Genomic DNA, 57,671 nt, shown 5'->3' with positions numbered 1-57,671 from the left:
GTCTTCATCAGCCACAATAAAAACTGGCTGAATATCCTCTTGGGCATATTCATAGGCCAGTTCAACTAACGGTTGAGTTAGGTTGCGTTGCCAATAATCACGATGTAGCTCAGATGGTAGCTTGATTGTCAGACGATTGTTTGTTAACTTAACGGGCTCTGCAGATGAGATCCACGTTTTAAATGCAGTAGGGGCGATTTTCTGTTGGAAACCGTCTTTGATTTCACCCCAAAGAGTGTCTAAATCAAGCACTTTTCTTCCTCCCCGTATTAAATTGATAAATTAAGTTTAGCATGCAGGAAAAAAGTTTTCCACAGCCTTTTTAACTTGTGGATAATTGTTTCACAGGCAGGTATAAAGTTTTCCACAAGGCTGTTCATAACTTTTTAAAAAGTGTTGTGAAACATTTTTATCCACAGGCACCTGTGTAAAACAAATGCTGTTATATCAAGTGTTTCACAAGTTCGTCCCCAGAATTAACAGGGCAAAAAGTTCGAGAAACCACAGCCTGTGGACTAGTGGATAACTCTGTTAAAAAGGCCTAAAATCAAATCTAAAATTAACAGGTTATCCACACCCCTAAATCATGAAACAAATTTTTTTTAGGACAAAAAAGTGGTTCTTTTTTAAATTTAGTCTTTGATGTTGGCGCTAGATATGCTATTATATTTTAGAAATGCATTTAGAGATGTAAATAATGGCTTCATGCCTGAGGATCAGGAGGTGTAAGTTTTATGAAGCGCACATATCAACCTAAGAAACGTCATCGCTCACGCGTGCACGGTTTCCGTAAGCGGATGAGTACGAGCAACGGCCGTAAGGTTTTAGCACGTCGACGTCAAAAAGGTAGAAAAGTATTGTCTGCATAGACCACTGACCAATCAGTGGTCTTTTATTTTTATATTTGGTAAAAATAGTTTAAGCGGACGTTTTGGAGATGCAATATGCGAAAATCTTACCGCGTTAAAAAAGAAGCGGAGTTTCAAGAGGTCTTCGAGGCTCGTCAATCAGTAGCTAATCGTCAATTTGTGGTCTACCGGATGGACCGAAAAGATCAGCCGCATTTTCGAGTTGGTATTTCAGTAGGTAAAAAAATTGGTAATGCTGTCCATCGGAATTGGGTCAAACGCCGTATTCGGCAGTCGCTCACTGAGCTGAAACCCTATTTGAAACAGGATGTCGATTTCTTGGTCATTGCTAGACCATCAACTTCAGAAATGCCAATGGCTGAGATCAAGACCCACTTGATTCACGTTTTGAAGCTTGCAAAATTGCTTGATAATGATTATAGCGAGGAAGACCAGTGAAAAAATTAAAACGATTTATCACTATGTTTGGAATCGTTGGCCTGTCCGTTTTACTGACAGCTTGTGGTAATCAGCCAATTACTGAACATAGCACAGGGTTTTGGGATGGGGTTGTTCTATTAAACTTCTCTCGGGCCATTATTTGGTTAGCCCACGCTTTTGGTGGGTATGGTATGGGGATTATCGTCTTTACCATCATCGTGCGGATCGTCATTTTACCATTAATGATTTTCCAAACACGGAGTATGCGTAAGACGCAAGAAATCCAGCCACAGTTAAAGGCGTTGCAAAAGAAGTATTCATCTCGTGACCAAGAAACAATGGCCAAATTGCGTGAAGAGCAGCAAAAGCTCTATAGCGAAGCGGGCGTTAATCCGGTTGCTGGATGTTTACCAATGGTTGTGCAACTGCCAATTATCTGGGCACTGTACCAAGCTATTTTTCGGACCGACGTTTTACGGTCAGGTCACTTCTTATGGTTGCAACTAGGAGCAAGAGATCCTTATTTGATCTTGCCAATTCTAGCAGCAATCTTTACCTTCTTAAGTTCATGGCTCATGATGAAAGGTCAACCGGAGTCTAATTCCATGACAACTATGATGACGATAAGCACACCTGTGATTATCTTTATCACCGCGTTAAGCTTGCCAAGTGCACTTTCGCTTTACTGGGTAATTACCAACGCGTTCCAAGTGGGTCAAACCTTGGTTATTCAAAATCCTTGGAAGATCCGTCGCGAACGGGAAGCAAAACTCCGGGAAAAACGGGAACACGAACGGCAGGTTAAAAAGGCTGTCCGGCGTGCTAAACAAAGCCGTCGTAAGTAATTTAGCAGTCTAATTTTAAAGCAAATTAAATCACCTCAGGACGGCATTGGCTGCCCTGAGGTTTTTTTGGTGCTTAATATTTGTAATATTACCTTTTGCAAAAGCGACTAAATGCAAGCCCCTCGCATGCTATACTATAAGTTAAGCAGTTTATTGAAGGGAGAAGACAGTCATGACGTTATACACCAGCGAGACCGTTGAAGGTGCTATTCAAACAGCACTTCAACAACTTCAGCTCGATAAATCTCAAGTGGAGGTGACCATATTAACGAAACCGCGTAAAGGTTTTTTTGGTATTGGTGCCCGAAAGGCAAAGGTTGAGGTTAAGCCGGCTGTTACCAGCAAGCCAGAAGAAGCAGTGGAAACGACTGATTCGTCAGTTAAAGCATCGAATAACCGACCAGAGTCAGAAACTGAAACTGACAGTGGATCGACCCAGGATGTCGCAACCACTGAGGAACCAACGGCTAACCGACAAGCTGAATATCAGCAGGTAGCCAGCGAACTCAATCAGTATTTAAGTGAAATTATTAAACAATTAGGCATTGAAGCCACCAGTCAGGTTGTCGTTCAGCACAGACACGTCAACTTGAATTTTGAAACTGAACAAGAGGGGCTGCTGATTGGTAAGCATGGCCGAACGATCAACGCACTGCAGAGCTTGGCACAGGTTTATTTAAATCATAAACGGTTCTCCAAACTTGAAGTGACATTGGACGTTGCTAACTACCGTGAGCGCCGGGTCGAAACGTTGACACGACTAGCTGAAAATATGGCCCGCGAAGTGGTGGCAACGGGAAAACCAGTTTATCTAGATCCAATGCCATCGTTTGAACGGAAGCAGATCCATAGTGTTTTAGCGGATAATGAACATGTCATGACCTATTCGGCAGGAACGGAGCCGAAGCGGGCGGTGGTGATTACGTTAAGATAGGTGCGTAAAAAAGCGGTTAGGGAGTGGAGCGTAAGGGAGTCACGGTGTAAACTGTGGGCTTGGGTTTATGCCGTGACTCCCTTACGTGCAACTCCCTGCTTTTTGAAGCCAGTTTGGGCTGGGTAAACGGGGAGCTGGATGTGTGAAAGGTTGGCCAGTTAGGCGATCTAATTTTACTCAGCCTAATCAGGCTACAACGAGCAGACAGCTGCATGTAAGGTACTACCAGCACAGGCACGCCAAAGTACGGCGCACCTATACTGATAGTACCTTACACTCCGCTATCTTAACGCTCGTTTCCGCACCTTGTTCTTGACACTCCCCGCATTCCAGTCTATTATGATACTTAATCATTCTTATCTTAAATAGATAAAGTAGTCAAAGTGCTTTATCCATGCTGTTAGGGGCATGGAGTGGGCACTTTTTTTGTGCGTGAAAATATGAACAATTAATCAATGGAGGGATAAACATGACGACGACAAGTGAATTTGACACCATTGCGGCCGTTGCAACGCCGCCTGGTGAAGGTGGTATCTCAATTATTCGGGTGAGTGGCGATCATGCTTTTGAAGCGGTTATGCCGTTATTTAAAGGTAAAGCATTAGATAAGGTGAAAAGCCACACAATTAATTACGGCCATATCATTGATCCTGAGACGCAGTCGGAAGTGGATGAAGTGATGGTTTCCGTTATGCGGGCACCGCGAACTTATACGCGTGAAGATGTGCTTGAGATCAACTGTCACGGTGGGTTGGTTGCTACCAATGAAATTTTGCAGCTTGTCATTAGTCAAGGTGCGCGGTTAGCCGAACCTGGTGAATTTACCAAGCGGGCCTTCCTCAACGGCCGGATCGATTTAAGCCAAGCTGAAGCGGTGATGGATCTGATTCGTGCCAAAACGGACCGTTCCATGAAGGTGGCTTTGAACCAGCTGGATGGTAATCTTTCCCGGCTGATTAAAAACCTGCGTCAGGATATTTTGGAAGTTTTGGCACAGGTTGAGGTCAATATTGATTATCCAGAATACGATGACGTTGAAACCATGACGACCAAATTATTACTGGAAAAGGCCAAAGAAGTTAAAGCTTCAATTGGTCAGCTACTTAAAACAGCTAAGCAAGGAAAGGTCTTGCGAGATGGTCTGGCAACGGCAATCGTTGGGCGGCCAAACGTCGGTAAGTCTAGTTTGCTGAACGAACTGCTTCATGAAGACAAGGCCATTGTGACCGATGTTGCCGGAACTACTCGAGACGTCATTGAAGAATACGTCAACGTTGGCGGCGTGCCTTTGAAACTGGTCGATACAGCCGGTATTCATCATACGGATGATAAAGTTGAAAAGATCGGTGTCGAACGTTCCAAGCAAGCAATCGCTGCGGCAGATTTGGTGGTACTGGTGTTGAATGCCAGTGAACCCCTTACCGCAGAAGACCGTCAATTATTACAGGATACTGCCGATGAAAAGCGGATCATTATTTTAAACAAGACCGATTTACCCATTAAGCTGGAAATGACTGAATTAAATCAATTGGCTAATGGCACCAAGATTATTCAAGCTTCGATGACTAAAAATCAAGGTATTGATCAATTAGAAGGCGAAATCAGCCACTTGTTCTTCGATGAAGGGATTGAAACTGGTCGTGGAAACGTGATGGTCACTAACGCCCGCCACATTGGTTTGCTGAAGCAGGCCAGTCAGGCGCTAGATGACGTTATGAGTGGTATTGCAGCGGGGATGCCAGTTGATTTAGTCCAAATCGACATGACGCGGTGCTGGAATAAACTGGGTGAAATTACCGGTGACAGCTATCAAGATGAGTTGCTGGATCAGCTTTTCAGTCAATTTTGTGTCGGTAAGTAAACAAGAGAATTTATTTAGGAGGAAACAACATGCCTGAGATTCAAGCCTATCAAGGACAAGACTTTGACGTCATTGTCGTTGGTGCCGGCCATGCCGGCGTAGAAGCAGCACTGGCAGCTGCACGGATGGGAAACAAAACCTTATTAATGACGATCAACTTAGATATGGTGGCCTTTATGCCATGTAATCCATCAGTCGGTGGACCAGCTAAGGGGATCGTTGTGCGCGAAATCGATGCACTGGGTGGCGAAATGGCACGCAACATTGATAAAACGTACGTCCAAATGCGGATGCTTAATACGGGTAAAGGGCCAGCTGTTCGAGCATTACGGGCTCAAGCTGATAAGCACGCCTACCACGCTGAAATGAAACATACCTTGGAAAAAGAACCTAATCTAACGTTGCGACAAGGGATCGTCGATGATTTAATCGTTGAAGATGGTGTCTGCAAGGGTGTGATTACCAATACAGGGGCTCATTACAGTGCTAAGACTGTGGTGATTGCTGCTGGAACGGCTGCACGAGGCAAAATTATCATTGGTGAGCTCATGTATTCATCGGGTCCTAACAATTCCCAGCCAGCGATGAAACTGACTAAGAACCTCGAAAAATACGGCTTAGAGCTCAAGCGGTTTAAGACGGGGACGCCGCCACGAGTTGATGGCAATACAATCAATTATGGCGAAACCCAAGAACAGCCAGGTGATAAAGAACCCAACCACTTTAGCTATGAAACACCAGACGAAAATTATCTGGCACTCAAGAATCAATTGTCCTGCTGGTTGACATATACCAATGAAACGACCCATAAAATTATCCGGACTAATCTTGACCGTGCGCCAATGTTTACCGGTGTCATTGAAGGTGTTGGCCCCCGTTATTGTCCTTCTATTGAGGATAAAATCGTTCGGTTTGCCGATAAGAGCAGACACCAGCTGTTCCTCGAACCAGAGGGTCGAAAGACAGATGAATGGTACGTTCAGGGGTTATCAACTTCAATGCCTGAAGAAGTTCAGCAAAAGATCTTGCACTCGATCAAGGGGCTGGAAAATGCAGAGCTAATGCGGCCTGGTTATGCCATTGAATACGACGTGGTTTCGCCATACCAGTTGCGGCCAACGCTTGAAACAAAGCTGGTTAAAAACCTTTATACGGCTGGCCAAACTAACGGGACTTCAGGGTATGAGGAAGCTGCTGGGCAAGGTATCATGGCTGGTATTAACGCCGGTTTACGTGCCTTAGGCAAAGAACCTTACGTGATGAAGCGTTCCGAAGGCTATATTGGTGTGATGATCGATGACTTAGTCACTAAGGGGACTAATGAACCTTATCGACTATTGACTAGTCGTGCCGAATATCGATTGATTTTACGTCATGATAACGCTGATTTGCGGTTGACGCCTAAGGGTCATGAATTAGGTCTGATTTCAGATGATCGGTATAACGACTTTTTGGCCAAACGACAAGCGGTTGAAGATGAAATTGCCCGCTTAAATACGGTGCGGGTCAAACCATCCGCAGAAGTGAATGCTTACGTTGAATCTCATAACGAAAAACCACTGAAAGATGGTGTGCTGGCTGCTGAATTTTTACGTCGGCCACAAGTGACCTACAAAGATCTCTTACGGTTTATTCCAGCACCTGAGACGCCATTGGATCGCCGGGTGATCGAGGAAATCGAAATTCGGATCAAGTATGCAGGCTACATCAAGAAAGCTGAAGAAAACGTTGCTAAAATGAAGAAAATGGAAGCCAAGAAGATTCCTGAGGATATCGACTTTGACGCCATTGATGGCTTAGCAACGGAAGCTCACCAAAAGTTGGATAAGATTCGTCCTGAAACTATTGCGCAAGCAACCCGGATCAGTGGGGTCAATCCAGCCGATATTGCGATTTTAAGCGTCTATATCGAACGGGGAAGAATTGCTAAAATTCATTAATTAAGCTAAAAATCAATAAAGGACCGACTCTTTGCACGTCAGCGAAGAGTCGGTCCTTTTGATTAGTCTAGATTTAAATGTTCAAATAAGCCCTTTTGATAGTTTCGATCACGTTTCCGTTCCACTAGCCGATCCGCATAGCCACTGCACAGAAATTTTTCCTCATCCGTTTCTGGAATGATTTCTGGCAACGGCGGATTAGCCGGATTAGAAACGGTGACGAAGGTGACGAAGCAGGTAAAGCCCACGAAACGCTCCCCAGTCAATAAATGTTCACCCAGACCCTTTACGAAGACTTCCAGTGAGCGGTGGCTGGTGCCGGTCACGTACGATTCAATCAGCATGGCATCCTGCATAACAAAGGGTGCGATAAAGTTCATGTGATCCATCGTAGCGGTGACTTGAACCTGCCGGACTGCCCGCGAAGCCGCAATTGAGCTGGTATTATCTACCATTGATAAAATTCGGCCACCAAACACTGTGTTGTGTTCATTTAAATCTGAACTAAACACCCGGTGACTGGAACAGGCTAACGTTTCGTGACATGTTAACTGATTTTCGCTCATAATTGTGACCTCCGCTGATCAATAATTAGGACTATTCTAACATAAATTCACAAGCAGCATAAAAGCGGTTTCATTTTTATCATTTTAATCGGAATCATATTAATTGTATTTTAGGGGCGTAACTTTCATAATGAACCCAAAATAGTTGGAAAGAAGCGATGAAAATGACACGACAGTTAACGCTCTCACCAGAAGCAATTGAAAAGATTAAGCCGCATCTAAAGGAAAATACGCGGATTTTATTAAGTTACGATGACGGTGTGGGTCCTTATTCCCACCATGGATTAGTTGCTTTACAGGTTTCGTTTCAGCTGGTATTGATCAACGATGACCAGCCCTTTAGCGACTACGATGAAGAGATTAAAACAAACCTGCAGCCGATGTACATTAAGTCATATTCTGGTCGTTTTTTGAGTGATCAAATGACTTTAAAGTTGCAACCGAAATATCAGACCTTGATTCTAGCGGATGACAGCGAAGAAATCGACCAAAACGTTGAAATAGTGGATGAACGAAAATAGGATTTGAGAGTGTGACGCAACGCGGTAGATTCCAGAATACAAGGTAAATAAACCCCGTCCCGATGAATTTTGTCGGGACGGGGTTTATTTGCCTTGTATGGCCGGAATCTGAGTTGTGGAGCCGATTTAGGCAATATGAAAGTGTTGTGAAAAGATTAACTTACAAAAAGTAAGCTAATCTCGTGACTTTTGAAAAAACGCGCTCTATACTTTTTTATGTTAAACAATTTAATCAGCATCATTTTAATATTAATTGTGAGTAGAAACTGATGGAGGAGTGCGATTTAGATGACAAAGATGATGGCAGGACAGGCATTAGTTAAGGTACTAGAAGACTGGGACGTTGACCATATTTATGGGATTCCTGGCGGTTCTATTAACCACACGGTTGAAGGCTTGTACCTCGAACAAGATAAGATTAAATACATTCAAGTTCGTCATGAAGAAGTTGGTGCGATTGCTGCATCAGCTGACGCTAAATTTACCGGCAAAATTGGGGTCGCTTTTGGTTCAGCCGGTCCTGGTGCAACTCACCTGTTCAACGGCTTGTATGACGCTAAGATGGACCATGTACCAGTACTGGCCATTGTGGGTCAAGTGCCGCAGCCAACGATGAACACCAACTTCTTCCAGGAAATGGATGAAACGCCGATGTTCGAGGATGTTTCAGTTTATAACCGGACGGTGACAACGGCGGAACAAATTCCATACGTGATTAACGAAGCCATTCGTGAAGCTTACCGCCAAAGCGGGGTTGCTGTGGTGATTTTGCCAGAAGACTTAACCACTAAGGAAATCGATTACGAACCAGCTAAGACGCCTAAAGTGGTCGCTAATAACTATAGCCAAACTGTTGATCCTAAAGCAATCTCTGACAGTGTCAAGATGATCAAAGAAGCTAAGCATCCTTTGATTTACGCTGGTCGTGGTTTGTTAGGTGCCCGTGACGAGCTGACTAAGTTCTCAGAACAGTTCAACATTCCGGTCATGAATACCGTGCCAGCTACTGGGGTCATTTCAACTGATCACCCGAACTTTATCGGGACGTTTGGCCGTTTAGGTGCTAAGTCAGGATTTGAAGCGCTGCAACATGCTGACTTGATCTTGTTCTTGGCTTCTGAATTCCCGTTTGCGCAATTCTGGCCAAAGAATGTCAAGATTATTCAAGTCAATACGAATGCGTTCGATATTGGTAAGACGGTTGATGTTGATTACGCAATCATTGCAGATGCTAAAGCCTATTTGAACGATATGATTGCCACTAGTGAAACCCGTCCAGCTGATACTTGGCTGAAAGCTAACCAAGAAAACAAGGCTAACTGGGATAAGTGGCTGGATGAACAGGCTGCAGACGACAGCAGAGGTTTGAATCCTGAAGCCGTCACCAAGAAGATCGCCGAATTAGCAGGTCCTAATGATACTTACGCCGTTGATACCGGGAACGTTTCTGAATGGGGCGTTCGTGGCTTACCAATGAACAAGAATCAACGCTTCGCGATTTCTGGTTTATTTGCAACCATGGGCTTTGGTTTACCAGGTGGTATGGCTGGTGCGCTCAGTGTTCCGGATGCACAGGCTTGGTCACTATCAGGTGATGGCGGTTTTGCCATGGTCGCACCAGACATCATTACTGAAGCGCGTTATGAATTACCTGTTATCAACGTTGTCTTCTCTAACAGCCGGTTTGGCTTTATCTATTATGAACAAGCTGAATCCAAGCAGCACTTCTACGGGGTTGATTTAACGGATGCTGATTGGGCAAAGGTTGCTGAAGGACTTGGCGGAATCGGCTTTACCGTTAAGAATCAGGCTGATTTGGACGAGGTCTTCGCTAAGGTTAAGGATCTGCAAGCCAAGGATAACAAGAAACCAATCGTTATCAATGCTTACATTAATCCGGATGATCCGATTGCGACAGCCTTCATGCCATTAGATGAAAAGCTCTACGGTGCGGACACTGTTAAGGCGTACTCAGAGAAGTACCACATTGATCCAAAGACGCAGCCTTCATTGGGTGAGTTACTCCGTGCGCAGGGTGATGAACTGTAGGCTTAATTAACTTAGTTAAATTAACAGCTCCGTACGATGTTGAGATCGTACGGAGCTGTTTTGATTTCCGTTGATAAATTCATTCTAGACCCAGTTCTTGCCTGCATAACGGCCAAATTTTGTCGAGTTCGCGCTATCTATTATGATAAAATCTGGTATGATACGGGTAGAAATATCTTGCAGGGAGGATTAAACGATGGCGAAATGGTTTAGTAAGGGACAAGCAAAACGTCGTGTACTTGGGGGCACCAATAGTGATCATGAACTTGATTATGGTGAATTTTACACGGCTTACGTCAAAGCCAAGCAAAAAGACATGTCCCGACAACGGCAGCAAGTGCAACGGGTATCGAGTAAAATTAAAAAAGAGCAACGACATCGTTCGTAATTGGAATTGTTGAAGTATCTAAAAAGGCTAGTGCAGGTATCTGCACTAGCCTTTAATTGTTATTCATAACCCAACTGATTGATGTTGGTTCGTTCAGTTTTTGTGGCGCGCCAAAACGGTACTTTTACGACGCCGGCAATTTTACTTTTCTTAACGAATCCCCAGTAGCGACCGTCGTTTGAAACACTTCGGTGATCACCCAAGACAAAGTATTCACCCTTAGGGACAACCGTTACGTGTTTACCCCAGCCATATTGCTTAGCTAATGACTGTAGCGTCCAGTTGTGGTTACCTGTACCAGTGGTTGCTTCTGCGTGGCTGATAAAGCTTTGATTGACCACTTTATCGTTGACGTAAAGCTTATTGTTGATAAATGAAACAGTATCGCCAGGTAGGCCAATGACCCGCTTAACGTAATCGGTGCCTGGAGCGGCTTCTGGATCAGCGCCGTGGGCATTAAAAACGATAACGCTAAGGTGCTTGATTTGAGCTTGTTTAAACATCCAGACACGTTCATTGTTAGTTAGGTTGGGCTCCATCGATGGGCCATCTACCCGAACCGGTGACAAAACAAAACTTTTTAGACCAAATGCAAGTAGGAGACCGATGAGGACTGGTATCACAATTTCTTTGATGAATTTCATGCGTTGCTTTCCCTTCCAGAGCGTGCGGGGGCAAGCTCTGTTGTCTTAATTAAATACACTTTATCTTACTCTTTTTCACTCTATAATCCCAATATGTTACGCTGATTTATCACAATGTTAATTAGCCTGTAAATGATTTTGCTAGTATTTTTGGCATAATTCCGTATCATTGTAAGTATGATACTAGCTAGAAGGGAAGACCTTATCACATGTCTGAGAACCGTCACCGGCTCCGATTTATTTTAATTTTAGGTACTTTAAGTGCAACTGGGCCATTATCCATTGATTTATATTTACCAGCATTGCCGCAAATGATGCGGCAGTTTCAAACGTCACCGTCGCTGATTCAATTAAGTTTGACGGCGTGTTTATTGGGCTTGGCGTTTGGTCAGCTGATTGCGGGCCCGTTAAGCGATCATTATGGCCGGAAAAAACCATTGCTGGCCGGTTTCTTAGTGTTTGCTTTGGCCTCGTTTCTGATTGCATTAACGCATTCCGTTGCGATGCTGATTGTGATGCGGTTTATTCAGGGTCTGGCAGGCGCCAGTGGACAGGTCCTTTCAAGAGCAGTTGCCCGAGATTTGTTCAGCGGCCATGCGCTAACGAATTTTTACGCTATTTTAAACGCCGTTAATGGCGTCTTCCCCATTATTGCCCCCATTATTGGTGGTTTCATGATTCAGTTTGTGCCGTGGGAGGCTGTTTTCATTCTGCTTGGTGCCATTGGATTAGTGCTTTCTGGGCTGATCGTTATTGGTATACCAGAAACGCTTAAACCGGAGAATCGCTTAAGAGGACCAATCTTTGCGACGTTTAAATCTTTCGGGAAGCTGGTTGAAATGCCTGGCTTTATGCGAAATATAATGATTACTGGATTGATCTACGGCTGCTTATTTAGTTATATTTCAGCCTCAACCTTTATTTACCAGCAGTTATTTCATTTATCCGCCCAAACATTCAGTCTGATATATGCACTGAATGGTTTAGGAATCGTGATTGGTAGCAGCTTGCCCAGCCGGATTAATCGGCTATCAGAAGTGAGCCAAATGAAAATCGGGATGCTGATCATACTCCTAGATAGTTTGATGCTGTTAATCGGCTCGTGGTTACGATTCTCGCTGATGACAGTAGCAGTACTGCTGTGGGTCTTGGTGTTCTTTATCGGTATGTTGCTGACGCTAACCACTTCAATCATTATGAACCAGACACCCCAAAATGCCGGCAGTGCATCGGCTCTAGTGGGATTGTCGCAAAACGCTTTTGGTGGCGTTTCTTCACCATTAGTTGGCTTATTTGGGAAGGCAAGTTACGCACCAATGGCAGGGTTGCTTTTGCTCTATAGCCTGAGCGCGTTAGGACTCTCGTACAAGCATCGATTGAAGAAGTAAATAGCAATTTAGAAATGATTTGGAGGTTGAAAAATGAGTTTAGAAAAGCCATCAGAATTAACGGCAAACGATTTTAAACAGTTTCATCAAGAACTAAGTAACCGGCCAGATGCCAGCATTATTAGTCGTGCGGTGATGACCAATGGTATCGACGCAGCAGCGACTGATCCACAGGCTAAAGTTCGTCTGCATCGGGAATTTTCCGTTGAACTGGATACGGGGACAGTGACTAATCAGAAGCAAAGTGGCCGTTGCTGGGAATTTTCGCTACTCAACACATTACGGCACCAATTCGAGCAGCTTCACCACGTCAAGAACTTTGAGTTATCTCAAAATTACCTCTTTTTCTGGGACAGAGTTGAGCGGGCAAATATGTTCTATCAGCAGATCATAGCGACTGCCGATAAGGGGCCCAATGACCGTGAAGTTGCTTTCTACCTGAAAATGGCGGGTGGCGATGGCGGTCAGTGGCCAATGGCGGCAGCACTCGTTGAAAAATACGGTGTGATACCGGCTTATGCCATGCCTGAAACCTACAATACGGAACACACCGCTGCTTTTGCGTCGACGTTGGCACTTAAGATGCGGCGGGATGCCGTGGTATTACGGCGCCTTGTTCGGGATGATGCCAGTGCAGATCAACTAGCCGAAAAGCGGCGTCAAATGGTGGGCGAAGTTTACCGGATGGCGGCTTATTCATTCGGCGAGCCACCAGCTACTTTTGATTTGGAATACCGCGATAGCGATAAAAAGTGGCATCGTCAAGCCAATTTAACGCCAACCAGCTTTTTCAAACAGGCCTTTAACGTTGATTTGGAAGACTACGTTGTTGTGACGAATTCGCCGGACAAACCCTTAAATGAACTGTACCGGTTAGCTAGCCAGGAAAATATTGCTGGCGGCAAGCAGATTCAATTTTTAAACGTGGACATGTCAGTTCTCAAAAAGGTCGCGATTGCGCAACTACAAGATGGTGAAACGGTCTGGTTCGGTAATGATGTGCTGCAGCAGATGAGTCGCGAACAGGGCTTCTTGGATGCGCAGCTATATCGACGTGCAGAACTGTTTGGGATTGATTTGTCTTTAAGCAAAGCGCAACGATTTGAGTACCATGAAGCCGAAGTGACGCATGCCATGACCTTAACTGGGGTTAACTTAGTTGATGGCCAACCTAATCGCTGGAAGGTTGAAAATTCCTGGGGCGAGAAGAACGGCGAAAAAGGTTACTTTGTGATGACCGATGATTGGATGGATCAGTTTGTTTATGAAGTCGTTGTGCATAAGAAGTACCTGACGGATGAACAACGGGCTATCTTAACTCATCAGCCAGTTGAGCTGGCGCCTTGGGATCCGTTGATGTAGATTTAGTCAAAACGGGCGCCATAAATCAGATTTCAACTATTTAATGAAAACAAGCACTGCCCCGATTTTTATGGGACAGTGCTTGTTTATGTTAAACCAGTCGTTATAAAACTTTATAAGCAGCCAACAGTGAAATCGTATTGATCTGACTTAAGGACGTCTTTAAGTCGCTGAGCTGTGCTTTTGACATCTCATGAGTAATGATCACCACTCTAGCAGTTTGATCATCGTTCTTCGTTTGAACGATTTGGCTGAAGCTGGCGCCAATTTGAGTCATAATTTGGGTGAACTTCAGCATTTCACCGGGAGCATCCAGCATTTTTAGTGACAAGTAGTAAGGGTAAATCACATCTCTTGGATCAACTTTGCCAACTTGGCTTTGGTAGTTATTAAATGAGTTCCCAGTTGTTCCAAGGACAATGTTTTTAGTGACAGAAACAATATCACTTAGCACACTGTTAGCAGTCGGTAAACCACCAGCACCTGGGCCGTAAAAGAGGGTCTCCCCAACGGCTTGACCCGTTACCATAACGGCATTGTTTTCGTTGTTGATGGTGGCTAACGGATGATCTTGAGGGACTAATACTGGTCCCACTTCGGCAAAAACACCATCGTCGATTCGGCGGGCAATGCCCAGTAATTTGATCGTGTACCCAAAAGCATCCGCTTGTTGGACGTCCGCCTGCTGAATAGTTGAAATCCCTTCGACAGCCATGTTAGATAGTTTAATGTGAGTGCCATACGAGAACTGACTCAAAATAACCATTTTATAGGCGGCATCGATTCCCTCGACATCATTAGTAGGATCAGATTCAGCAAAGCCAAGTTCCTGTGCCTTCATCAAAGCTTGATCATATGACCAGTGCTTCCTTTGCATCTGAGTCAAAATGTAGTTCGTTGTTCCATTGACGATTCCTTTAACTTCCGTGATATAGTCGGCCGCAAAACTAGTTACAATGGTTCTGAGGATGGGAATACCGCCAGCCACGCTTGCTTCATACATTAAATCGCAGTGGTTTTGTTTTGCGAGAGCGGCTAATTCTTCACCAGCAGACGCAATTAAATCCTTATTCGCAGTGACAACGTGTTTTTTAGCGTTTAATAGTGCGGTGATAACTTCTTTGGCGGGATGAACCCCACCCATCACTTCCACCACGATTTTAATTTCGGGATCATCGACAATAGTGTTTAAATCATCAGTGACGGTAACACCTGCTGGTACTTCCGCTTGGTGCTTAGCGACGTTTCTGACGACCACCGTTTTGATACTGAGATTTCGGCCGGTAATATTTTGGACCTTATCAGAATTTTCAGTGACCATTTTGAGAACGCTGCTGCCAACAGTTCCAAGACCAACAAGCCCAATTTTAATTTCATCCATAAATTTGCCGCTCCTTATCTGTGCTTTACATGTCAGTATAGCAAATATTATGAGAAGTTTGTGAAAATCAGGAATTAATTCTCATGAAAAAGCGCCATCCCGATAAAACTTATCGGAATGACGCTACTTTGTGTTATATTCTGGAATCTACCGAGTTGTGTCACGGCATTATTTGAATCCTATATAAATTGTGAAAAGGTTCTGCCGATACCAGCAATTAACCGATTGAACCAACTAAGGCCAGTTGAATGCGGCTGTTTTTTGGCAGCTGGTTTAGCAATTGTTGTCGCTGCTGTGCCATTCTGGGTTGTCGCGTTGGGCAAACCAGTGTTGTTAAAGGTAGTGGTTGTGATTGGCTGATCTTTTTTAATGGGTAAGGTGGTAGCTGTCAGTTGATTATTAACCGTAATTTTGTTTGGATCTTGTCCGATGCGATACCAAACTCGAGTCTGGTTTTCAGCAGGATTGGCGATGACTTGATGTCCTTTTATCCGGTAGGTTTTCGGCGATTCCTTAACCGGTGTACTTCGGACCGTTTTGTCCAGATGAGTAATTAAGCCATTCATTGCTGAAAAGGTACTTTGACTGCCAATAATCGTTGCAATTAACTCACGACCGTTGCGCCAGTACGTTACGGTCAAGCATAAGCCGGCGTTTTCAGTGTAACCCGTTTTGAGCCCCGTTAAATGATTACTTGGTCGGTAATAAAAGCCGGGTTTCAACAAGGAGTTAGTATTGACCAGCGTCTGGCCATCTAACTTGTAACTGGCTTTGCTGCTCCACTGATAGATTTGAGGATAAGCTTGAGTTAAGTGCTGGGCGATGATACTGATTGCGCGGGCACTCACCAGATTCTGCGCCTTAGCAGGGGTACCATCAAGCTGATAACCATACTTCTTTAAATCGGTATTATCTAATCCAGAGCTGCTAACAAAGTGGGCGTCAATGCCCCAATCTTTAGCCTGGTTATTCATCATGGCGATAAACTTTGCGTTATCACCATGTGCGACGGCTTTACCAAGGGCAATTGCTGCTGAATTAGAAGAAGCGATTAAAGCGGCCTTATAAAGATCTTCGACGGTATATTGATTAGAATGTTTAATTTTAAATGAGCCGAGACTGTAACTTTTGCTCATTTTAATCAGTTGATCGTCAACAGGAACCTTATCGTTCCAATTAAGTTGATGATGTTTGATTGCTTGTGTGGTGAGATAGAGAGTCATCATTTTAGATAAACTGGCTATTGGTAACTGGTTATTAGCATGATTATCGTACAATGTCTGACCGCTCTTAGCATCCATGACATAGGCTGATTTAACTTTCGTGTAATCAGACATTTGAGCATCTTTTTTACTTTTAGCGAAACTGTTTTTGGCTGGTGTGAATACCAACAGCAAACAAATAAGCGCGATCAACAGATGAGATACACGCTGTCTTGTGTGAATAGTTAAAATGACAATTGCACCTCCATGTGACAAAACTGAAATTAGTATAGCAGATATTCGGCGTTAAAAAAGTTAAATAATGACAAAGATAAGATGACATCATCAAGTCAAAGATTAAAGATTGTCATATTTGCATCACCATTTCCGTGAGCTGGACTAAGCGCGGCTCACAAAAGACGACCGTCTTCTGTGATGGCCGCCTCTTAAAAAGGGTTCTGATCGTTTAATTAGTACGGATTAAATATAAGCCCAAATACCGATATTTTCAACTCATCAAAAAGCGATTCTTTGAGTGATTATAAGTAAAAACTTAGTGTCGTAAAGGCCTGAAAAAGCGATAATCTGCCTCAACGGTTAGCAATAAATGCTATAATTTTTCTTGTTCAGTATGAGGAGGGGAATGCTTGCGTGAAAGTTAGACCAATGAAACCAAGTGATCAACCAGCAGTTGCCACCATTTATTTGCAGGATCGACAACGCTATTTTCCGTGGGTGGCACATCCTGACATTGCGGATTTTTTTCATGATTCACATGGTGAAGCAATCTTTGTAGCGGAAATCAACGGCCAAATTGCGGGCTTTGCCAGTCTCTTGCGGGTAATGGATTTCGTTCACCTGTTATTCGTTGCACCGGAATTTCGGCACAAAGGTGTCGGTCACGCGTTGATTCAGCACTTACGGCAGGAAGCAGTTGGTACGTTAACACTGAAGTGTGTCATGGATAACGAGGCAGCACTCCGTTTCTACGCGCATGAGGGGTTCGCAATTAAGCGGGAGGACCGGCTTGCAGTGCCAGCAAATTATACGTTGGTTGATAGGATTAAGCGATAATGATCAAACATAAAATAATCTGATCACGACGGTGCGCCCGGGTGGTCAGATTTTTTTTGTGAATTTTATTTTAGAAACCCTCTTCGATTTATTGAAAATACTGAACAGGTTGACTTACTATTGAAATAGTCTAAAAAGGGGAGCGTTAATTTTGAAACGGTTTTTGATAGTTGTGGTGGGATTTATTTCGTGTATTGCTCTAAGCCAACCCGTTAAGGCAGCGGCGTATAGTCAGCGTTCGTCAGCACTCATTTATCATCCGTCCTCAATGCGGACAGTCAATGATGCAGACGTGCACTTCGTTCGGTCATCGAGATCCTACACTCACATGAAGCCATCCAGCAAAACGAACTGGGTTAGGTCAGTAGCGGGGCGCAAAGTTGCTTTTAAAACCAGACTGTTACTGCCGTATCCAGGGAAACCTAATGAAAGTTGGGGAAATCCTCAGTCCATTGCCATTGCTAAAAATCAAATGATGTATATTGTATATTGTCCGACGATGCTGCGAAACCGGGGCAGAATTGTTCGGTATGATTTAAAACGCCTAGAACAATTAGGAGCTTATAAGAATCCGCAGAGCTTGCGGACAGTTTACTGGAAGCATCACGGTAAATATTCGAGGCGACAAAAAAACATGCAAAAGGCCATTAAAGTTGGGCCGTTATTTGATACCGGTCATGGCCAAACGTTAGCGATAAATCCAAAGGATAATCACATGTATATGTGGCGTGATAATCGCAATAGCAGAGGCAAGCAGTATAGCCTACGCGCTTATATGAGACGCATTAATTCGCAGTCTTTAAAGCCGGATCGAACCATCAGTTTTTATTTACGAGCACATGGACAAGCCGTCTATGGTGGCGGTACTCAGGCCTTTGATCGATTTGGAAACAGCTATTTTTGGTGCAAGAGTGGCCTAGAGGCTGATATCTACAAGGGCAGAATAGCTAGTCATACAGTGAAGTTTCGAAAAACGGATCAAGTCATTAAACGGGCGCCGGGAACCTACGTGCAAAGTATGGGGTATAACCCTAAGCGCGGCCGGTTGTATTTGATTGCTGATGACTCAATCGTTAGTTTTCCTGCTAAGCAGTTAAACGGTCACGGCTCATTGAATAAGCGTTCATTCGAGTGGTCAAAATTGAAACCCAAACGTGAGCTGGAAGGCTTAACTTTTGACGAGGGCGGCCACGCCTACTTGTTAACCAATCATAATCCAGAGGTCCTTAGATCGACGTCGATTTATTAAACTAAGACAGCAAAAAGCGGTTGATTTTCCGAATAGGAAAATCAACCGCTTTTAACCTCACAGCTGTCTTGGTGATACTGGTTCGAAATTATGGAAGCCACTATCAGGTTTAGAATGGTGGCGATGATGACCGTGTCCATGAGGATGATTATTTTGAAGTTGAAGGTTGAGTTGCTTCGTTTTTTCACGTTCGATTTGGAGTTTCTTCTTGTAAATATTAGTTTTAACATGACCGTAAATCAACAGTGACAGTGGAATCATCTGGATAGCGAGACCAGCAGGAATTAACCAAGGGTTCTCTTTTACAAATTCAGCTCGCTGGCTAGCCAGTTTTGCGAGATCGATAGTAACCGTTTTCTTTGCCATAAAAACCACACTCCTTTTCCTTATCATACCGTAAAATTTATCGAAATGCAGTGCGGAGGGCTAAAAAATTAGTGGTGTTATGACGAAGATATCTTAACCGCGATATTGCATGGCTAACTGACGATAATAAGCCAGTGACTGCGGGTCAAGTCGAAGCTTTTCACTTATCTGCTGTTCAGTAAGATTAGAATTTTGCAGTAAAAAGTCTAGGACAGCGCTTTGGTATAGCCGGGTTGGCGTCAGCGTAAAGCCCAGCAATTTTTCGTCGGGTTTCAAATACTTATGCAGACCAGCAGCTGTGAGATGCGGATCTTCAGCTAAACGCTGTTTTAAAAACAAATCCTGACTATGCTGACGGGTTTGAAGCGGCTGAATAAACTGCTGAAATTGCTGCCAAAAAGCGTGTTCGTCCGCGTTAAAATTGTCACTGTTTAACTGCTGATAAAAACCGGGTGTTAAAAATTCGGAGATGGTGTAATAGTGACTGGAAAGCATGAGCGTTAACCGGGTGTAAAAGGCCAGTTGCTGGTTTTTTAAGATAGAAGGCATGAGATGCAGCCACTTGGTCGTTGGGGCTTTTAGCTCGTCATGCGATTTTCCTTTCAGCGTAAGGGTCGGATAATGCCTGATTAAATCATGTGTGAAAAGGTATTTGAAGTAGATGTTGATGTGTGACAGCATTTTATTGTAAGTACCGTTAGTCACCTGACGTTGATTGACCAGCATGGCCAAATATTGCTCCACATCACGGTCTAGTAAAGTTGCTACCCGGTGATCCGCTTGATAACCAGCGTTAAAATTGCTTAAAAAGATGAATAGATCAGTTAAGACAGAACGGTATTCAGCAATGGTTGGCTTTGCCAGCTCTTGTTGATGAAGATACCGTTCAAAAGTTTCCTGATAGGGATAAGCGTTAGTGTGTGGCAATCGGCCCCTACCTCCTTATTAAATCGGCTTAAGTTAAAAACCTGCACTATGGCGAGCAGACCGCTATAGTGCAGGTTTTATCATGACTGATATTAAATGAACTTAATTAGTTTCTACAAAGACAACGTTTGTTTTATCCATATCAACGTCACGAATAGCGTGATAACCGCTTAGATGTAACTTAGTCGCCTTGTTAGTGCCCTTGGTCGTATCTTTAACCGTTACCGACTGGGTCATATCGATACCTGATAATTTACCAGCCAATTTGATCACAGTTTGATTCTGCTTGTTTTGGGTAAAGGTATACTTTACGGTACCCTCTTTATTTAAAGCTTTGGCTTTTTTAGCAGCATCGTATGACTTATAAAACTTATCAACGTTATACATCGTTGCTTTGCCCGTTTCCTTATCAAACGCAATGGCTTCAATACCAGAGTTACTCTTATGGTTGATCTTACCAGCTAGATACCAGAAACCGTCACCAGATAGCACAGTTGATTTGACATCAGTGTGTTTCGTAGTAGCGGGTTCGTTTTTAAAACTTGCCTGTTCATTCGACTTATTGGATGACGATTGACTGCCGCAAGCCGTTAGAAAAATGGCGAGAACTGCGACAAGACTTAATAACACTACTTTTGCTCGGGATGTTTTCATTACTAATCACCTCATTATTATGTGAATCGAGTATAGCAGTGGACGAGGGGATAACGCAAGTCTTTGAGATAGAGTTAACCATTTTCAAAGAAATAACGATTATTAGACTGATGATGGCTGGATAATCAGAAAAATTATCTTTTTTTTGAAAAAATAATTAAAAAATGAGAAACACATTTCAAAAAATGTATTGTATAATATGGGCATAAATTGGGGTGGTTGATCTATAAGAGTAGCGAATAGTTTATCACATTAACTATTCTTGGTTGTTAGATGGGGATTACTTTGAATCGAAAGGGGAGGAACTTTAATGAGTCACTGCATTGATTTAACACATCAACGGTTTGGTCGACTAACGGTGGAAAAACGAGCAAAGACTGTCGCGCGAAACGGCAATGTCTGCTGGTTATGCAGGTGTGACTGCGGTAACCGGGTGGTCGTTGAAGGTTACGCTCTTCGAAAGGGCATTACACGAAGCTGTGGTTGCCTGCGAAAAGAAGTTTCTCGTAAAAATGCCCGGCATCCGGCATAATGAAAGCTTTATTAATGCACAAGGCGGTGCCTTAGTGGATCAAAATGGCATTGGCTATTCGTCCCTGATTCGTTCCAAACGAAATCATACGGGTGTCATCGGTGTTTCATTTGATAAGAAATCAGGGGCTTATATTGCCCGGCTGATGTATCATGGACGCTATGTTTTGAACCGGGCGACCCGCTCCTTTGACGAAGCAGTTGAATTACGCCGGCAAGCAGAACAGGAATACTTTAAAGCAAACGAAATGCATGATTAGCTGGACGCCCACCGCATGATAACTGATACGATGGGCGCTTTTTAGTTGGCAGACTAGACCGAACATACGTTTATTGATAAACTGGTATTAAACGATCTATAGGAGGTTTTAGGATGCCCAAGAAGCGACGGAGACGTGGCAGTAATTCTTTCTTTAATTGGCTAGTCATTGCGGTAGCAATCATTGCCGGTATTTCTGCCACGGAAACGGGTAATCATTCCCAGTCAAATACGGCTAGCTCGGCCAGTAGCCAAACTGTTCTACAAAAGAAAGCTGATTCAGTTTTTCGGTCCTTTAAAGGCGGGGGACCTAATCGGGGTACAACTCAACCACACGCATCTGGACAGACGGATGCCAGCAGTGTCGCTCAGTTAGCCGCCCTGAATTATCACGGACAGCAAGTTGTTAAAGTGAATAACGGGGTGCCCTTCTTTACTAAGGCAGACCTCAGTACGGCTAAGGGTCCGTGGCAAGCTTATCATCCGCTAGACGAATACAATCGAGTGACGGGTGCTGATGCGCTGCTGTCCAAATCACTAATGCCACATGCTCAGCGGGAGCCTTTATACGTGGATCCTACAGGCTGGCATAATAAACGGTTTACCTATCAAGGCAAGACGGATTGGTTATATAATCGCAGCCACTTAATTGGTTATCAGTTTACCGGGCAGAACAACAATCCCAAGAACCTGATGACTGGCACCCGGTCACTAAATTCACCAGGGATGGAAGACTATGAGACCGAGGTAGCAACCTACCTTAAGTTAAGTTCCACAAATGAAGTACGGTACCGGGTCACGCCAGTCTTTCGCAATAACGAACTGCTGGCACGTGGCGTTTTGATGCAGGCACAATCAATCGGTAACAATACGATTCGGTTTAATGTCTACATTTTTAATGTTCAACCCGGTGCTCAAATGGATTATGCAACTGGTCGTTCAAGAGTCACAAATGGGCAATAGGCCGTTATCAGATGAAAATCAATAACTGACGATATTTTTAAATTTTTTTTAATATTTTATTGAGCACAGATATCATTTTGTCTTATTATAGGGTTATATATTTTAAATGGTTTTAATTTTGGGGGGAGTTCAATTGAAACGTATCATCTTAGGGTTAATGAGTTTTATGACGTGCGCTGTTTTAGGGCAATCAGTGACAGCGGACGCCTCAGTCAAAGTCTATCATCAGCGCTCAACAGCGCTGATCAACCACCCGTCTAGTATTCGTACGCTTAATAATTCGAAAGTTAAATATGTCAAAGTGCCAAAAGGTTTTACCCATATGAAGAGTAATAACCACACTAACGAAATGAAGGCAATCAGTGGCAAGGGTGTCACGTTTAAGACCCGCTTTTTGTTGCCAGATCCCGGCAAAGACAATCAACCTTGGGGGAATCCGCAATCGATAGCCGTCTCTAAGAGCGGCTATATGTATATCGTCTATTGTCCTACTAATTTACATAATGAGGGCCGAATTGTCCGCTATGATATGAAACGATTGATTCAGTTAGGCGTTGAAAAGGATCCGAAGTTATTACAATCTACCTATGTTAAACATGATGGTCAGTATTCGGATAAGCAAAAAGAGGTTCAGCGTGCGATTAAAGTGGGCGGGTTATTTGATACCGGTCACGGCCAATCCTTGGCTTATAACCTGAAGACCCACGCCCTCTATATGTGGCGTGATAATGAAACAAAGTCAGGTGCACCAACTTCAATGGCGGGTTATATTCAACACATTAGTGCCAGTTCATTGAAGCCGGATCGGGCTATCAGTTTCCACTTGGTTTCACACGGTTATATTCATGGCGGTCATACTTTAACCTTCGATAAGTATGGTAATGCCTATTTCTGGAGTAATCCGGGGAACGGCGCTAATATCTACAAAGGTAGAGTTTCAACGAGTCACGTGATTTTCAGAAGAACGGATCAAATTTTAAGACATATACCTGGTACTCATGTTCAAAGCATGGGATATAGTACTAAACGCGGTCGCTTATACTTAATTTCAGATGATTCGATTGCCAGTTTTCCAGCTAAACAACTAAATGGGCATGGGTCTTTGAAGAATAGTTCATTTGAGTGGTCAGAGTTGACACCAAAACGTGAAACTGAAGGGCTGACCTTTGATGGGTCAGGTCACGGTTATCTGTTAGTTAACCATGATCCAGAGGTCTTACTTTCAACAGGGGTATATTAAAAGTTTAAAAAGGTGATTTATTCGTAACAGCTTACGAATAAGTCACCTTTATTATTAGCGGCGGTTATTATAACGGTAAATTCCATAGAGAATAATAGCGAGTAAAAAGCCGAAGCCAATCACCGGATTTTCACGAAATAACCAGTGAAAAATACGGATGGTGCCGACACCATGAATACCATAGATTGCGGGAACGATTGTAGTGGGCATTTGAAACTTCCTTTCTGGGAACGAGTTAATAGGCTTGTGCTATAATTTTCCCCATAGTATCACAATTAGAACGCTAAGAGGGCGGATTTTATGGAGATTACCATGACGATGATAGGTGAGGGGATTTACCTCATCAATGTTATTTTAGCAATTGTTATTATCTTTAGGCAACGGCGAGATATCGTCGCCATCTGGGCCTGGTTATTAGTCCTTTTCTTACTGCCAGTAATTGGTTTCTTGATCTATGCCTTTCTCGGCCGACAACTACCAAAGAACAAACTGTTTAAAGTCAAAAGTGATGTTCAACTGCAGTTAGATGAACTGTTGGCACAGCAGCGTCAAGAACTGGGTAACGAAAACTTACCGGCCGACTTGGTTTCTGATTCGGTTAAGTCATTAGTGACGATGTTTCAGACAGCGAACCACGCCTTCTTAGCACGGAAAAATCGGGTTCGCATCATTGCGGATGGTCAGCAGTTATTTCACGAAATGATTGAGGATATTGAGCGCGCTAAGAGTAGTGTCCATATTGAATTTTACTCCTTCTATAATGATCGGATCGGCCAGCAGATTCGTGATTTGCTGGTTCGTAAAGCGCGGTCTGGTGTTGAAGTACGCGTGATTTATGATCCGTTTGGTTCACTGGGTGCTTTCCGGTCGTTTTTTAAACCGCTGTTAGATGCCGGTGGTTATGCAGAGCCTTTTCTGGCACGTTCAGCAATTACTGATTTCCGACTGAATTTCCGTGATCACCGGAAAATCGTTGTGATCGACGGGAAAGCGGGGTACGTTGGTGGTTTTAATATTGGTGATCAATACCTGGGGCGGAGTAAAAAGTTTGGTTATTGGCGTGATACACATTTACGCATCACGGGCTCCGCGGTTTTTGGTTTGCAGGGTCGGTTTAGCATGGATTGGAATGCGACAGCTTCGCAAGGGTTATTACCGACTGATCACATTGAGAGCCGCTACTTTCCGCTGACACACGTCAAGGGTGATACCAACATGCAGATTGTCAGCAGTGGCCCTGATTCAGATTTACAGCAAATTAAAATGGGATACATTCGGCTGATTCAATCCGCAAAGCAGCGGGTTTGGATTCAAACACCGTATTTGATCCCTGATGATAGTGTGATGGACGCTATTCGAATTGCTGTAATGGCTGGGGTTGATGTTCGAATCATGATTCCGCATATGGCCGATCACCCCTTTGTTTATCGGGCGACACAGTACTACGCGCATGAATTAGCCAAAGATGGCGTTAAAATCTATTACTATGAACATGGCTTCATGCACTCTAAAACCATGGTAGTAGATGACCGTCTTGCCTCAGTTGGTTCAGCAAATATGGATTATCGGAGTTTTAAGCTAAACTTTGAAGTAAACGCGTTTCTCTATGATGAAAAATTAGCGGTAAAGTTGGCTGATTTATTCGAGGAAGACCAGCATTTAAGCCGATTAATGACAGCTGAGGACTTTGATAATCAATCATTATATCTGCGGTTTAAGCAAAGCTTTTGTCGGTTATTGTCACCCATTTTATGAAGAATTTTTCGGTTAAAAAAGAGGGCCAAATTTCTTGAAATCGGTTACAAAATACGGTATTATATCCTTGGAAGGTTAGATAAGACCAATTAGTTTTGAAAGTAGTATCGTTGCTGTGAAGCAACAGAAGCTCGGTGTTTAGTGATGCTAGACCAATCGAGCTGAGAGTAGAATCAAATGGGTAATAGGCTGTTTCCTTGTTAGGCTGCTAAAATGAGAATTGAGGCATCGAATAACAGGAGATGGAATCGGTATTCGATGGTAACCCTCGAGCCGACAAGAGTGCGAACCCCAACGGTTAAGATCCAAGATTTACCATTTATTGGTCGATAACCTTCTACAGGTACGAAAGGGTCGTGAAGTTGGCGACCAGTTTAGATACAGGAGCTGTTTCCCTGATAACGATTATTGGGGGACGGCTTTTTTAGTACAGAGTGTGAACGCAAGCGGTTAGATAGCGGAGTGTAGGGCCACCCCATCATAAACCCGTGGGCTTGGGGTTTATGATGGGGTGGCCCTACATGCAGCTGTCTGCTTGCGTGAACACGTTTTGGCGAGGTAAATAAATAAACACCAAGTTTGACATCACCACCCATTTTAATATATTATCGGAATAAGCCATAATGTAAAGAAGGAATAAAAATGTTAACTGAAAAATTTCACGATGTTTTGAATCACGAAGGTGTTGTGTCCGTTGTGACTTGGACGCCAGCAGAACCTCACATCACTAACACTTGGAATTCGTACTTGACGGTTACGGACGACGAACGGATTTTGATACCAGCAGCTGGCTTTACCCATGCTGAAAATGATTTGGCGGAAAATGACCAGGTTTTATTTACGGCTGGTGCCCGCGAAGTAGAGGGCCGAGATGGCTATCAAGGCACTGGTTTCCGGTTAACAGGAACGGCTAAATTTGTCGATAACGGTGCCGAGTTTGAACAGGTTAAAGCTAAGTATCCATTTATTCGTAAGGTATTAGAAATTACCCCAACTTCTGCAAAACAATTATTGTAATAGACAAAGAGTGTGTGACAAAACTCGGTAGATTCCAGAATTTAACGTAAAAAATACCAATTCCGACGAACTTTCGGAGTTGGTATTTTTTACGTTAAATGGCCGGAATCTGAGTTTTGGCGCATGATTAGACCACATTGAAGTGTCGAACTGAAGTACAAGCTTAACGAATTCTGTCTAAAGATTGATTGAAATACTTACCAATGTAGACTTATAGCACAGTCCTTTTAACTACTCTTTTGTGATAGGTTGTTTTGTCAGTACGCCATCTCGCATTTCGTATAAATGGTCTGTGAATTCAATCAGCCGAGAATCATGAGTAACAACCACCACTGCTTTGTGATGATCGATAGCCAGGCTTTTCAATAGACTGCCCACAACCTTTACCCGTGGACCATCTAAAGCTGCTGTAGGTTCGTCTGCTAAGATGATTGCGGGATCGGGATAAAGGGCCCGCGCAATGGCTACCCGTTGCTGCTGGCCACTGGATAATTCGCTAGGATATTTATGGAGTAGGTTTTTGATTCCTAGCTTTTCAAGGACCGCGTTGAGTTCTTCTTTAGAAAGATTATTTTTGGGCTTTACCTTATCCACTAAGGTAAACTGATCAGCAACGGTCAGATAAGGCAGTAAGTGATAGGCTTGCAGAACAAAGCCGATAGCGTCTAAACGAAGTGCGTCACGCTGCTTTTTAGATCGCTGATTATAATCGATCCCGTTGACAGTGACCGTACCGCTAGTTGGTGTCAGCAAGCCACCGACGATAGTCAAAAAGGTGGTTTTACCTGAGCCAGAAGGCCCCATGATTAAACTTAAAGTACCGGATTCGGCTTCAAAATTGATGTCATGTAAAACGTGCACTCGAGCCGTACCTGAACCGAAAATCTGATTAACGTTCTCCACAGAAAAGGCACTCATTATCATTCACCTCCAATGACTGAAACTGGGTCAACGCTCAAAACCGTTTTGACGGGGATCAAGCTGCCAATTAAGGCCATAATCAGAATTCCTAAACCGACCGCCGCTAAAAGTGGCACGTCAAACGCCATCGGCACCTGAGCTGGAATGACCAAGCCCGTAACGGCAGTGAGGAGCGTGCCAATGATCAAGCCGCTTGCAACCAGCAAAATCGATTGACTAATAGTTGCACTGACTAGTACTCTGCTGGGAATGCCTTGGGCACGAAGTACCGCGTAATTCGGCAGTTTCTGCATCGTTAAGATATAAAGAAAGACCGCAATGATGATCATTGAAATAATCATTAGAAAACCAATCATTAACACGAAGGTTAAAATTTGTGCTTGATAACCCGGCAGTTTATTGATGATCTGTTGGCGCGTGTAAGTTTTGGTACCACTTTGGTGAGGCTGATACTGACGATTTTCAGAAGCCACCACGCTGGTGACAGGCCCCATTTTGATGCCACGAAGCGATCGCCACGTTCCCAGTTGGCCATATAGAACTGGTGTCACATTGAGTTTGGCACGTTTTGTGAAGCCAACGATGGTGAACTTAGTTTGATCATCGTTTAATTTAAACTTATCACCAAGCTGATAGCCCTTTAGTTTTAGAGAATCATCCACGACTACTTCGTGTGAATGGCGGACTCGATGGCCACTTTCAAGTTTAATGTTTTTGGCAATAAACTGGCTATTTTTTAGGCCGACAAAAAAGGCTGATTGCTGCTTATGACCCTTGGCTTCAGCAACGACAGGAGTCTCACCCAAATAGGCCTCATTTTTTGTCAGGGTTCCCGCCTGCTTTTTAGTTAGGAAGGATTGGCGCATATCCACGTTAGCATTCGAACTCAGCGTAATTTTAGCGACGTCCCAGGAATTGATGGCATCGGTGTTTTCGCGGGCGAGTCCCAGCGCTAAACTGGTAAGAATGAAAATCAGATAACTGATCAGCACGATCATAGCAATGATCAGACTCGAGCGAAATTTTTCTTTTTTGATTTCTTTAAGAGCTAGAAACATAGCGCTTCTCTCCTTACTGTACGATGGCATTTTCTTGCTGATGTAACCATAAAGCATTTTGTGTTTAGCTTCAACTGGTAGTACTTAAGACTGTTTTGCAGCAATCAAAATAACCGACCATCCTCGATTGATCAAGGATAGCCGGTTATTTTTAAATTTAGCAGCTTTAGAGCTAATTAAATAATTTGTTTAAATCAATTCGAAAACCCATCAGTACGAGCAGAATTGCGCCAATCGTCAGTGAGATTAATTCACCAATGGCAATGGTACCCCAGTCCATCCAGAAAGTTGGCCAAAAGGCCGCGTTGCCGATCCAGGCTAGTTCCAATGCGATAGTAAACATTGAAAAAGTGACGATCAGGACACCGGCCACTAATTTGGCATAGAAGTTGGAAATATGCTTAGCCACATAGTAAAGCACCAGCATGGTGACAAAAGTAGATAAGCTGCCCCAGATAACGTCAATGATACCGTTGGGTGAAGCTAAGTTAGAAATCGCAACACCAAGTGGCACGGCAATCACGTAGCGTTTATTGTAAATCGCCAATAAGTTAAGCATTTCTGCCAGACGTACCTGTACAGCGCCAAAACTAAAGGCTGCCAAGACCGTCGTAATAACGACATAGAGTGCAGCGATAACGGCAACCTTGGCGATATCTGCCACCGAGTTGATGCCGAAGCGAGTTGTCTTAGAATTCATGGTAAATTCTTCCTCCGTTTTGAGATATTTAAATGCGTGCTGTTTACACAACAGTGGTATACGTTACCGTATTTATCGTCTAATTTCAAGTTAGGCTTTGGAATCAAACCGCCGTTTTAACTTATTTTCGCCATACTGGAAGACTTCTGCGGGATCTAAGTCATACTTACTGCAGAGAATCAGCGTTTGGTCGAAGACGTCGCAGAGTTCCTCTTTGAGATGGTTGCGCAACTCTTCAGGTGTGGCTTTATGCTCGCCCGGATGGTCCCGGCCCAGTTCAATGGTACGGACGACCTGCGACAGCTCACCCATTTCCTCAGTCAAAAAGTTCATGCGAATCATTGGGTTAAACCGGTACCAGTTACGGCTTTCGTAAAATTGTTTGACCCACGCTTGGTGTTCTTGAATAGTCACAAAAATTGCCTCATTTCCCAGGAAATTTAAAACGGCGTTCCCATAAAAGGAAACCGCCGTTTTATTTGAATAATGAAATTGTAACACATTAGCCAGCTTGCAAAATCCAGAGGAAGATGACGAAGACAACGGCTAAACCATACATAATCGGACTGACTTCCTTACCGCGCTTAGCTGCAATCATTGAAAGTGGATAAGTAATGAAACCTAAAGCAATCCCATCAGAAATACTATAAGTCAATGGCATCCCGACTAAAATCAGAAAGGCAGGAGCAGCAACTTCGAACTTCTCCCAGTGAATGTTTTTCAAAGATTGCGCCATTAACGTCCCAACGATGATTAAAGCTGGAGCGGTTACCTGACTAGTAATCACGGTCAGCAGTGGTGAGAAGAATGAGCCTAACAGGAAGAAGATTCCCACGACAACGGCGGTGAACCCGGAACGGCCACCAACCGCAATACCGGCTGATGATTCAACGAAGGCACCCATTGGTGAAGTTCCTAGGAGTGAACCAACGACCATTGTGGTGGAATCAGCTGCCAAAGCGCGGCCAATCCGTGGAATCTTGTTGTTCTTAACGATGCCGGCTTGTTCGGTCAAGCCAACCAGCGTCCCAGTGGTATCAAAGAAAGTCACCAGCAAGAACGTCAGCACGACCACGGCTAACTGCAGGGTGTTGATGTGGCCGACGTTCATTAACGCAACACCAAAGGTTGGTTTTAGGCTAGGAACACCTGATAGCCATGCAGAAGGGGCGTGGATTAAGCCCGTAGACAGGCCAACAATCACGTTGATGACCATCCCAATGAAGATGGCCCCAGGAACTCGAGCACTCATCAAAATAATGGTTAAGATCAAGCCGACGATTGTCAGCCAAGTGGAACCAACATGCAGCGAGCCAAGGCCCACAATTGTTGATTTATTGGCGGTAACTAAGCCGCCATCACTTAAACCGATGAAGGCGATGAATAACCCAATACCAGCACTAATAGCCATCTTTAAATCACGAGGAATGGCATCAACCACCATCTCACGAATTTTAAACGCGGTTAAAATCATGAATAAGATAGAAGCAACGAACACACCAGCTAAAGCTGTTTGCCAAGGAATCTTCATTCCCAAGACAACGGTATAGGAGAAGAAAGCGTTGATCCCTAAACTAGCGGAAATGGCAATGGGATAGCGCGCAACGATTCCCATCAAGAAACAGCCAAAGGCACTGGCCAGTGCGGTTGCGGTGAAGACAGCCCCTTTATCCATGCCAGAAACCCCTAAAACGTTGGGATTAACGAAAAGAATGTAGACCATCGAAATAAAGGTGGTCAAACCTGCTAGGAATTCCTTCTTATATGATGTCCCTAACTCATCGAACTGAAAGTATGACGCGATTTTTTGGCCCATAAGAATTAACTCCCTTATCTAAAATAATTGCCTTAATGTTCGTGTTTCATTTAAAGAAACCAGATATTATAGTAACATTATTTTATATCGTTTGCAATATACGAATAATATTTATACTCAAAACCGGATGTTCGGTATTTGCTGAAGAAAATAGTCGGAATTTAGTGTAAAGTAATTACGGAAACTAACGAAATGAGGTTAGAGATATGACAAAGTGTTTAATTTTAGGCATTGATCAGCCAGTGGCGCAGTTGATGGCTGAACAGCTCACGGAGATGGAAGTGGTCGGCTTTTCTGAAGGTGATAAAAACGCTGACTTTTACGGCGATGCCCGTAAAGCAGCTACTTATATGGAAGCAGTTAAAGGAGTGGACGTGATCTACTCCGATTTCGTTGGAATGGATGTGGATTGGAAGTTAGAAGCCGTTTTCACAGCACTTCGAAAGCAGCAGCAAACTGTCAGAACCGTGATGCGCTCGGTTGCGGGTATTGATCAAGAAGTTGATGGTCCGCTTACATATGCCGGAATTACCGATGTTAAAGAGTTTCTCAAGCAGCAACGTTATGGCATTAAAATTGTGGATGAGGCTGAGATGCCGTATACCGTCTTACGGCCAATCATTGATGATGAAATTGGATCGACACAGGTTCAACTCATTAATGAAGGACAGCCGGTTCCAGTAAAACCGGTTAGCGCTGCAGCGTTTGCGCAGGTGGTGGTTGATGAAATTCAAAATGGGACTCATGTTAATCAATCGATTGCAGTGGTAGGAAAATAGCGTCACTAAAAAGGCTCCCGAAACAGAATGTTTCGAGAGCCTTTTCAAGCCAGCGTTAACGTATCAATTTGATTAACTGATAAAGCGCATAAAGTGTACTAATACCACAAATAGCATTGGTTGGAATCCAAACAAGGTTTTCTATGAGTGTAAGATCTGGAGCTACTTGCAACGACCAAATGACAACAAATAGTCCAGCAAGCAACTCTAGCCAAGTAGGTACAGTTTTACGGCTATCCGCCGTTAACAAGTGGAGAAGATGCTTTGTTTGCAGCAGATCCTTAAATAAAATGAAGTTCAAAATTGAAAATATCAGGTATAGTATTGCCTTAAAATAAATGGTTGCATCTAAAAAGAGTGTAGCCCCAGTTGCTACCAGCAAACTGATTAGTAGGATTAAAATCCGTTTTATTGATATGACCATGATCTATAATTGCCACCTTTAAATTGGAAAATATGTGCTTTTAAGGACGTGATGGTCGCTTTTCCCGTCATTATTTGCTGGTGATATGGTTGGAATGAGCTGCTAAGTGGGCAGAAGTAGTGCTACACCAACGGCGGGAGTTAAATGACTCCTCAAGCCGCTTCTTATTTCCATTTAAATCATCGGTCATGGTTCTTCTTAGAGAGTTTTCTTTTTTTAAGGGCGTTGAGTACAATTAAGCCTATAGAAGCAAAGGCGTCTGTAACAGCGATTATAGATGTTAAAAGTGCTAACCAAAGTGGATGATAGAAAATGGTACCGATTAATAAGATAAAAGTAATTGTGTCTAACGGTCTAAGACGCCGATTCCAGTCATCGTAAGGTTCAATAAACACTTTTGAAGGCTTTATAGGTCTCATCGATGTTCCTCCACTATTTTATTAGTTTTTAACTTTGATGAACGTCTAGTGACGCATTTCAAAAATTCACCATTTTTTGCATTTCTACTCCCCATTCATTAATTCCGTTTTGATATTGTTTTAAGCACTTCTTACCCCTTATGGTCATCTATCATGGTTCTTCTTAGAGAGTTTTCTTTTTTTACGAGCATTGAGTACAAGTAAACCTAAATCAGCTAAAACACTTCCCCAAAAGCTGATTGAGGTTAGGACTGTCAGCCAAAGTGGATGATAAAAAAAGGTAATAAATATTAGAACCAAACCAACCGTCGCCAGAGAATCAAGACGCCGGTTCCATTTATCGTAAGGCTTAATGAATACTTTTGAAAGTTTTCTAGATTTCATTGATAGTCCTCCACTAGTTTATTTTTTTCTTTTCCCCCACTAGGTGGATACGAGTTCAAGAAGCGTAAAAAATATTAGTATCCCTGGGATCAACTGTAATATGGTCACAGCGTACGATTTTATCTTATATTGACCTAGCGTAAATAAATCGATTGGTCCCTTGAATAATAGCGTTATTGCAATCATAAATAAGATCATCAACAGCGTATCAACTAATATTGTTTTGGCAACTTTTAACCACATAAAGTTCTCTCGTCTTAGAAGAATGCAATAGCATAGAAATTCTTCTAAAATTGGTGAAGCTACTCATCTGCATGAGCGTAAATCTAATATAACGCTAGAGTAGCGCCTTGAATAGAAACGTGGCGTTTACTTAACGACATGTAAACTAGAAGTAGCCTTGGACGACAGGTTAAACAAATGAATACCTATAAAGCCTTTGAGTAATACTGCTATATGTTATTATCAAATGGTTAATTAATGTAACAGACAACGTGGAGGTATGTTATGCAGGAAACTTTAGGGACACGCTTGCGTGAGGCACGAAAAAGTTCTGGATTATCGCAAAATGATGCCGCAACCATTATGCACATTTCGAGGCAATCATTTTCAAAGTGGGAAAACGACCGTGGCTACCCCGATATTGATAACTTAGTTTATTTAAGTCAGTTGTACGATGTGTCTGTCGATAGTCTTTTAAAAGATAATGATGAGATGAAAGCTAAGATTGGTGCAAATAATATTGAGATCCATGAGAAGCCAAAACAGTTAAAAAAAGTGAATCGAAACCTATTTCAAAATCGCGATGAAGGTTTGATTTTAGTTATGTTAGCTCTCATTTCGGCAATTGTCCCACCTGTCGGGATACTGCTACCAGTATACGTGATGTGGCGAAACAGTCGATATAACAGTCTTTATAAGACAATCTATTTAGTTTGCGCTGTGGTTATATTGATTAGTCTCTGGGGTACCTGGATTATCGTATCTGATAACTTTTTCCAACCACAGACACATGTCTATAGGGTAAACTAGCCGGTAACGTAACCTCCTGAAATTGAGGTTACGTTTATTTTTTGCACACATAAGGAACGCCTGATTTACGGGGGTTTACATATGGTTTACAACAAAAGAAGTAATCAATGCGTTTCTTTTTTAAACTGAAAGCTCAGTGTAACTTATAGATTGTTAGCTAACTTATTCATTACGCGTAATGAACTTATCAAGCAATGAATCAAATAAATTTGCCAAAATAAGTTTGGGAGAAATTATAAATGTTGTTTTTACCATCTAAAGTACAGGTTTGCAACGACAATCATTTGTATTCCTAATAAAGCAAATGTAATTACAGCAATGACAAAATGGAAATAAAAGTAGGTGGAAAAAATGCAAAAGGCTGTATCAAATATTATTTTTTGTTTAGGACTATTAATGCTGGGTTTTGGGTTGAATTATGCGTTGTCTACCAGGTTAATTGGTGGCGTACTAATAATAGTGGGATTAGGATTGGATCCAAAAATCTGGAACTATTTCAAACGACGGAATAATGGCAAGTAACAAAAGACCAAGAAATTAGTAAAAAAACTCCCTTATTTCGAAAGCTATACGCTATCTATAGTAGACAAGCAAATAATTTAGGCTTGTCTACTATAGATGGCCTTTTTGTATGGGAAAGAATTGATCTAGATACTCAAAAGGGACATATTAAATCAAGTATGTTGTCAGTATAGTATTAGAAGCCGGAGTAAAAGTACGTCAGATCATTGAATGGATAATTAACTAATATAATTTGGATATAAATTAGGCAGCCAATCAACGCTCGAATTTGAACGTTAATTGGCTGCCTAGAAAAATACGACTACTCAGTTCTAACTTTGCAACACACGTTAGACGAGTTGGAAACGGAATACAGATGATGGTTCAGTGATCACCTGACAGGCATTAGTACATTTTGTTGTCACAGATCTTCATACTTCTTAGAGTCATTTGTCATGGTTCGTTTTAGAGAGTTTCCTTTTTTTGCGAGCATTGAGTACAAGTAAACTTAAATAAGCTAAAATATTTACAAAAAAACTTATTGAGGTTAGGACTGTCAGCCAAAGTGGATGATAAAAAAAGGTAATAAATATTAGAACCAAACCAATCGCCGCCAGAGAATCAAGGCGCCGGTTCCAGTTATCATAAGGCTTAATAAATACTTTTGAAGGCTTTGTAGGTTTCATTGATGTGCCTCTATTATTTTATTGGTTTTTAACTTTGATGGATGTCCAGTGATGCATCTCAAAAATTTTACCATTTTTAACTTTGGAAGCCTTCACGGTTTGCTTAATTGCATATCCCATTGCCCTTACTGCATCTTTATAATCCTCTCCATATGTCAGTGCAACAATTGCTAGTAAGCCAACGCTGCTGCACCAGCATGAGCGCCAACGAGGGAACACCTTGATAAGCATAAATCAGCGTTTCCCTTTTTTCAGCACCATGCCAGACAACTTTTGCTGTCACAGATCTTCATATTTCTTAGGGTCATTTGTCATGGTTCATTTTAGAGAGTTTTCTTTTTTTACGAGTATTGAGTACAAATAAACCTAAATCAGCTAAAACACTTACAAAAAAACTTATTGAAGTTAGGACTGTTAGCCAAAGTGGATGATAAAAAAGGGTAATAATTAATAGAACAAAAATAATTCCCCCCAGAGAATCAAGACGCCGGTTCCATTTATCATAAGGCTTTATATATACTTTTGAAGGCTTTGTAGGTTTCATTGATGTGCCTCTATTATTTTATTGGTTTTTAACCTTGATGGACGTCCAGTGACGCATCTCAAAAATTTTACCATTTTTAACTTTGGACGAGGCCACGGTTTGCTTAATTGCATATCCCATTGTTTTAGCTGCTTTTTTATAATTCTCTTCATATGTTAATGCAACAATTGCTAGTAAGCCAACCGCTGCTGCACCAGCATGAGCGCCCACGAGGGTACGTTTTGATAAGTATAAATCAGCGTTCCCTTTCTTCATAGCACCATGCCATACAATTTTAGTAACGCCAGTTTTTCTGTTACCAACTACTAAGACGTTTGGCGCTAATACAGATAAATAAGCATGCTCTAAGGCTGAATCTTTGATTTCCATGATCGTTTCGTTGCCCTGGACAGTTGTGGTAACTGCTCCCCTTACTTTCTGGGCGATTTCGTTCATTTGATCAGGTGTGGCAGTGGCTAGCTTATCTTGAATTAGTTCCTGTACATCCGATTCTTTTACTAACTGAGGTTGAGCGTCTTCTACTCCGGTAGTTGTCTTAGTCGAGTTTACACTTTGATTAGTTGCAGCATGTACAGTAACGCTACTTACTAATGGTGTGCTTATGGCACTGAACGACAGCATTGCTAAGGAAGACATTGCAGTCAGCTTAATGAACTTGCTGCACGAGGGAACTGATACTCTATCATTGTTCTTAAAATTGGTCATCTTTAAAATCCTCCACAAAATTAATGGTTCTAATGCGCATTAGAGGTTTTCTGTTAACACCACCAATATACTAGAATCACCTTGATGGGGGGGAGAAACAAGTTGTTTACGTTACTAAATGCAACAAGTGGTTGCACGCTCACAACCAATAGTTTCCTTTACACTGGTGTCTTTTTTCGTAAGGGTGGCTGGGAATTTCACCCAATCAAACCACCCCAGTACAGCCACAAATAATTAAACCAACCACCCAACACATTAAACGGATTGGAAACTAAAGCAGAACGTTTTCTTCTTGGCATAATAAAATCCCCCTGCTCTGACCAGATGAATTAATATCGTTCATCTGATCAGAGCAGGGGGATTTTAGCAATAGCTAGGGAGAAGGTCGTTTTCAGTTTTACAATATGTGTGTTTGGAGGATTTAACAGTTATGTGTTGGTATTAAATAGAAGTAAATCAGTTATTTTTTCTCTAGACTAGCTGTGGGCTGAAGGTTGAAGAACTTGGTAATTGCCCAGCTTCCTAAGATCCCAATCAGCATGAATGGGAAGAAGTCCAAACCTTGATTGAAAAGTGGGATAAAGTTACCAGCCCAAGCGTTGATGGCTTTGAATAATCCCATGTTGGCAAAGAATGGTGGCAAAGTGTGAATGGCGTCTAGGAAAGCTGGAATGAACGTTAAAATGATCGTGGTTTTGTAGATGAACGGATTCTTGCCCATGAATGGGTGCAGCAAACCTAAGAAGATCAAAGACATTGCCAGTGGGTAGATGAAACTCAGTAGCGGCGTGGAGTAAGTAATGATTTGATCGAGGCCGAAATTGGCAATGATGAAGGCACCGATGGAACTGAACGTCAGGAAGAAGTGGTAGCCCAGTTTTGGAAAACGGTGACCCCAGTCTTCTGAAAGGGCGGCCATCATGCCAATGCATGAAGTGATGCAGGCGAGGAAGGTAACGGCCCCAAGAATGGCAATACCTGCCATACCGGTATAGTGGGCCATGATGCCAGAGAATGCAGAACCACCGTCAGCACTTAACTTAAGGTAGCTTAAACTAGAAGCACCAAGGGCAATCAAGAAGATGTAGATAATGGCTTCAAGGCCCATGCTGATGGCACCAACTTTAGCAACCGCTTTAGAACGGGCACCAGTATCATTCATGCCAAAGAATTTAAGGGCGGTAATGATCGTAACGCCGAAGCCTAATCCGGCCAGAGCATCCATGGTGTTGTAACCTTGCAAGAAGCCGTTGATCAGATTGCTGCCAGCACCAGTACCAGTTGGGAAGAGTGAAATTTGACGGATATCACCTTTGATAATGAAGGCCATGAAGAAGATAAAGGCCAAAAGGGCTAACAAGATCGGGTTAAGTAATTTACCAACGTAATCGGTGATCTTGGATTGATTCCAAGAAAGTAAGAGTGAAATGCCGAAGAACAGGAATGAGAAAATCAATAACCCCATTTGATCCCAGGCCTTTGGCAAGAATGGCTGAACGCCAATGGCGAAGGTGGTGGTTGCGGTCCGTGGTGAAGCAACCAAGATCCCCAAGGTTGCGTGGATCATGATCAGGAAGAACAGGGCGAAACCTTTGCCGGCTGGCCTTGCGAGATCATAAGCACTGTTGCTACGGGTTAAGCTAATAGCCAGAATTGATAATAGCGGTAAGAGAATTGCGGTCATTAGAAAACCAATTGTTGCAGGGACCCAGTTACCGGCTGCCAGTTGACCTAGATGAATCGGGAAGATCAAGTTACCAGCACCGAAGAAGAGGCCGAATAGCAGTGACCCTAAAATAGTGTATTGACGTTTTGAAAGTGTCGTTTTCATATCAAAAACCTCCTGTGAATTTGGCGGAATAACGGGGGAAATAAAAAACGCCCCTAGCTTATAAAAGCTAAGGACGTGTTATCGACGTGTTACCACCTTAATTTTCAACCACCTCGCGATGATTGACTTTAAAAGTACGGCGAACCGATGCGCGGTCGGTCCACGATACTTCATTGCTGTAATGGGCGCATTCCCAGTGACCACTTCGAACATTCGTCGCGGTCACGACTTGTAGATTACTTTCATCGCTGGGTCGATTACCTCGTCGCACTAAGTGAGGCTCCCTGTGAATCTTGCCAGTGACTACTCTTCTACGCATAGTCTTTAATAAAACTATTTAGATATGTGTGAAACTTGTTTATGTGAATAATAATAGTCATTTAAAATTAAAAGTCAAGAATAAAATGAGATTTTTTTAATGTAATCAATTCCATATCTCATCTAGATTTCATTAAATTAAATGGGGGAAAGCCGTTTCTATTAGTTGTCAAAAACTGAAAAATAAGCAATAATGATGGGTAATATAGAGATGGTGTTTTGATTAGAAATGACTTGAATCAGAAAGATGGGATAGGAATGGGAGCTCAGCTCAGCAACCGAAATATGAATGTGAAACGATTAGTCGTTAAAGTTGGGACTAGTAGCTTGGTTTACCCTACGGGCGGGTTAAATCTGAGGGTGATCGACCAACTGGCGTTCGCGCTCAGTACCCTTTGCGGGCAGGGAAAAGAAGTTATTTTAGTTTCATCTGGCGCAATCGGTGTCGGTTTAAACGCACTTCGGCTGAAGGAGCGACCCAAGGAGATCAGTGAGCAGCAAGCTCTGGCTTCCATTGGGCAGAGTAAGTTGATCACGATGTTTAATCAGCGGTTTGCGCACTATAATCAGACTATCGGTCAGTTATTGCTGACGCATGACGTATTTGATTTTCCTGCCAGCAACCAACATGTTATGGACACGTTTGACCGGCTTTTGGCTAAACACGTGGTCCCAATTGTGAATGAAAATGACTCCATCGCGGTCGATGAAATGGATCATCGGACCAAGTTTGGTGACAATGATCAACTTTCTGCCATTGTTGCCACCCACGTGGATGCTGACTTGCTGATCATGCTGTCCGATATTGAAGGCTTTTATGATCAAAATCCACTCACACACGATGATGCCCAGCTGATTCCTACGATTCATGAAATTAATGACGATACTTATGCGGTAGCGGGCGGCCGAGGCAGCCGTTATGGGACAGGTGGTATGGTGACGAAGCTGACAGCAGCTGAAATCATGTTAAAAGACAACCGCCAAATGGTGTTAGCAAGTGGCAAAGACCCAGCGATTATTTTGGATATTTTAGCTGGTAAACCGGTTGGTACCTGGTTTACCCCTGAAGGGAAAGGGGCCGTTCAACATGGCTAATGAAACGATGAAATTTACCCGTCTTGAAGAGATGGGCCAACTGGCACGCAAGGCTGAGACGCAGTTAGCACAACTGTCTAACCAGCAGCGAAACGATGGTTTGGCTGCGATGGCGGATGCTTTAGTGGCCAATACGGACGCTATTTTAGCTGCCAACCAGCAGGATTTGACTAACGCAACAGATTTGAAAGCCAGTTTTGTTGACCGTTTGACGTTAACCGCCGATCGTATCAACGATATGGCTGAAGGCATGCGACAAGTTGCTCAATTACCAGACCCAATTGGCAGCGTGGATAAAATGTGGAAGAACGAAGCCGGCTTAATGATCGGCAAACAGCGTGTTCCCCTCGGGGTGATCGGAATCATCTTTGAAGCCCGGCCAAACGTGACGGCAGACGCCTCAGCATTGAGCTACAAAAGTGGCAATGCGGTGATGCTGCGTGGCGGTAAAGAAGCCATCCAAACGAACATTGCCATTAGTGATGTTCTCCGCAAAGCGTTGAAACAGCTTGGTGTCGATGAGAACGCGGTTCAACTGGTGCACGATACTTCTCATGAGGTTGCTAACGAAATGATGGCCTTGACAGGGTATTTGGACGTTTTGATTCCTCGTGGCGGCCGCGGGTTGATTCAACGCGTGGTTTCAACGGCGAAGGTTCCCGTGATTGAAACGGGCGCCGGTAATTGTCATATCTACGTGGATCAATACGCTGAATTGCAGATGGCGGTTGATATTACCGTGAACGCCAAGGTTCAGCGCCCATCAGTCTGCAACGCTGCAGAAAAATTAGTGATTCACAGTGCTGTGGCGGATGAGTATTTGCCAGTGATTGCCGCCGCATTAGCTGATCAAGGTGTTCAACTGCGTGGCGACGAACGGGCTTGTGCCATTGTACCAAGCATGGTACCGGCAACAGCTGCCGATTGGGATGAAGAATACAACGATCTGATTATGGCAGTGAAGGTCGTGGATTCCGAAGATGAAGCGATTGCACACATTAACGCCCACAACACCAAGCATTCCGAAGCAATCATCACTGACAATTACCAAAATGGTCAGCGCTTCTTGCAGCAAATCGACGCGGCGTGTGTTTATATCAACGCTTCAACTCGATTTACGGATGGTTTTGAATTCGGCTTTGGCGCCGAAATCGGGATCAGTACACAGAAGCTGCATGCTCGTGGACCAATGGGCTTACACGAGTTGACATCGACCAAGTACATCATCTATGGCGATGGCCAGGTCCGTAAATAGTTAAAATGAGTTAAAAGCCTCATTGCATCTCGTTTACAAGTCGAAAATTTGTTAAAATGAATGTAAGAGGTGATGCGCTGTGACGATTAAAACAAACCCTGAGCAACTGGATATGCTTAAATCGCAAATGGATGAGGCGAACCAAAAATCTCACTTTGTTATTTTTGAGTCGACCGAATTTAGTAGTGGCGATAACTTGCGCTTGATCACCGATTATGAAAGCTTCAAGTCAATCCGAGAAGCGCATGCTGACCAAGCAAAAATGCAAATTTTGCAGGATATCGTACCCATTACAGATAATTTAGCTAAATGGGCAATTGCGGAAAGCAAAGCCGCACATCAAAATGATGACCCAGAAGCTTTGGCTGATTTAGAGCGCTACACTAATGCAGTTTTAAAAGAAAATTTCATTAAATTGAATCAAAACTAACAAAGGGCTGTGACACAACTCGGTAGATTCCAGAATATAACAACAAACGACGCCATTTCGATGGGCTTTATCGGGATGGCGTCGTTTGTTGTTATATGGCCGGAATCTGAGTTGTAGAGCAGGGTAAGGCTATATCTAAGTAGTGAGCTAAAGTAAATTTTAGATTGTGTATGCGACAAGAAATTAAATTAAATCCTTGTCGATATAGACTTACGGCACAACTACTTTCTTGTTAGTTTTGCTGATAAAAAGTTTCATGTGAAACAATTATTGCAACTTAAAGTTGTTTTCCAACTGCAGGGCGTCTAGCCGATTAGTTCCCCAGCTGAACATGGCTTCGATAATTGGCATCAAGCTTGCTCCCGTTGGTGTCAAACTATAATACACGGCTTTCCGATTGTTGGTCATTTCTTCTCGACGCGTGACGAGTCCGTCAGCGGCTAATTCTTTGAGCTGCTGCGCCAGCATTTTATGGGTAGCGTCATCTAACAGTCGTTGAATGGCGTTAAACCGCATTGTCCCGTCGTGAAACAGGTGATAGATAATGACGATCTTGTATTTGCCTGAAAACATCGAAAGCGTATATTCCTTTGCACAATCAAAGTCTTTTTGCTGAATTTTTTCGCGGGTGTACTTTCTTAATGTATCAGTCATGTTAACCTCCAAAACGCTGATTTCTCATGATAGGTGAGTCAGTAGAATAAAATCATATACCAGCTTTTCGCGCAGAACAAGAAAGATGATTCAAAATTTTCTAAGCGCATAGGCACAAAAAAGTGCGTTATTGCGAATCTTTTGCTGAGCAGGAATAATGGCATTACAAACCAAAGGAGGAAGATCTCATGAAAAAAGTTGCAGTTGTTGTTACCGATTTGGTGGAAGACGTTGAGTTCGTTGATCCGGTGAACGCCATTCGTGAGGCCGGGCATGAGGTTACCGTGATTGGCTTTGAAAAAAACACTGTTGCCGGTAAACATGGTACAGTCATTACCATTGACCAATCGATCGCTAACGTTCAGCCAGAAGATTTCGACGCGCTCTATATTCCGGGCGGTTTTTCGCCAGACCAGTTACGTGCTGACCAGCGCTTTATTGAATTTACGAAGCACTTTTTGATGACCAATAAGCTGATTTCAGCGCTTTGCCACGGGCCTCAGTTGATGATTCAAACCGGATTGGTTCACGGCCGAACGATGACCTCATATCTGACCGTGCAACCTGATCTGTACTATGCTGGTGCCCGCGTTGAGGACCAGCCAGTGGTCGTAGATGGCAATTTGATTACCAGTCGGGAACCTAAAGATATTCCGGCATTCAACCAAGTTTTGATCGACGCCCTAGCGCACTAGGTACCAATTTAAAATAACCCCATTGTAGTAAACCACCACTAAACTTAACGGCGAAGACTGATGCAGAAAGTGATCTGTATTCAAGTCTTCGCCGTATTTATTTTGCTGGCTGCGGGATTGCTGCTAAAAGCCAATTTAATGGCGGGAAATGATTTCATTTAAAATCGGGAAAACGACTCGAACAAACGTTCAAATATGCTATGATAATAGCAGAAAAATGCCGAAGATAATCTGGATCTCGCAGGTTTGCCGTGACATGAATAACAGAAAGGAACGAAGACAATGACGTTGCAGTTTGTGATTGGAAAAGCGAGTGTGGACCATGAGGAAAGCCTCTTATCGGAGCTTGCAAAGGCGCAGCAGGAACACCCTGATGACCAGTTCTATTACTTAGTACCAAACCATATCAAGTTCGAATCTGAAGTGCAGGTCCTGACCCGGCTGGCAGAGTTATCTGGGACGTCAAAGGACGCTTACGCTCAGTCAGGTGTTCAAGTGCTATCGCTGACACGTTTGGCTTGGTTCTTTATGAAAAGCGCACCTGCGTATCAATTACCACGAATCTCTCAGGCAGGGATGAACATGCTGGTCTACCAAGCTATTTTAGATCATCAAGACGAGCTGCGGCTGTTTGCCGGTGAGGCAGATCGACCGGGGTTCATCAGTTTATTGACAAGGCAGATATTAGAACTGAAAACGGGTCAGGTCAGCGTCCTAGATTTGGACCAAGTTGCTAAGAAAATGACGGGAACCAGTGCGGATCTTGATGCTAAATTGCACGATCTAGTTTTGATCTACGACAGTTTTGAGCAGGCCATGACGAACAAGTACGTCGCTAATACCGACTTGCTGAATCAGTTGAGTGCTTATTTGGAAAACATCGATTTAAGTCATGCCCATTTCTACTTTGATGGCTTTTCTCAAACGCAATTCTCCGCACAGGAAATGAAGTTGCTATCAACGTTGATGAGCCACGCGGCTGAAGTAAAAGTGGCATTGATCCTTGATCAGGGAACGCCAACGGCTGATACGATCAACGAACAGAGTTTATTTTATCAGCCAGCTCGAACATACATGCGGCTGTATCAAACAGCACGGGCATTGTCGGTACCGGTTTTACACGATATTAAAGCTAAAGGCGCCCGCACAACACCGGAATTACAACAATTGGAGACTTACTGGCAGTCAACGGCAACGGGGGTCACGTCAACGCAAACGGAGACGTTATCACAGCCCAATAATATTCAAATTATCCAGGCGGATAACCGGTACGCTGAGGTTGCCCGGGTAGCGACCATGATCCGTCAATTGGTGGCTGAAAAAGGTTACCGTTACCGTGATTTTCTGATTTTAACGCGTCATTTGGATCAATACGAAACCATTTTGGCGCCCATTATGAATACACAAGAAATTCCCTACTTTAGTGACGTCCAGCAGTCAATGGCTGACCATCCTTTAGTCGAGTTAATTGACGCCATTTTTGAGATCAAACGTAAGCATTTTCAGTACGCAGACATTATGCGGTTGCTTAAAACGGAACTGTTGATTCCAAAAAATGGTGATGGTCATTATCTGGCCATTGATAGCTTTCGGGATGCGTTATTTAAAACCGAAAACTGGGTTTTAAAGATGGGCTATCAAGGCTCTCGCTGGCTACAAAAGGAAGACTGGCCATATGCGCGTTTGCACAGTGATGACTTAGGGACTGTGACCGATGCGGACCAAGCGACCTCAGACCAAATCAATGGGATTAGAAAATATGTCCGGGATACGCTGGTTCCTTTCTATCAGAAGCTGGATAAGGTCAAAAATGGCCGGGAAGCCGCCACTTTATTAGTTAACTTTATGACTCAAAACGGGGTTGTTGATCAACTGATGGCTTGGCGGGACCAGGCGATTGATACCGGCGATTTGGTTCAGGCGGGCCAGCCAGAACAGGTTTGGCAGACCTTTTGCAACTTACTGGACGAATACGTCACGATTTTAGGGGACCGGCTCTTTCAATCGCAGGACTTTCTCGCGTTGTTACAAGCTGGTTTCGAAGGAGCTAATTATTCTCAAATCCCTTCAACATTAGATCAGGTCATGATTTCTGAAAGCGGCATTATCCAAATGAATAATCGGCGGATCACGTTTATGATTGGATCCACGGATAAAACGATGCCTGACACCACCTTACCCACACATTTACTAAATGACCAAGACCGTCAAAAATTGACGTTGCCGGAAGGTGAGTACTTAAATGATGATGGCATCATGACGTTGCAAGGGGAACCGTACATTAACTACCTGGCCTTCATGACGCCTAGCGAACGACTGATTTTTACCTATCCCATCAATGCGGGCGATGACGCTCAAAATCAAATCAGTCCTTATTTGGAACGGATTCAGACACATTTTGATTTACCAACAATTAGTCACACGGCGACGCCTCAAGCAGAACAGTCGGATCTGAGACCGTATTTGGGAGCTAAACGCGCTACGTTGCGGCATCTGATTCAAGCTAGTAACGACAGCCGTGACCGTAACGTCCAACTAAGTCCGTCATGGCAGTACGTTTATCGTATACTCAGTCAAGGAGAAAATAAGGGCTTAACGGAGAAATTACTCGGCAGTATTTCTTACCGCAACGTTCCGGCTCAATTGGACGCTGAGATCGTCACCGGCTTATACGGCAGTACGATCAATAGTTCGATTTCTAAGCTGGAAGAGTTTTATCGTAATCAGTATGCTTACTTCTTGAAGTACGGTTTGAAACTGCGCGAACGAGATGAATTTGAATTATCACCGGCAAATACCGGCGAATTTTTCCACGCGGCTATGGATCAATTAATGAAACGGGTCAATGCCGAAAAAATTGATCTGGCTGATTTAGATGACCAGCAACTTAACGAACTGATTGATGACATTACCGGCCGAATCTTAAACGACCCGAAAAACTTACAGTATGCCATTTTGAATAGCAGTCAGCGGATGGCTTTTATTAAAGGACAGCTGATTGGCGTGGTTCGTCAAATGGCAGCCACGTTCCATAAACAAAGCCAGTACACACCGATGCGCGCTCGCAAAACTGAAGTTCTGTTTGGCCATATTGGCGCCGAAGATGGCTTGCCACCCTTGGTTTTTGATTTACCGGAGAAAAAGCAAATTCGGGTCCGCGGAAAAATCGACCGAATTGATACGCTGAAATTACCAAATAGCGAATACATTGGTATTGTGGATTATAAATCCAGCGAACGGACAGTGAAATTCAACGATATTTATGAAGGCATCGCCATGCAGATGATGACGTATCTCGATGTCGTTCAGCAGAATATGGCTTTGATCGCTGATGATCCAGAAGCGCAACTGGCAGGCGCACTTTACCTGCACTTACAAAATCCGCGCTTAAAACCGAGTGATATCAAGACAGATATTTCAAGTGCTTTATTGGCAAAAGAGCGCTACGAAGGGGTTTTAGTGGCAGATGATGACTTGCTTCACGGGCTTGAACCGCAATTAGCCGTCAGTGAAGCGGCCAAAGTCTTTCCGTTTAAGTTTAAAAAGGATGGTTCAGTTGCTAAATCTAATTCGATTATTACGATGACGCAATTAAATCATCTATTGAAATATACAGAGATGAAAATTACCGAAGCCGGCAATAATATTTTCAGCGGTCAACTGGCTATCAATCCCTATAAGCCGCTGAGTGGCCCAACGGCGATGACTAATTCACCGTATACGTCAATCATGCAGTTTGATCCTATGCTGCCGGAAAACAGTTATCGACTGCAGTCAGCGCCATCGAAAGCCGATGAGATTATGAAACGGATCGAAGAGGAGGTTAACCATCGTGGCTAAAATTGAATATACAGACAGTCAGAAACTGGTCTTAGCAACGCATCAAACTAATTTGCTGGTTTCAGCCTCCGCTGGTTCAGGAAAAACCCGGGTGTTAGTGGACCGAGTAATCAACATGATCTTAGACCACGAAAGTTTGGAAAATCTCCTGATCGTGACCTTTACGCGAGCAGCTGCAGCGGAAATGAAGGAACGAATCGAGACTGCACTTAGAAAGCAGATCAGTCAGGCTAACGCGTCAGAGCAACGCTATTTATCCCGTCAATTAGCTGTTTTACCCGTTGCCGATATCAGCACGCTGGATGCTTTCTGTCAGCGAATCGTTGAACGTTACTACTATCTCATTAACTTGGATCCTGTTTTTCGCATCTTGGGTGATCAATCTGAAAGCGCATTGTTGCAGGATGAAGTCTGGAACGATGTCCGCGAGCAATTATATCAAGATGATGAAGACGGTACTTTTAAGCGTCTAGTGACGAACTTTTCCAATGACCGCAGCGATGATGGCCTAACGGATAAAGTGATGCAGGTCTTCCAATTTATGGGTGCCAAACCAGATCCAAGTGCTTGGCTGAAGACGTTAGCCAAACCGTATCAAGTCGACGGCCCGCTCATGGCAAGCCCAATCGTTCAAGAACAACTCTTGCCGCTTATCCGGCAGCAATTGGACACCGCCAAGCGAGAGCTGCAGCAGGGCCGAGAATTGGCAGAAAATGCGGCGATTGATAAGGCAGTCAGCTACATGGATAGTTTGCTGTCGCCATTATCAGAGTTCAACATGGCTGAACTTTCGTGGAATGGGTTACGGTTAGGGCTCAACGAATTTCCGTGGGGGCGGCTGCCATCAATCGGTAAAAAATCAGCCGAATATGCTGATTATCAAGACATCAAGGAGACGTTTGTTACTCACCGGGATAACGCCAAGGACGCCCTTGAAACGGCTGCTAAGTTAATGCCGCTGCCAGAAGCAGAGACGGCAGAGGCAATGAACAAGAGCCGGGGGATCGTTGAAGAATTGGCTGAAGTCGTGCAGAAGTTTGCGACAGCTTATGACGCAGAAAAACGCCGTCGTCACGTGTGGGAGTTTAGCGACATCGAACACTTTGCCTTACAGATATTGCGGGCCCCATCACCTGAAGCAGTTGCTGTCCGTGAACAATTGTCTAAGGATTATCACGAAATCATGATTGATGAATATCAGGATACCAACGAATTGCAGGAAGCTATCATGACCACTCTGGCCCATGATCAGCCTGGCAATCTCTTTATGGTGGGTGATATTAAGCAGTCGATTTACCGTTTCCGACTTGCTGAACCGAAATTATTTATTGATAAGTTCAACCGTTACCGTCAGGATCCTCAAGCCGGTAAAGAAATTACGTTGGCGGAAAACTTCCGGTCAATGAAAAACGTTGATGAATTTACCAACCTCATTTTTACGCAAATCATGGATGAACAGCTGGGGCAGATCAAGTACGCTGGCTCAGCCAAGCTGAAATATGGTGCCAGCTATCCAGAAACTTTACCCAACGTTGCCTCCTTGATGATTTATGATACTGATGCACCTAGTGAAGTGGGTGCGGATGATATTCCAGATGGCGACGAAGGCCAAGTCACTTTGATCGCGCAAAAGATTCGCGAATTACTGGCGACTGGAACTGAGATATGGGACCGAAAAAAGGGCGAGAAACGGTTACTGAAATATGCCGATATCGCCATTATCGCGTCAACGAAAAAGAATAATCTGACGATTCAAGATCAGTTTGGTCGTGCGGATATACCTGTTCAGATCAACGATGCCCAGAGTTACTTTAAAACGACAGAAGTTCAGATCATGATGGCCATGCTGCAAATTATTGACAATCCTTATCAGGATATTTCGTTAGCTGCAGTCTTAAGGTCACCCATTGTCGGTTTGAATGAAAATGAACTCGCTTATTTAAGGGTTAACGACAAGACGGATGATTACTATTCGGCACTGCTTCACTTTTATCATGCCTACCATACTGAATATGCCGGAAATCAGTACGCTGATGGTCTCTTTCCTAAGATCCAACTGTTTTTGGAGCAGTTAAATCAATTTCAAACAACGGCGCGCCAAAAGCAGTTGGCCACGTTAATTTGGCAGATTTATCAAACTACCGGTTTCTTAGACTATGTGGCTGGGATGCCAGCTGGTCAGCAGCGGCAAGCGAACCTGCACGCCCTATATGAGCGGGCAGCCGACTATGAACAAAACGGTTTTAAGGGTCTGTTCCAATTTGTACGTTTCATTGAACGGATGCAACGCAACGACCATGATTTGGCAGAGGCTAAAACCAGAGCGACAGAAGATGCCGTTCAGGTGATGACGATTCATGGGAGCAAAGGGTTGGAGTATCCGGTGGTCTTTTTGCTGAATGCATCGAAGAAGTTCAACCTTCAGGATCTGACTGACCGGGCCATTCTTAATAACCAACTGGGAATTGGGATCGATTATTTTGATCCGGAAAAACGGGTGGCAGCACCAACGCTACCGAAACTTGTGATCCAGTCCGCTACCCGAAAGGAAGCTTTAGCTGAAGAGATGCGGAAATTATACGTGGCGCTGACTCGAGCAGAACAGCGACTCTACATTGTTGGGGAATGCAAGGGTCAAGATAGCTTGATCAAGAGCTGGAGTGCGGCTAATCACGATGATTCACTGGTTTTGAACCCGAATTTAAGAGAAAAAACCCATACTTTTTTGGACTGGATCGGGTTAGCACTCATGCGCCATCCGGGCTTTAAACTAAACCCTGAAAAAAAGGTTTTGCCAGCTTTAAAAACTGACGAAACGCAGTTTGATGTCACCTTTTATTCCGCGGATGATTTGGCTAGCATGGGGCCGCGACTGAAGGCTGAAAGTGGTGAAAAATGGTTGCAGGATTTGAAAGAGCAGTCAGCAACTGCTGATTATGCCGATGTCAACGTCGATGAAATTAATCAGCTGATGTCGTTTAATTATCACTACCAAGCTGAAACTCAGACGACTGCTTATCAATCCGTATCCGAAATTAAACGTTTATTTGAAGATCCTGACTTAAAACAACTGGGTGATTATCAGCCAGAATGGCAGACAGCACAGGGTGGTAATCGGTTTGTGACACACGACCTCGAACAGCCTGCTTTTATGCAGACGATCAATGAGCCGACTTCAGCTGAAGTTGGGACGGCAACGCATTTAATCCTTCAGGAATTAGACTTGAAACAGCCAGTAGATCTTAAGGCCGTTCAAACTGTCATTGATAGGTTAGTCGATCAAAAAGTAATGCAGCAGCCCGTTGCGGACCGAATCAAACAAGAACAAATCGTGAACTTCTTTGCCAGTGGATTTGGTCAGACTATCTTGCAGCATCAAGATAGTTTGAAACGCGAGACGCCGTTTTCCTTATTGCTGCCCGCTAAGGATGCCTTTGCGTCAGTTCAAGACGAAGAGGCGAAGATCCTCATTCACGGAATTATTGATGGCTACTTTGTGACAGAAGACGGCATTACCTTGTTTGACTATAAGACGGACTACGTGCAACCGACTGAGGACGGTGTTGAAAAAGTTAAGCACCGGTATGAAGGTCAGTTGAAATTATACGCACTGGCTTTGGCGAAAATGAGTCACCGGCCGGTCACCAGTCGATATCTTTACTTGCTATCGATTGGTCAATTGGTGCGGGTATGATCGTAACCAATTGAATCAGCAGCATGATAATTTGAAAGGGACAGCGATAGGAAATCTTAAGCATTATGGTCAGAGACACGCCTGTTTTTCGAATCGTAATTATGGCATAATGGCTTAGTATGAAGAGTTTATTTTAAAAACGGAGAGAATAGTCTTGAGAAAAATAGTTGAAAAAATTCCAGTTTGGATTATTTACACGTTTGCCTTTGGTCTAATTGTGCTGTGCTCGTTTGGTGCCTTACGCTTCATGGGCCAAACAACGATTTGGAACGTGGACGGTATCACGCAGCATTACCCAATATTAGAAGAATTCTACCGGATTTTACGGGGAACAACGCATCAGTCACTATTCAGCTGGTCCTGGAACTTAGGGCTTGGCGCTGACCAGATGACCACCTTTTCCTACTATGTCGTGGGTGACCCTTTTAGTTATCTGATTGCGCTTTTCCCGGCTGGTAAGATTCAACTGGGTTATCAGGTGTTGACCATTCTGCGGTTGTACGCAGTGGGACTCGCCTTTATTGCTTTTACTAAACAAATGAAGTTAAAACGCAGCGGTAGCCTAATTGCAACGCTGATCTATACGTTTTGCAGTTTCTCTTTCTACGTTGCCTACCATCATCCATTCTTCTTGTTACCATTGATTTTCTTCCCGCTGCTGTGCGTCGCCATTGATAAAATCTATCACGGTCAATCGTTCTTGTGGTTAGTGGCAATCACCGCCATTGTATTGATCAGTAACGTTTATTTTGCCTACTTACTGGCAATCGGGTCATTGGTGTTTGCAGTCATTCGCTACATTGACCTTAAGCGGAAGGATGAACTCGTCAGAACGTTACCAAAATCGTTTGGTTACTTTATACTGACGGTCGTTATGGCGCTGTTGATTGCTGGTATGATATTAGTGCCAAACGTGCTTTCGATGCTGAACTCGTCACGTTCAGGAGCTAGCATTTTTGCGAATGGATTAAAACTCTATCCGGCAATCTATTACATGAAATTACCAAACGCAATTTTGGATGCTAGTGGCCGAAGCATGTACTGGGCCGTTATGGGGACGAGTGGGCTGACATTGCTGGCGATCATTTGGTCGCTGCGTCACTTTAAGCAGTATTTGATGCTTAACATCACGCTGATTTTGATTGCAGTGGGATTGCTTTTCCCTCAATTTGCAGCGGTTATGAACGTTATGAGTACGCCATCTAACCGGTGGATCTTATTGGCACAGTTGCCGTTTGCACTGACTGCCGGTATCTTTATTGACCATCTTCATGAACTGGTTCCTGCAGATTTCAAGTGGTTTTTAAGTGGTACGCTGCTGTTACTCGCACTCGTTTGGGTTGGTAATGGTTTTATCTTTAAGTTACAAGCTCATCATGCCGTTATGTATGGGATTTACTTTATGACGTTACTGGTGATCAGTTATGCCTTTATTGGCAGCGTCAACGGTCACCGATTAAAATTAGCCTTATTTGCGCTGGTTATTATGAACTCTGCCAGTTTAGGTTTAGGGTTTTACAGCAATAATTATAATGGGGCTGCAAAGGCCGAATTAAGTCGCGGTGTGGCAGCGCACTGGGTATCGACTTATTACGATTATGCCAACCGGTATCTAGCCAAACACGATAAGAGTTTTTATCGGACCGCAGAAACGTCTGATTACTATCCGTTGAGAACGGCTGGGAATAACATTCCAATGCTGTTGAATATGCATTCGATCAGTTCTTACTTCTCAGTTCAGAACGGTGCGGTAGATAAAGTCAACAAAGAGCTGGCTAACAGTGAAAATACGATGAATAACCCGACTCGAAACGTGGACAATCGAACCACTTTCACGTCACTGCTTAACGTCAAATATTTATTTGCCCGTGAAGATGAAGTGGGTAAGTCGAAGGTTCCTTATGGGTTCAAAATCATGAAAAAGAAAAACGGGCAGCCACGGATATTCCAAAACCAAGCGGTTTACACTTTGGATAACCACGTGGGGACAGCCGTTTATCGCAACAAGTATGCCTTGCCGCTGGCCTATACCCAAACTCAGCAGCTCAATAAACAAGATTATCTGAAGCTCTCTGCCAGTGATAAGGAACAAGCCATGCTAACTGGCGCCTTAACCGATCATCAGGTCAGTGGCGTTAAGACAATCAAGGCTGCAACTACAACGAAAACGGTACCGTACACTGTCAAAATGAACTATGAACCGATCACGACGGTGCAGCAAGCTGTTGCCTACCAAATTACGCATGATTCTGGTCGTTCGATGTTATCACAAATCAAGCCAGAGAACCTCACCCCAGAGCAAATTGATGCGTATAATGCAGTGGCAAAAACAACGAAGCCATTGAAGGCTGTTCAAAAGATGATGAAACAAAATCAGGATATTGTTAAAAAGGACAGTCAGACGAATAAAAATGGGTTGAAGGTTATGACCAGTGACATTCTGGGTCAAAATGCTGATTATCAGATTACATTAAAGAATCCTTCAGCTTATAAGAACAGTGAATTATACATTGAGTTTGATGGAATCAAGACCAAGTTCCCATCAACTTCTGACAGGTTAACTTATACGGCTCGTCGGTCGATCATGGGTGATGTGCCATTTTCATATGGCGCTAAGCTGAACTACTGGCGCAACTTTATGAATAACCAGTACTTCAATTCTTACTATCTGCAAGTTAATAGTGGTAATAAAGCGGCTAACATCCTGCAATTAGGGATCGACAATATGTCCGATTATGAAAAAAGGGAAAACGTTTTGATTAATTTAGGCTATGCCAAGAAAGCCCGTAAGACGATTAACGTGGCCTTTAGCAAGGCTAATCAAATGTCCTTTAAGCGAGTTCGAGTCATTGCGGTACCGTTTGGTCAACGTTATCGTCAAAAGGCCACTCAGATTCAAAAGCAAGGTCTCAAACAGCTAAAGGTGACAAATAACCGGGTATCAGGAACGACTGATCGAACTCAGGCGAGTGTTCTGGCAACGTCTATTCCTTACACCAAGGGTTGGCATTTAACGGTCGATGGTCATGAGACAGCGACACAAAAAGTTAATGCTGGCTTTGTCGGCGCGAAGATTCCGGCCGGTAAACATCAGGTTCGGTTAACGTATCAAACCCCAGGCCTGTCGGCAGGACGACTGCTTTCAGCGTTAGGTGTGATCTTATTCGTCTTGGGAACTGTTTGGGAGACTTGGCGTTGGTTACTTCGTCGACGAGCAACTCGTGAGTAACGGGATCCTTTCAGTTCACGGATGTTATAAACAAACTGTGAAAAACACGGTAGATGCCAGAATTTGACGTAAAAAATGCCTATTCCGCTTTTGACGGGATAGGCATTTTTGCATTAAATGACGCTGTTTATAACTGCGACAAACTGATTAGAACACTTAGCATAAAGACTGCCACAATGATCAATGGTAACGTCGAGTTTAAAGTGATTCGGTGATCGTGACGAATGCTAAGGAAAATGACAGCCAGTAACGCAATTAACCCGACTGCAAACAAAATCATTAGTTTAACCTGTACGGCGGTATCTGCAATAGTCATGAGACTTCACCTCACTGTTTAGTCAATTACTAGCTGATAGGCATAACGAATGGTATTATCGCTGTGCATATGCACAATGCCACGGTAGTTGAAGCCGCAGCTGTTAATGACATGCTGCATGCCCTTATTATCTGGGTGGGTATCGATTCGAATATCTTTGAAGCCCAGCAAGCCAGAAATGGTAATGAGACTGTTCATTAGCGGTTCTGATAGATGCTGACCGCGAAAGTCACGAGAAACGGCAATACGGTGAATCGCCGCATAGTGATCATCAGTGCCATCTTCCCATTGACCGTTCTCGATCTTAAGGTAATTGATATCGATTCCCTGGTGCAAAGCGGCGGTTCCAGCAACCGTATTATTGTGGATTAAGACGAATGTGATCCCATCTTCAATATCCTGTTTCAAAATGGCCGTATCAGGATAGCCATCTTGCCACTGGTTAATCTTTTGTTCCTTTAAGTAGACCTTAGCGTCATTAATAATGGCTGCGATTGCGGGTAGGTCTGCCTGGGTAGCCCGTCTTAAATATGTCAGTGACATGAGTTTCCTCCTCACAAATGTTTAGCCTAAATTTTACCCCTTTAATTGCTTTTTAAAAAGGTCTAGTGCAGTATAAAATGAGGGAGGTGGTTGGATGCGGTATGAGAGTATTCAATTAGCAACGTTTATTGAGCGGCCGAACCGGTTCATCGCACATTGCAAACTGGCTGGTGAGGTTGTAACGGCGCATGTCAAAAATACTGGACGGAGCAAAGAATTACTGGTTCCCGGCACAAAGGTGGCTTTAAACTACCAGCCGAAACCAACGCGTAAAACGGATTATGATTTAGTTGCTGTGAAAAAGCTTGATCAGCATTGGGTGAATATTGATAGTCAACTACCCAACCAGCTGGTTAAAGAAGCTCAGCTAACGCATCAACTACACCTGCCAGATCTACCAGAACTAAGTGACTTTAAACCTGAAACGGTCTATCATGATTCGCGATTGGATTTTTGGGGTCAAACGACGCTAGGACAGGATGTTTGGATTGAGGTGAAGGGCGTGACTTTGGAGAACGAAGGAGTTGCAGCTTTTCCTGACGCGCCTACCGTCCGTGCCGTTAAACATGTTCACGAATTGACGCGTGCTGTTCAAGAAGGGGCAAAAGCCTATTTATTATTTGTTGTTCAACTTGATTATGCGCATAGTATGACCATTTATCGCGAACGTGCACCAAAATTAACTGCTGCTATTGAATCTGCCCAAAGAGCGGGTGTTCACGTGGTAGCGATAGATTGTCAGGTCACGCCAGAAGTGGTGACATTGCGGCAACCCATTCCGTTTGATCTGCATGGTCATTTTGAAGAAACTTCATTAAATCAAAAACCGAGGCTGTGACACAACTCGGTAGATTCCAGAATATAACTGCAAAAAACGTCATTCCGATGGGTTTTATCGGGATGGCGTTTTTGCGGTTATATGGCCGGAATCTGAGTTGTGGAACAGGTTAAGGCTATATTCAAGTAATGGAACTAAAGTAAATTTGAGGCTGTGTGAGTCGAGAAATCAGATTAAATCCTTGTCGACATAGACTTATGGCACAGTTCCGGTAAATTTTTGGGATATCAATTAGCGGTGCACAGAAAGGGCGATGCCCATGCCACCGCCAATGCAGATGGCGGCCATGCCTGATTGCAACTGTTCTCGCTGTAAGTCATGAACTAGCGTTGTCACGATGCGGGCACCTGACGCGCCAACTGGATGACCTAAGGCAATGGCGCCACCGTTAACATTCAGACGATCATCTGGGATTTTAAGGTCTCGAGCAACTGCGACTGACTGAGCTGCAAAGGCTTCATTTAGTTCATAGCGGTCGAAATCGGTGATGGTCTTGCCCTGTTTTTCTAACAGGCGAGAGACGGCGTAGTAGGGGGCATAACCCATAATACTTGGATCGATGCCGACTTCTTGGTAACCATCAAGAACAGCGAGATACTTCAAGCCAGCAGCATCAGCAGCCTCTTTAGACATTAGAACGAGCATACTGGCGCCGTCGTTTAAGCCAGCGGAATTTCCAGCGGTGACAGTACCATCAGTTTTGAAGGCAGGCTTTAAATGACTGAGTGCTTCGAGCGAAGTATCAGGCCGAATGGCTTCATCCTGAGTGATTTGAACAGTTGATTTGCCGGATGCAGTGACCGAAACAAGTTCATTTTTAAAGTGGCCGGCCTGGGTGGCCGCAACTGCCCGCTGATGAGAACGCAGGGAAAAAGCGTCTTGTTCAGCACGTGAAACGTGGTATTTAGCGGCAACGTTTTCGGCTGTCGTTCCCATTAATTCTTGCGTAAAAACATCTCGTAAAGCATCGTGCTCAATACCGTCCAGTACCTTTCTCTCGCCGTACTTTGTGCCGCGACGCATGTCAGGCAGTAGGTAAGGGACGTTTGACATACTTTCAGTACCGCCAACTAGGATGGTATCGGCATCGCCGAGCAAGATAGCCGATTGGGCAAGCCGAATGGCCTTGATACCGGATCCGCATACTTGATTGATAGTCATTGCGGTGCTGGTAACTGGTAACCCGCTGTTAAGACTGATTTGCCGAGCAACGTTTTGACCGGAACCCGCTTGCAAAACGTTACCAACGATTGCTTGATCGATGTTTTTAGGTTCAATTCTGGCTTGATGGATGGCAGCCTTGGCAGCAATCGTACCAAGTTGAACGGCTGAGTAATCTGCTAATTGGCGGCCCATTTTACCAATTGGTGTTCTGACAGCACTTAGAATAACAACTTCTTTCATGATTAACTTCCTCTTCAATTTCAATATACATTTGATAAGGATACATGATATCCAGTAAAATGTCTCTAGGTTTGGTTTGGCTTTACCAGATTTTTAAAGGTTTGTATTATAGTAGAATCTTTCATATAATGATGAAACTAATGGGAAGGGTGATGACGATGACACAGTTCGATGAACAATTGAATAACTGGCTCGACCAGATTGAACAGGTACCGCTCGTTAAAAACATGACTGAAACTGATCAGCAGCAGGTGGTGTTAATCGATTCGCTGGTTTTACAGGTTGCAGTAGAAGGGTACGGCGCACAGCCAGCGGATTGGACAACTGAGATGCTAGCGGATCTATTTTTCAATCGTTTTGTGAGGTTGTTGGATGAACGAGAAAAGCAGCCACGGTTATTTGAGCTAATTCCAACGGCGATGATGGTTCTTTTAGACGTGGTTGGACCAGAACATCAAGCAACGTTAGCAAGTTGGGTCACAGCTAATCATGATCAGTTAACACATTTATATGATGAAAAGGCGGATCAGTTTTATTCGCAGCTGTCTGAAGCGATGAGAGCCGCTCATGTTGACGGTCAAAGTCAAGCCGAAGTCGCGGCCTTCACTAAGCAATACTTGCGAAATCATCCTAAACAGAGCCAAGCATTCTTTACGGATGATAGTGGCGATGAGAAATAGGTGTGGGATGGATGATGGTATCAGATAGCTAGAAAACCAGATTCTACGGTGAGTTGAACGGATAATCTGGGCGAAACGCTTGATCATCAAATGTGAGTATCATTAAAAGTGCATATTTGCGTTGACACATGTTTGTACGGATGATATATTAGTTAAGTTGCTTCGCGAGGGAAACGAAAAACGTAATTATAAAAAATTATAAATTATGTTTGACATTCTTGTAGCAAAGCGGTATATTAATTAAGTTGCTTGCGACAGACATCGAAATTTCAAAATTATAAAATTTTAAATTTTGGTTGACACATCACAAACAATGAGATATGATATAAAGGCTGATTCATAAGCGATCAGCTCAGTAGATCTTTGAAAACTGAACAAAGTTTTGTTTCACAAATGTGCAGGGTATATCAGTTTCGGCTGATATCAAATGTAATTTGCGAAGTCAATTTCGCTAGTAATATTAATGAGTCACAAA

At 43.5% G+C, this 57,671-nt stretch carries 56 protein-coding genes (1 of these 56 running past the window's edge); 30 read left to right on the top strand and 26 right to left on the bottom strand.

Features of this window, described 5'->3' with window-relative positions:
* Positions 1-252, bottom strand: the beginning of a protein-coding gene (gene dnaA / locus IWT5_RS09970; RefSeq protein WP_089109805.1) for a chromosomal replication initiator protein DnaA. Its footprint begins 1,086 nt before the window's first position; the window shows 252 of its 1,338 coding nt (coding positions 1-252); it begins with the start codon at positions 250-252; the stop codon falls past the left edge of the window.
* A gap of 482 nt (positions 253-734) precedes the next feature.
* Between dnaA and rpmH the strand changes: the two genes are divergently transcribed.
* From rpmH to mnmG, 6 genes are all read left to right on the top strand, one after another.
* Positions 735-869: a 50S ribosomal protein L34 gene (gene rpmH / locus IWT5_RS09965; RefSeq protein WP_054702263.1), complete on the top strand. Its 135-nt coding sequence runs from the start codon at positions 735-737 to the stop codon at positions 867-869.
* Positions 870-944: 75 nt separating this feature from the next.
* Positions 945-1,307 (top strand): ribonuclease P protein component, encoded by a 363-nt coding sequence (rnpA, locus tag IWT5_RS09960; protein WP_089109804.1) that lies wholly within the window; start codon positions 945-947, stop codon positions 1,305-1,307.
* 23 nt (positions 1,308-1,330) lie between these two features.
* Complete coding sequence (yidC, locus tag IWT5_RS09955; protein ID WP_089109845.1) at positions 1,331-2,134, top strand: membrane protein insertase YidC; 804 nt, start codon at positions 1,331-1,333, stop codon at positions 2,132-2,134.
* Between the two features lie 172 nt (positions 2,135-2,306).
* Positions 2,307-3,068 carry an RNA-binding cell elongation regulator Jag/EloR gene (gene jag, locus IWT5_RS09950; protein WP_089109803.1) on the top strand — a complete coding sequence of 254 codons (762 nt, stop codon included), beginning with the start codon at positions 2,307-2,309 and terminating at the stop codon, positions 3,066-3,068.
* 469 nt (positions 3,069-3,537) lie between these two features.
* Positions 3,538-4,929, top strand: coding sequence for a tRNA uridine-5-carboxymethylaminomethyl(34) synthesis GTPase MnmE (mnmE, locus tag IWT5_RS09945; protein ID WP_089109802.1), 1,392 nt, complete (start codon positions 3,538-3,540; stop codon positions 4,927-4,929).
* 29 nt (positions 4,930-4,958) lie between these two features.
* Positions 4,959-6,869: a tRNA uridine-5-carboxymethylaminomethyl(34) synthesis enzyme MnmG gene (gene mnmG, locus IWT5_RS09940; protein WP_089109801.1), complete on the top strand. Its 1,911-nt coding sequence runs from the start codon at positions 4,959-4,961 to the stop codon at positions 6,867-6,869.
* 62 nt (positions 6,870-6,931) lie between these two features.
* On the opposite strand, the gene IWT5_RS09935 is transcribed toward mnmG, so the two are convergent.
* Positions 6,932-7,435 (bottom strand): acyl-CoA thioesterase, encoded by a 504-nt coding sequence (locus IWT5_RS09935; RefSeq protein ID WP_089109800.1) that lies wholly within the window; start codon positions 7,433-7,435, stop codon positions 6,932-6,934.
* Between the two features lie 158 nt (positions 7,436-7,593).
* On the opposite strand from IWT5_RS09935, the gene IWT5_RS09930 reads away from it, so the two are divergent.
* From IWT5_RS09930 to IWT5_RS09920, 3 genes are all read left to right on the top strand, one after another.
* On the top strand, positions 7,594-7,956 hold the full coding sequence (locus IWT5_RS09930; protein ID WP_225360271.1) for an iron-sulfur cluster biosynthesis family protein: 363 nt from the start codon (positions 7,594-7,596) through the stop codon (positions 7,954-7,956).
* A 288-nt stretch (positions 7,957-8,244) separates the two neighbouring features.
* Positions 8,245-10,005: a pyruvate oxidase gene (gene spxB / locus IWT5_RS09925; RefSeq protein ID WP_089109798.1), complete on the top strand. Its 1,761-nt coding sequence runs from the start codon at positions 8,245-8,247 to the stop codon at positions 10,003-10,005.
* Between the two features lie 196 nt (positions 10,006-10,201).
* Positions 10,202-10,393 (top strand): hypothetical protein, encoded by a 192-nt coding sequence (locus IWT5_RS09920; RefSeq protein ID WP_089109797.1) that lies wholly within the window; start codon positions 10,202-10,204, stop codon positions 10,391-10,393.
* Positions 10,394-10,452: 59 nt separating this feature from the next.
* Here the strand turns inward: IWT5_RS09920 and lepB are convergent, their stop codons facing one another.
* Entirely contained in the window at positions 10,453-11,037 is a 585-nt protein-coding gene (gene lepB, locus IWT5_RS09915) for a signal peptidase I (RefSeq protein WP_089109796.1), read from the bottom strand.
* A gap of 209 nt (positions 11,038-11,246) precedes the next feature.
* On the opposite strand from lepB, the gene IWT5_RS09910 reads away from it, so the two are divergent.
* Both IWT5_RS09910 and IWT5_RS09905 read left to right on the top strand, forming a co-directional pair.
* On the top strand, positions 11,247-12,425 hold the full coding sequence (locus IWT5_RS09910; RefSeq protein ID WP_089109795.1) for a multidrug effflux MFS transporter: 1,179 nt from the start codon (positions 11,247-11,249) through the stop codon (positions 12,423-12,425).
* A gap of 33 nt (positions 12,426-12,458) precedes the next feature.
* The gene (locus tag IWT5_RS09905) at positions 12,459-13,787 is read left to right on the top strand and encodes a C1 family peptidase (protein ID WP_089109794.1); all 1,329 of its coding nucleotides are present in this window, start codon (positions 12,459-12,461) and stop codon (positions 13,785-13,787) included.
* A 103-nt stretch (positions 13,788-13,890) separates the two neighbouring features.
* Here the strand turns inward: IWT5_RS09905 and IWT5_RS09900 are convergent, their stop codons facing one another.
* Together IWT5_RS09900 and IWT5_RS09895 are read right to left on the bottom strand one after the other, a co-directional pair.
* Positions 13,891-15,168, bottom strand: a complete 1,278-nt coding sequence (locus tag IWT5_RS09900; RefSeq protein WP_089109793.1) for a homoserine dehydrogenase — start codon at positions 15,166-15,168, stop codon at positions 13,891-13,893.
* 179 nt (positions 15,169-15,347) lie between these two features.
* Entirely contained in the window at positions 15,348-16,565 is a 1,218-nt protein-coding gene (locus IWT5_RS09895) for a D-alanyl-D-alanine carboxypeptidase family protein (RefSeq protein ID WP_225360270.1), read from the bottom strand.
* 456 nt (positions 16,566-17,021) lie between these two features.
* Here IWT5_RS09895 and IWT5_RS09890 point away from each other — a divergent pair, with 456 nt between their 5' ends.
* A complete protein-coding gene (locus IWT5_RS09890; RefSeq protein ID WP_225360269.1) occupies positions 17,022-17,444 on the top strand; it encodes a GNAT family N-acetyltransferase in 423 nt (140 codons plus the stop codon).
* A 151-nt stretch (positions 17,445-17,595) separates the two neighbouring features.
* Complete coding sequence (locus IWT5_RS09885) at positions 17,596-18,693, top strand: hypothetical protein (RefSeq protein WP_225360268.1); 1,098 nt, start codon at positions 17,596-17,598, stop codon at positions 18,691-18,693.
* 57 nt (positions 18,694-18,750) lie between these two features.
* Here the strand turns inward: IWT5_RS09885 and IWT5_RS09880 are convergent, their stop codons facing one another.
* From IWT5_RS09880 to IWT5_RS09870, 3 genes are all read right to left on the bottom strand, one after another.
* Positions 18,751-19,059 carry a hypothetical protein gene (locus IWT5_RS09880; protein WP_089109791.1) on the bottom strand — a complete coding sequence of 103 codons (309 nt, stop codon included), beginning with the start codon at positions 19,057-19,059 and terminating at the stop codon, positions 18,751-18,753.
* Between the two features lie 93 nt (positions 19,060-19,152).
* Positions 19,153-19,986 carry a phage integrase N-terminal SAM-like domain-containing protein gene (locus IWT5_RS09875; RefSeq protein WP_089109790.1) on the bottom strand — a complete coding sequence of 278 codons (834 nt, stop codon included), beginning with the start codon at positions 19,984-19,986 and terminating at the stop codon, positions 19,153-19,155.
* A gap of 102 nt (positions 19,987-20,088) precedes the next feature.
* Positions 20,089-20,640 carry a hypothetical protein gene (locus IWT5_RS09870; protein ID WP_089109789.1) on the bottom strand — a complete coding sequence of 184 codons (552 nt, stop codon included), beginning with the start codon at positions 20,638-20,640 and terminating at the stop codon, positions 20,089-20,091.
* 310 nt (positions 20,641-20,950) lie between these two features.
* On the opposite strand from IWT5_RS09870, the gene IWT5_RS12480 reads away from it, so the two are divergent.
* The 4 genes from IWT5_RS12480 to IWT5_RS09855 all read left to right on the top strand — a co-directional run bounded on the left by IWT5_RS12480 (position 20,951) and on the right by IWT5_RS09855 (position 23,633).
* Positions 20,951-21,172, top strand: a complete 222-nt coding sequence (locus IWT5_RS12480) for a hypothetical protein (RefSeq protein WP_369688578.1) — start codon at positions 20,951-20,953, stop codon at positions 21,170-21,172.
* Complete coding sequence (locus IWT5_RS12475; protein WP_369688577.1) at positions 21,153-21,431, top strand: hypothetical protein; 279 nt, start codon at positions 21,153-21,155, stop codon at positions 21,429-21,431. Before IWT5_RS12480 ends, IWT5_RS12475 begins: the two co-directional genes overlap by 20 nt.
* A 113-nt stretch (positions 21,432-21,544) precedes the next feature.
* Complete coding sequence (locus tag IWT5_RS09860; protein ID WP_089109788.1) at positions 21,545-22,393, top strand: DNA/RNA non-specific endonuclease; 849 nt, start codon at positions 21,545-21,547, stop codon at positions 22,391-22,393.
* A 133-nt stretch (positions 22,394-22,526) separates the two neighbouring features.
* Positions 22,527-23,633 (top strand): hypothetical protein, encoded by a 1,107-nt coding sequence (locus IWT5_RS09855; protein WP_225360267.1) that lies wholly within the window; start codon positions 22,527-22,529, stop codon positions 23,631-23,633.
* 54 nt (positions 23,634-23,687) lie between these two features.
* On the opposite strand, the gene IWT5_RS12320 is transcribed toward IWT5_RS09855, so the two are convergent.
* Complete coding sequence (locus IWT5_RS12320) at positions 23,688-23,843, bottom strand: hypothetical protein (protein WP_191981308.1); 156 nt, start codon at positions 23,841-23,843, stop codon at positions 23,688-23,690.
* Positions 23,844-23,933: 90 nt separating this feature from the next.
* Here IWT5_RS12320 and cls point away from each other — a divergent pair, with 90 nt between their 5' ends.
* Both cls and IWT5_RS09845 read left to right on the top strand, forming a co-directional pair.
* On the top strand, positions 23,934-25,388 hold the full coding sequence (cls, locus tag IWT5_RS09850) for a cardiolipin synthase (RefSeq protein WP_089109787.1): 1,455 nt from the start codon (positions 23,934-23,936) through the stop codon (positions 25,386-25,388).
* Between the two features lie 642 nt (positions 25,389-26,030).
* The gene (locus IWT5_RS09845; protein ID WP_089109786.1) at positions 26,031-26,405 is read left to right on the top strand and encodes a pyridoxamine 5'-phosphate oxidase family protein; all 375 of its coding nucleotides are present in this window, start codon (positions 26,031-26,033) and stop codon (positions 26,403-26,405) included.
* Between the two features lie 231 nt (positions 26,406-26,636).
* On the opposite strand, the gene IWT5_RS09840 is transcribed toward IWT5_RS09845, so the two are convergent.
* The 5 genes from IWT5_RS09840 to IWT5_RS09820 all read right to left on the bottom strand — a co-directional run bounded on the left by IWT5_RS09840 (position 26,637) and on the right by IWT5_RS09820 (position 30,900).
* Positions 26,637-27,323: an ABC transporter ATP-binding protein gene (locus IWT5_RS09840; RefSeq protein WP_089109785.1), complete on the bottom strand. Its 687-nt coding sequence runs from the start codon at positions 27,321-27,323 to the stop codon at positions 26,637-26,639.
* Between the two features lie 2 nt (positions 27,324-27,325).
* The gene (locus tag IWT5_RS09835; RefSeq protein ID WP_089109784.1) at positions 27,326-28,384 is read right to left on the bottom strand and encodes an ABC transporter permease; all 1,059 of its coding nucleotides are present in this window, start codon (positions 28,382-28,384) and stop codon (positions 27,326-27,328) included.
* A 172-nt stretch (positions 28,385-28,556) separates the two neighbouring features.
* Positions 28,557-29,084, bottom strand: coding sequence for a QueT transporter family protein (locus IWT5_RS09830; RefSeq protein ID WP_089089407.1), 528 nt, complete (start codon positions 29,082-29,084; stop codon positions 28,557-28,559).
* 90 nt (positions 29,085-29,174) lie between these two features.
* On the bottom strand, positions 29,175-29,498 hold the full coding sequence (locus IWT5_RS09825) for a MazG nucleotide pyrophosphohydrolase domain-containing protein (protein ID WP_089109841.1): 324 nt from the start codon (positions 29,496-29,498) through the stop codon (positions 29,175-29,177).
* Between the two features lie 88 nt (positions 29,499-29,586).
* Positions 29,587-30,900, bottom strand: coding sequence for an NCS2 family permease (locus IWT5_RS09820; RefSeq protein ID WP_089109783.1), 1,314 nt, complete (start codon positions 30,898-30,900; stop codon positions 29,587-29,589).
* 206 nt (positions 30,901-31,106) lie between these two features.
* Between IWT5_RS09820 and IWT5_RS09815 the strand changes: the two genes are divergently transcribed.
* On the top strand, positions 31,107-31,679 hold the full coding sequence (locus IWT5_RS09815) for an NAD(P)H-binding protein (protein ID WP_089109782.1): 573 nt from the start codon (positions 31,107-31,109) through the stop codon (positions 31,677-31,679).
* Positions 31,680-31,734: 55 nt separating this feature from the next.
* Here the strand turns inward: IWT5_RS09815 and IWT5_RS09810 are convergent, their stop codons facing one another.
* From IWT5_RS09810 to IWT5_RS09800, 3 genes are all read right to left on the bottom strand, one after another.
* Complete coding sequence (locus tag IWT5_RS09810; RefSeq protein ID WP_143443099.1) at positions 31,735-32,061, bottom strand: hypothetical protein; 327 nt, start codon at positions 32,059-32,061, stop codon at positions 31,735-31,737.
* Between the two features lie 221 nt (positions 32,062-32,282).
* The gene (locus tag IWT5_RS12225) at positions 32,283-32,522 is read right to left on the bottom strand and encodes a hypothetical protein (protein WP_089109780.1); all 240 of its coding nucleotides are present in this window, start codon (positions 32,520-32,522) and stop codon (positions 32,283-32,285) included.
* Positions 32,523-32,666: 144 nt separating this feature from the next.
* A complete protein-coding gene (locus IWT5_RS09800) occupies positions 32,667-32,906 on the bottom strand; it encodes a hypothetical protein (protein WP_089109779.1) in 240 nt (79 codons plus the stop codon).
* A 507-nt stretch (positions 32,907-33,413) separates the two neighbouring features.
* Here IWT5_RS09800 and IWT5_RS09790 point away from each other — a divergent pair.
* The gene (locus tag IWT5_RS09790; protein WP_089109777.1) at positions 33,414-33,938 is read left to right on the top strand and encodes a helix-turn-helix domain-containing protein; all 525 of its coding nucleotides are present in this window, start codon (positions 33,414-33,416) and stop codon (positions 33,936-33,938) included.
* A 947-nt stretch (positions 33,939-34,885) separates the two neighbouring features.
* On the opposite strand, the gene IWT5_RS09785 is transcribed toward IWT5_RS09790, so the two are convergent.
* From IWT5_RS09785 to brnQ, 5 genes are all read right to left on the bottom strand, one after another.
* Positions 34,886-35,125 carry a hypothetical protein gene (locus IWT5_RS09785; RefSeq protein WP_089109776.1) on the bottom strand — a complete coding sequence of 80 codons (240 nt, stop codon included), beginning with the start codon at positions 35,123-35,125 and terminating at the stop codon, positions 34,886-34,888.
* Between the two features lie 18 nt (positions 35,126-35,143).
* Positions 35,144-35,356: a hypothetical protein gene (locus IWT5_RS09780; protein WP_089109775.1), complete on the bottom strand. Its 213-nt coding sequence runs from the start codon at positions 35,354-35,356 to the stop codon at positions 35,144-35,146.
* A 73-nt stretch (positions 35,357-35,429) separates the two neighbouring features.
* Positions 35,430-35,669, bottom strand: coding sequence for a hypothetical protein (locus IWT5_RS09775; RefSeq protein WP_089109774.1), 240 nt, complete (start codon positions 35,667-35,669; stop codon positions 35,430-35,432).
* Between the two features lie 18 nt (positions 35,670-35,687).
* Entirely contained in the window at positions 35,688-36,374 is a 687-nt protein-coding gene (locus IWT5_RS09770) for a hypothetical protein (RefSeq protein ID WP_089109773.1), read from the bottom strand.
* Between the two features lie 460 nt (positions 36,375-36,834).
* Positions 36,835-38,205, bottom strand: a complete 1,371-nt coding sequence (brnQ, locus tag IWT5_RS09765; RefSeq protein WP_089109772.1) for a branched-chain amino acid transport system II carrier protein — start codon at positions 38,203-38,205, stop codon at positions 36,835-36,837.
* Positions 38,206-38,781: 576 nt separating this feature from the next.
* Between brnQ and proB the strand changes: the two genes are divergently transcribed.
* From proB to IWT5_RS09750, 3 genes are all read left to right on the top strand, one after another.
* Positions 38,782-39,618 (top strand): glutamate 5-kinase, encoded by an 837-nt coding sequence (proB, locus tag IWT5_RS09760; protein ID WP_089109771.1) that lies wholly within the window; start codon positions 38,782-38,784, stop codon positions 39,616-39,618.
* The gene (locus tag IWT5_RS09755) at positions 39,611-40,873 is read left to right on the top strand and encodes a glutamate-5-semialdehyde dehydrogenase (RefSeq protein ID WP_439959102.1); all 1,263 of its coding nucleotides are present in this window, start codon (positions 39,611-39,613) and stop codon (positions 40,871-40,873) included. The genes proB and IWT5_RS09755 overlap by 8 nt, the downstream gene beginning before the upstream one ends.
* 79 nt (positions 40,874-40,952) lie before the next feature.
* On the top strand, positions 40,953-41,303 hold the full coding sequence (locus tag IWT5_RS09750; protein WP_089109770.1) for a hypothetical protein: 351 nt from the start codon (positions 40,953-40,955) through the stop codon (positions 41,301-41,303).
* A 267-nt stretch (positions 41,304-41,570) separates the two neighbouring features.
* Here IWT5_RS09750 and IWT5_RS09745 read toward each other — a convergent pair whose 3' ends face one another.
* On the bottom strand, positions 41,571-41,957 hold the full coding sequence (locus tag IWT5_RS09745; RefSeq protein ID WP_089109769.1) for a winged helix-turn-helix transcriptional regulator: 387 nt from the start codon (positions 41,955-41,957) through the stop codon (positions 41,571-41,573).
* 188 nt (positions 41,958-42,145) lie between these two features.
* Between IWT5_RS09745 and IWT5_RS09740 the strand changes: the two genes are divergently transcribed.
* The 4 genes from IWT5_RS09740 to IWT5_RS09725 all read left to right on the top strand — a co-directional run bounded on the left by IWT5_RS09740 (position 42,146) and on the right by IWT5_RS09725 (position 53,415).
* Positions 42,146-42,652 (top strand): type 1 glutamine amidotransferase domain-containing protein, encoded by a 507-nt coding sequence (locus IWT5_RS09740; RefSeq protein ID WP_089109768.1) that lies wholly within the window; start codon positions 42,146-42,148, stop codon positions 42,650-42,652.
* Between the two features lie 282 nt (positions 42,653-42,934).
* The gene (locus IWT5_RS09735) at positions 42,935-46,492 is read left to right on the top strand and encodes a PD-(D/E)XK nuclease family protein (protein ID WP_089109767.1); all 3,558 of its coding nucleotides are present in this window, start codon (positions 42,935-42,937) and stop codon (positions 46,490-46,492) included.
* Entirely contained in the window at positions 46,485-50,186 is a 3,702-nt protein-coding gene (addA, locus tag IWT5_RS09730; RefSeq protein WP_089109766.1) for a helicase-exonuclease AddAB subunit AddA, read from the top strand. Before IWT5_RS09735 ends, addA begins: the two co-directional genes overlap by 8 nt.
* A 154-nt stretch (positions 50,187-50,340) precedes the next feature.
* Positions 50,341-53,415, top strand: a complete 3,075-nt coding sequence (locus IWT5_RS09725; RefSeq protein ID WP_089109765.1) for a YfhO family protein — start codon at positions 50,341-50,343, stop codon at positions 53,413-53,415.
* 127 nt (positions 53,416-53,542) lie between these two features.
* Here IWT5_RS09725 and IWT5_RS09720 read toward each other — a convergent pair whose 3' ends face one another.
* On the bottom strand, positions 53,543-53,731 hold the full coding sequence (locus IWT5_RS09720) for a hypothetical protein (RefSeq protein ID WP_089109764.1): 189 nt from the start codon (positions 53,729-53,731) through the stop codon (positions 53,543-53,545).
* Positions 53,732-53,749: 18 nt separating this feature from the next.
* Complete coding sequence (locus IWT5_RS09715) at positions 53,750-54,274, bottom strand: GNAT family N-acetyltransferase (RefSeq protein WP_089109763.1); 525 nt, start codon at positions 54,272-54,274, stop codon at positions 53,750-53,752.
* A gap of 94 nt (positions 54,275-54,368) precedes the next feature.
* Here IWT5_RS09715 and sfsA point away from each other — a divergent pair, with 94 nt between their 5' ends.
* Positions 54,369-55,112: a DNA/RNA nuclease SfsA gene (gene sfsA, locus IWT5_RS09710; RefSeq protein WP_089109762.1), complete on the top strand. Its 744-nt coding sequence runs from the start codon at positions 54,369-54,371 to the stop codon at positions 55,110-55,112.
* A 231-nt stretch (positions 55,113-55,343) separates the two neighbouring features.
* On the opposite strand, the gene IWT5_RS09705 is transcribed toward sfsA, so the two are convergent.
* Positions 55,344-56,516, bottom strand: coding sequence for a thiolase family protein (locus IWT5_RS09705; RefSeq protein ID WP_089109761.1), 1,173 nt, complete (start codon positions 56,514-56,516; stop codon positions 55,344-55,346).
* Between the two features lie 158 nt (positions 56,517-56,674).
* On the opposite strand from IWT5_RS09705, the gene IWT5_RS09700 reads away from it, so the two are divergent.
* On the top strand, positions 56,675-57,196 hold the full coding sequence (locus IWT5_RS09700) for a hypothetical protein (RefSeq protein ID WP_089109760.1): 522 nt from the start codon (positions 56,675-56,677) through the stop codon (positions 57,194-57,196).
* Positions 57,197-57,671 lie beyond the last annotated feature (475 nt).

Source organism: Secundilactobacillus mixtipabuli (assembly GCF_002217925.1).
Classification (GTDB): domain Bacteria; phylum Bacillota; class Bacilli; order Lactobacillales; family Lactobacillaceae; genus Secundilactobacillus; species Secundilactobacillus mixtipabuli.
Note: the sequence above shows the minus strand (reverse complement) of the source record. Positions and strands in the feature narration are given on the sequence as shown.

Excerpts from the sequence above, each read along its gene's own strand:
- rpmH (WP_054702263.1), top strand. The coding sequence starts at position 735 with ATGAAGCGCACATATCAACCTAAGAAACGTCATCGCTCACGCGTGCAC.
- rnpA (WP_089109804.1), top strand. The coding sequence starts at position 945 with ATGCGAAAATCTTACCGCGTTAAAAAAGAAGCGGAGTTTCAAGAGGTC.
- yidC (WP_089109845.1), top strand. The coding sequence starts at position 1,331 with ATGTTTGGAATCGTTGGCCTGTCCGTTTTACTGACAGCTTGTGGTAAT.
- jag (WP_089109803.1), top strand. The coding sequence starts at position 2,307 with ATGACGTTATACACCAGCGAGACCGTTGAAGGTGCTATTCAAACAGCA.
- mnmE (WP_089109802.1), top strand. The coding sequence starts at position 3,538 with ATGACGACGACAAGTGAATTTGACACCATTGCGGCCGTTGCAACGCCG.
- mnmG (WP_089109801.1), top strand. The coding sequence starts at position 4,959 with ATGCCTGAGATTCAAGCCTATCAAGGACAAGACTTTGACGTCATTGTC.
- IWT5_RS09935 (WP_089109800.1), bottom strand. The coding sequence starts at position 7,435 with ATGAGCGAAAATCAGTTAACATGTCACGAAACGTTAGCCTGTTCCAGT.
- IWT5_RS09930 (WP_225360271.1), top strand. The coding sequence starts at position 7,594 with ATGAAAATGACACGACAGTTAACGCTCTCACCAGAAGCAATTGAAAAG.
- spxB (WP_089109798.1), top strand. The coding sequence starts at position 8,245 with ATGACAAAGATGATGGCAGGACAGGCATTAGTTAAGGTACTAGAAGAC.
- IWT5_RS09920 (WP_089109797.1), top strand. The coding sequence starts at position 10,202 with ATGGCGAAATGGTTTAGTAAGGGACAAGCAAAACGTCGTGTACTTGGG.
- lepB (WP_089109796.1), bottom strand. The coding sequence starts at position 11,037 with ATGAAATTCATCAAAGAAATTGTGATACCAGTCCTCATCGGTCTCCTA.
- IWT5_RS09910 (WP_089109795.1), top strand. The coding sequence starts at position 11,247 with ATGTCTGAGAACCGTCACCGGCTCCGATTTATTTTAATTTTAGGTACT.
- IWT5_RS09905 (WP_089109794.1), top strand. The coding sequence starts at position 12,459 with ATGAGTTTAGAAAAGCCATCAGAATTAACGGCAAACGATTTTAAACAG.
- IWT5_RS09900 (WP_089109793.1), bottom strand. The coding sequence starts at position 15,168 with ATGGATGAAATTAAAATTGGGCTTGTTGGTCTTGGAACTGTTGGCAGC.
- IWT5_RS09880 (WP_089109791.1), bottom strand. The coding sequence starts at position 19,059 with ATGGCAAAGAAAACGGTTACTATCGATCTCGCAAAACTGGCTAGCCAG.
- IWT5_RS09870 (WP_089109789.1), bottom strand. The coding sequence starts at position 20,640 with ATGAAAACATCCCGAGCAAAAGTAGTGTTATTAAGTCTTGTCGCAGTT.
- IWT5_RS12480 (WP_369688578.1), top strand. The coding sequence starts at position 20,951 with ATGAGTCACTGCATTGATTTAACACATCAACGGTTTGGTCGACTAACG.
- IWT5_RS12475 (WP_369688577.1), top strand. The coding sequence starts at position 21,153 with ATGCCCGGCATCCGGCATAATGAAAGCTTTATTAATGCACAAGGCGGT.
- IWT5_RS09860 (WP_089109788.1), top strand. The coding sequence starts at position 21,545 with ATGCCCAAGAAGCGACGGAGACGTGGCAGTAATTCTTTCTTTAATTGG.
- IWT5_RS12320 (WP_191981308.1), bottom strand. The coding sequence starts at position 23,843 with ATGCCCACTACAATCGTTCCCGCAATCTATGGTATTCATGGTGTCGGC.
- cls (WP_089109787.1), top strand. The coding sequence starts at position 23,934 with ATGGAGATTACCATGACGATGATAGGTGAGGGGATTTACCTCATCAAT.
- IWT5_RS09845 (WP_089109786.1), top strand. The coding sequence starts at position 26,031 with ATGTTAACTGAAAAATTTCACGATGTTTTGAATCACGAAGGTGTTGTG.
- IWT5_RS09840 (WP_089109785.1), bottom strand. The coding sequence starts at position 27,323 with ATGAGTGCCTTTTCTGTGGAGAACGTTAATCAGATTTTCGGTTCAGGT.
- IWT5_RS09835 (WP_089109784.1), bottom strand. The coding sequence starts at position 28,384 with ATGTTTCTAGCTCTTAAAGAAATCAAAAAAGAAAAATTTCGCTCGAGT.
- IWT5_RS09830 (WP_089089407.1), bottom strand. The coding sequence starts at position 29,084 with ATGAATTCTAAGACAACTCGCTTCGGCATCAACTCGGTGGCAGATATC.
- IWT5_RS09820 (WP_089109783.1), bottom strand. The coding sequence starts at position 30,900 with ATGGGCCAAAAAATCGCGTCATACTTTCAGTTCGATGAGTTAGGGACA.
- IWT5_RS09815 (WP_089109782.1), top strand. The coding sequence starts at position 31,107 with ATGACAAAGTGTTTAATTTTAGGCATTGATCAGCCAGTGGCGCAGTTG.
- IWT5_RS12225 (WP_089109780.1), bottom strand. The coding sequence starts at position 32,522 with ATGAGACCTATAAAGCCTTCAAAAGTGTTTATTGAACCTTACGATGAC.
- IWT5_RS09800 (WP_089109779.1), bottom strand. The coding sequence starts at position 32,906 with ATGAAATCTAGAAAACTTTCAAAAGTATTCATTAAGCCTTACGATAAA.
- IWT5_RS09790 (WP_089109777.1), top strand. The coding sequence starts at position 33,414 with ATGCAGGAAACTTTAGGGACACGCTTGCGTGAGGCACGAAAAAGTTCT.
- IWT5_RS09785 (WP_089109776.1), bottom strand. The coding sequence starts at position 35,125 with ATGAAACCTACAAAGCCTTCAAAAGTATTTATTAAGCCTTATGATAAC.
- IWT5_RS09780 (WP_089109775.1), bottom strand. The coding sequence starts at position 35,356 with ATGCTTATCAAGGTGTTCCCTCGTTGGCGCTCATGCTGGTGCAGCAGC.
- IWT5_RS09775 (WP_089109774.1), bottom strand. The coding sequence starts at position 35,669 with ATGAAACCTACAAAGCCTTCAAAAGTATATATAAAGCCTTATGATAAA.
- IWT5_RS09770 (WP_089109773.1), bottom strand. The coding sequence starts at position 36,374 with ATGACCAATTTTAAGAACAATGATAGAGTATCAGTTCCCTCGTGCAGC.
- brnQ (WP_089109772.1), bottom strand. The coding sequence starts at position 38,205 with ATGAAAACGACACTTTCAAAACGTCAATACACTATTTTAGGGTCACTG.
- proB (WP_089109771.1), top strand. The coding sequence starts at position 38,782 with ATGGGAGCTCAGCTCAGCAACCGAAATATGAATGTGAAACGATTAGTC.
- IWT5_RS09755 (WP_439959102.1), top strand. The coding sequence starts at position 39,611 with ATGGCTAATGAAACGATGAAATTTACCCGTCTTGAAGAGATGGGCCAA.
- IWT5_RS09745 (WP_089109769.1), bottom strand. The coding sequence starts at position 41,957 with ATGACTGATACATTAAGAAAGTACACCCGCGAAAAAATTCAGCAAAAA.
- IWT5_RS09740 (WP_089109768.1), top strand. The coding sequence starts at position 42,146 with ATGAAAAAAGTTGCAGTTGTTGTTACCGATTTGGTGGAAGACGTTGAG.
- IWT5_RS09735 (WP_089109767.1), top strand. The coding sequence starts at position 42,935 with ATGACGTTGCAGTTTGTGATTGGAAAAGCGAGTGTGGACCATGAGGAA.
- IWT5_RS09720 (WP_089109764.1), bottom strand. The coding sequence starts at position 53,731 with ATGACTATTGCAGATACCGCCGTACAGGTTAAACTAATGATTTTGTTT.
- IWT5_RS09715 (WP_089109763.1), bottom strand. The coding sequence starts at position 54,274 with ATGTCACTGACATATTTAAGACGGGCTACCCAGGCAGACCTACCCGCA.
- sfsA (WP_089109762.1), top strand. The coding sequence starts at position 54,369 with ATGCGGTATGAGAGTATTCAATTAGCAACGTTTATTGAGCGGCCGAAC.
- IWT5_RS09705 (WP_089109761.1), bottom strand. The coding sequence starts at position 56,516 with ATGAAAGAAGTTGTTATTCTAAGTGCTGTCAGAACACCAATTGGTAAA.
- IWT5_RS09700 (WP_089109760.1), top strand. The coding sequence starts at position 56,675 with ATGACACAGTTCGATGAACAATTGAATAACTGGCTCGACCAGATTGAA.